The 57,671-nt window shown below is 38.3% G+C and carries 50 protein-coding genes; 10 read left to right on the forward strand and 40 right to left on the reverse strand.

Translation table 11 applies throughout. From position 1 onward, the window contains the following. The 5 genes from AC4IFE_RS12190 to mug all read right to left on the reverse strand — a co-directional run. The coding region (locus AC4IFE_RS12190) for a glycosyltransferase family 117 protein (protein WP_490757452.1) at positions 1-692 on the reverse strand (692 nt) is incomplete at its 3' end. A 57-nt stretch (positions 693-749) separates the two neighbouring features. Further along, the gene (locus tag AC4IFE_RS12195) at positions 750-875 is read right to left on the reverse strand and encodes a helix-turn-helix domain-containing protein (protein ID WP_490757453.1); all 126 of its coding nucleotides are present in this window, start codon (positions 873-875) and stop codon (positions 750-752) included. A 94-nt stretch (positions 876-969) separates the two neighbouring features. After that, complete coding sequence (locus tag AC4IFE_RS12200; RefSeq protein ID WP_490757454.1) at positions 970-1,758, reverse strand: SDR family oxidoreductase; 789 nt, start codon at positions 1,756-1,758, stop codon at positions 970-972. Between the two features lie 100 nt (positions 1,759-1,858). Beyond that, positions 1,859-3,025: a cytochrome-c peroxidase gene (locus tag AC4IFE_RS12205; protein ID WP_490757455.1), complete on the reverse strand. Its 1,167-nt coding sequence runs from the start codon at positions 3,023-3,025 to the stop codon at positions 1,859-1,861. Between the two features lie 79 nt (positions 3,026-3,104). Beyond that, the gene (gene mug, locus AC4IFE_RS12210; protein WP_490757456.1) at positions 3,105-3,617 is read right to left on the reverse strand and encodes a G/U mismatch-specific DNA glycosylase; all 513 of its coding nucleotides are present in this window, start codon (positions 3,615-3,617) and stop codon (positions 3,105-3,107) included. Positions 3,618-3,796: 179 nt separating this feature from the next. On the opposite strand from mug, the gene AC4IFE_RS12215 reads away from it, so the two are divergent. Then, positions 3,797-4,099 carry a hypothetical protein gene (locus AC4IFE_RS12215; RefSeq protein WP_490757457.1) on the forward strand — a complete coding sequence of 101 codons (303 nt, stop codon included), beginning with the start codon at positions 3,797-3,799 and terminating at the stop codon, positions 4,097-4,099. Positions 4,100-4,237: 138 nt separating this feature from the next. Here the strand turns inward: AC4IFE_RS12215 and AC4IFE_RS12220 are convergent, their stop codons facing one another. The 11 genes from AC4IFE_RS12220 to AC4IFE_RS12270 all read right to left on the reverse strand — a co-directional run bounded on the left by AC4IFE_RS12220 (position 4,238) and on the right by AC4IFE_RS12270 (position 21,756). Further along, positions 4,238-4,603, reverse strand: coding sequence for a response regulator (locus AC4IFE_RS12220; RefSeq protein WP_490757458.1), 366 nt, complete (start codon positions 4,601-4,603; stop codon positions 4,238-4,240). Between the two features lie 40 nt (positions 4,604-4,643). Next, positions 4,644-5,216: a chemotaxis protein CheB gene (locus tag AC4IFE_RS12225; protein WP_490757459.1), complete on the reverse strand. Its 573-nt coding sequence runs from the start codon at positions 5,214-5,216 to the stop codon at positions 4,644-4,646. Positions 5,217-5,226: 10 nt separating this feature from the next. Continuing rightward, positions 5,227-6,057: a CheR family methyltransferase gene (locus AC4IFE_RS12230; protein ID WP_490757460.1), complete on the reverse strand. Its 831-nt coding sequence runs from the start codon at positions 6,055-6,057 to the stop codon at positions 5,227-5,229. Then, the gene (locus AC4IFE_RS12235) at positions 6,057-6,422 is read right to left on the reverse strand and encodes a response regulator (protein WP_490757461.1); all 366 of its coding nucleotides are present in this window, start codon (positions 6,420-6,422) and stop codon (positions 6,057-6,059) included. The genes AC4IFE_RS12230 and AC4IFE_RS12235 overlap by 1 nt, the downstream gene beginning before the upstream one ends. Next, complete coding sequence (locus AC4IFE_RS12240; protein ID WP_490757462.1) at positions 6,423-10,028, reverse strand: response regulator; 3,606 nt, start codon at positions 10,026-10,028, stop codon at positions 6,423-6,425. A 6-nt stretch (positions 10,029-10,034) separates the two neighbouring features. Continuing rightward, positions 10,035-11,510: a hybrid sensor histidine kinase/response regulator gene (locus AC4IFE_RS12245; RefSeq protein ID WP_490757463.1), complete on the reverse strand. Its 1,476-nt coding sequence runs from the start codon at positions 11,508-11,510 to the stop codon at positions 10,035-10,037. 460 nt (positions 11,511-11,970) lie between these two features. Continuing rightward, a complete protein-coding gene (locus AC4IFE_RS12250; RefSeq protein WP_490757464.1) occupies positions 11,971-12,735 on the reverse strand; it encodes a LytR/AlgR family response regulator transcription factor in 765 nt (254 codons plus the stop codon). Between the two features lie 74 nt (positions 12,736-12,809). Further along, positions 12,810-14,129, reverse strand: a complete 1,320-nt coding sequence (locus AC4IFE_RS12255; protein ID WP_490757465.1) for a RagB/SusD family nutrient uptake outer membrane protein — start codon at positions 14,127-14,129, stop codon at positions 12,810-12,812. An 11-nt stretch (positions 14,130-14,140) separates the two neighbouring features. After that, a complete protein-coding gene (locus tag AC4IFE_RS12260; RefSeq protein ID WP_490757466.1) occupies positions 14,141-17,470 on the reverse strand; it encodes a SusC/RagA family TonB-linked outer membrane protein in 3,330 nt (1,109 codons plus the stop codon). 6 nt (positions 17,471-17,476) lie between these two features. Continuing rightward, positions 17,477-20,056 carry a zinc-dependent metalloprotease gene (locus AC4IFE_RS12265; RefSeq protein ID WP_490757467.1) on the reverse strand — a complete coding sequence of 860 codons (2,580 nt, stop codon included), beginning with the start codon at positions 20,054-20,056 and terminating at the stop codon, positions 17,477-17,479. A 113-nt stretch (positions 20,057-20,169) separates the two neighbouring features. Continuing rightward, on the reverse strand, positions 20,170-21,756 hold the full coding sequence (locus AC4IFE_RS12270; protein WP_490757468.1) for a histidine kinase: 1,587 nt from the start codon (positions 21,754-21,756) through the stop codon (positions 20,170-20,172). Positions 21,757-22,299: 543 nt separating this feature from the next. On the opposite strand from AC4IFE_RS12270, the gene AC4IFE_RS12275 reads away from it, so the two are divergent. After that, positions 22,300-25,986: a DUF6923 family protein gene (locus AC4IFE_RS12275; RefSeq protein ID WP_490757469.1), complete on the forward strand. Its 3,687-nt coding sequence runs from the start codon at positions 22,300-22,302 to the stop codon at positions 25,984-25,986. Positions 25,987-26,007: 21 nt separating this feature from the next. Further along, positions 26,008-26,541 carry a phage tail-like protein gene (locus tag AC4IFE_RS12280; RefSeq protein ID WP_490757470.1) on the forward strand — a complete coding sequence of 178 codons (534 nt, stop codon included), beginning with the start codon at positions 26,008-26,010 and terminating at the stop codon, positions 26,539-26,541. A 122-nt stretch (positions 26,542-26,663) separates the two neighbouring features. On the opposite strand, the gene AC4IFE_RS12285 is transcribed toward AC4IFE_RS12280, so the two are convergent. From AC4IFE_RS12285 to AC4IFE_RS12340, 12 genes are all read right to left on the reverse strand, one after another. After that, a complete protein-coding gene (locus AC4IFE_RS12285; RefSeq protein WP_490757471.1) occupies positions 26,664-26,975 on the reverse strand; it encodes a helix-turn-helix domain-containing protein in 312 nt (103 codons plus the stop codon). An 11-nt stretch (positions 26,976-26,986) separates the two neighbouring features. Beyond that, entirely contained in the window at positions 26,987-27,412 is a 426-nt protein-coding gene (locus AC4IFE_RS12290) for a transposase (RefSeq protein WP_490757472.1), read from the reverse strand. A gap of 185 nt (positions 27,413-27,597) precedes the next feature. Beyond that, positions 27,598-28,569: a hypothetical protein gene (locus AC4IFE_RS12295; protein ID WP_490757473.1), complete on the reverse strand. Its 972-nt coding sequence runs from the start codon at positions 28,567-28,569 to the stop codon at positions 27,598-27,600. Positions 28,570-28,609: 40 nt separating this feature from the next. Then, the gene (locus AC4IFE_RS12300) at positions 28,610-29,128 is read right to left on the reverse strand and encodes a phage tail-like protein (protein WP_490757474.1); all 519 of its coding nucleotides are present in this window, start codon (positions 29,126-29,128) and stop codon (positions 28,610-28,612) included. 29 nt (positions 29,129-29,157) lie between these two features. Next, on the reverse strand, positions 29,158-33,627 hold the full coding sequence (locus AC4IFE_RS12305; protein WP_490757475.1) for a phage tail-like protein: 4,470 nt from the start codon (positions 33,625-33,627) through the stop codon (positions 29,158-29,160). A 27-nt stretch (positions 33,628-33,654) separates the two neighbouring features. Further along, the gene (locus AC4IFE_RS12310; protein ID WP_490757476.1) at positions 33,655-35,088 is read right to left on the reverse strand and encodes a phage tail-like protein; all 1,434 of its coding nucleotides are present in this window, start codon (positions 35,086-35,088) and stop codon (positions 33,655-33,657) included. A gap of 345 nt (positions 35,089-35,433) precedes the next feature. Further along, the gene (locus AC4IFE_RS12315) at positions 35,434-35,898 is read right to left on the reverse strand and encodes a helix-turn-helix transcriptional regulator (protein WP_490757477.1); all 465 of its coding nucleotides are present in this window, start codon (positions 35,896-35,898) and stop codon (positions 35,434-35,436) included. Positions 35,899-36,310: 412 nt separating this feature from the next. Beyond that, positions 36,311-37,753, reverse strand: coding sequence for a hypothetical protein (locus AC4IFE_RS12320; RefSeq protein ID WP_490757478.1), 1,443 nt, complete (start codon positions 37,751-37,753; stop codon positions 36,311-36,313). A gap of 392 nt (positions 37,754-38,145) precedes the next feature. Continuing rightward, the gene (locus AC4IFE_RS12325) at positions 38,146-38,886 is read right to left on the reverse strand and encodes a hypothetical protein (protein WP_490757479.1); all 741 of its coding nucleotides are present in this window, start codon (positions 38,884-38,886) and stop codon (positions 38,146-38,148) included. 541 nt (positions 38,887-39,427) lie between these two features. Further along, on the reverse strand, positions 39,428-39,979 hold the full coding sequence (locus tag AC4IFE_RS12330; protein ID WP_490757480.1) for a putative glycolipid-binding domain-containing protein: 552 nt from the start codon (positions 39,977-39,979) through the stop codon (positions 39,428-39,430). A gap of 174 nt (positions 39,980-40,153) precedes the next feature. Beyond that, the gene (locus AC4IFE_RS12335) at positions 40,154-40,624 is read right to left on the reverse strand and encodes a DinB family protein (protein WP_490757481.1); all 471 of its coding nucleotides are present in this window, start codon (positions 40,622-40,624) and stop codon (positions 40,154-40,156) included. Between the two features lie 217 nt (positions 40,625-40,841). Continuing rightward, on the reverse strand, positions 40,842-41,027 hold the full coding sequence (locus AC4IFE_RS12340; RefSeq protein WP_490757482.1) for a hypothetical protein: 186 nt from the start codon (positions 41,025-41,027) through the stop codon (positions 40,842-40,844). 339 nt (positions 41,028-41,366) lie between these two features. Between AC4IFE_RS12340 and AC4IFE_RS12345 the strand changes: the two genes are divergently transcribed. Together AC4IFE_RS12345 and AC4IFE_RS12350 are read left to right on the forward strand one after the other, a co-directional pair. Next, complete coding sequence (locus AC4IFE_RS12345) at positions 41,367-41,981, forward strand: Crp/Fnr family transcriptional regulator (RefSeq protein WP_490757483.1); 615 nt, start codon at positions 41,367-41,369, stop codon at positions 41,979-41,981. A 219-nt stretch (positions 41,982-42,200) separates the two neighbouring features. Next, positions 42,201-42,911: a cyclase family protein gene (locus tag AC4IFE_RS12350; RefSeq protein ID WP_490757484.1), complete on the forward strand. Its 711-nt coding sequence runs from the start codon at positions 42,201-42,203 to the stop codon at positions 42,909-42,911. Positions 42,912-42,953: 42 nt separating this feature from the next. On the opposite strand, the gene AC4IFE_RS12355 is transcribed toward AC4IFE_RS12350, so the two are convergent. The 9 genes from AC4IFE_RS12355 to AC4IFE_RS12395 form a co-directional block, all read right to left on the reverse strand. Then, on the reverse strand, positions 42,954-43,178 hold the full coding sequence (locus AC4IFE_RS12355; RefSeq protein WP_490757485.1) for a hypothetical protein: 225 nt from the start codon (positions 43,176-43,178) through the stop codon (positions 42,954-42,956). Positions 43,179-43,255: 77 nt separating this feature from the next. Next, positions 43,256-44,557 carry a cryptochrome/photolyase family protein gene (locus AC4IFE_RS12360; protein WP_490757486.1) on the reverse strand — a complete coding sequence of 434 codons (1,302 nt, stop codon included), beginning with the start codon at positions 44,555-44,557 and terminating at the stop codon, positions 43,256-43,258. Next, entirely contained in the window at positions 44,547-45,104 is a 558-nt protein-coding gene (locus AC4IFE_RS12365; RefSeq protein WP_490757487.1) for a lipocalin family protein, read from the reverse strand. Before AC4IFE_RS12365 ends, AC4IFE_RS12360 begins: the two co-directional genes overlap by 11 nt. Next, positions 45,094-45,792 carry a lycopene cyclase domain-containing protein gene (locus AC4IFE_RS12370; protein ID WP_490757488.1) on the reverse strand — a complete coding sequence of 233 codons (699 nt, stop codon included), beginning with the start codon at positions 45,790-45,792 and terminating at the stop codon, positions 45,094-45,096. Before AC4IFE_RS12370 ends, AC4IFE_RS12365 begins: the two co-directional genes overlap by 11 nt. Next, complete coding sequence (locus AC4IFE_RS12375) at positions 45,789-46,241, reverse strand: sterol desaturase family protein (protein WP_490757489.1); 453 nt, start codon at positions 46,239-46,241, stop codon at positions 45,789-45,791. The genes AC4IFE_RS12370 and AC4IFE_RS12375 overlap by 4 nt, the downstream gene beginning before the upstream one ends. A 1-nt stretch (position 46,242) precedes the next feature. Beyond that, positions 46,243-46,710 (reverse strand): SRPBCC family protein, encoded by a 468-nt coding sequence (locus AC4IFE_RS12380; RefSeq protein ID WP_490757490.1) that lies wholly within the window; start codon positions 46,708-46,710, stop codon positions 46,243-46,245. Positions 46,711-46,760: 50 nt separating this feature from the next. Continuing rightward, complete coding sequence (locus AC4IFE_RS12385; protein ID WP_490757491.1) at positions 46,761-47,597, reverse strand: phytoene/squalene synthase family protein; 837 nt, start codon at positions 47,595-47,597, stop codon at positions 46,761-46,763. Next, on the reverse strand, positions 47,581-49,089 hold the full coding sequence (locus tag AC4IFE_RS12390; protein ID WP_490757492.1) for a phytoene desaturase family protein: 1,509 nt from the start codon (positions 49,087-49,089) through the stop codon (positions 47,581-47,583). The genes AC4IFE_RS12385 and AC4IFE_RS12390 overlap by 17 nt, the downstream gene beginning before the upstream one ends. Positions 49,090-49,146: 57 nt before the next feature. Beyond that, the gene (locus AC4IFE_RS12395; protein WP_490757493.1) at positions 49,147-49,812 is read right to left on the reverse strand and encodes a MarR family winged helix-turn-helix transcriptional regulator; all 666 of its coding nucleotides are present in this window, start codon (positions 49,810-49,812) and stop codon (positions 49,147-49,149) included. A 441-nt stretch (positions 49,813-50,253) separates the two neighbouring features. Between AC4IFE_RS12395 and AC4IFE_RS12400 the strand changes: the two genes are divergently transcribed. Further along, positions 50,254-51,090 (forward strand): GLPGLI family protein, encoded by an 837-nt coding sequence (locus AC4IFE_RS12400; RefSeq protein ID WP_490757494.1) that lies wholly within the window; start codon positions 50,254-50,256, stop codon positions 51,088-51,090. A 148-nt stretch (positions 51,091-51,238) separates the two neighbouring features. On the opposite strand, the gene AC4IFE_RS12405 is transcribed toward AC4IFE_RS12400, so the two are convergent. After that, complete coding sequence (locus tag AC4IFE_RS12405) at positions 51,239-52,132, reverse strand: cation diffusion facilitator family transporter (protein WP_490757495.1); 894 nt, start codon at positions 52,130-52,132, stop codon at positions 51,239-51,241. A 253-nt stretch (positions 52,133-52,385) separates the two neighbouring features. Between AC4IFE_RS12405 and AC4IFE_RS12410 the strand changes: the two genes are divergently transcribed. From AC4IFE_RS12410 to AC4IFE_RS12425, 4 genes are all read left to right on the forward strand, one after another. Further along, on the forward strand, positions 52,386-53,234 hold the full coding sequence (locus tag AC4IFE_RS12410) for a transporter (RefSeq protein WP_490757496.1): 849 nt from the start codon (positions 52,386-52,388) through the stop codon (positions 53,232-53,234). A gap of 615 nt (positions 53,235-53,849) precedes the next feature. Next, positions 53,850-54,596 (forward strand): phage tail-like protein, encoded by a 747-nt coding sequence (locus AC4IFE_RS12415; protein WP_490757497.1) that lies wholly within the window; start codon positions 53,850-53,852, stop codon positions 54,594-54,596. 49 nt (positions 54,597-54,645) lie between these two features. Continuing rightward, positions 54,646-55,086, forward strand: a complete 441-nt coding sequence (locus AC4IFE_RS12420) for a transposase (protein WP_490757498.1) — start codon at positions 54,646-54,648, stop codon at positions 55,084-55,086. A 20-nt stretch (positions 55,087-55,106) separates the two neighbouring features. Then, on the forward strand, positions 55,107-55,463 hold the full coding sequence (locus tag AC4IFE_RS12425; protein WP_490757499.1) for a helix-turn-helix domain-containing protein: 357 nt from the start codon (positions 55,107-55,109) through the stop codon (positions 55,461-55,463). 130 nt (positions 55,464-55,593) lie between these two features. On the opposite strand, the gene AC4IFE_RS12430 is transcribed toward AC4IFE_RS12425, so the two are convergent. Both AC4IFE_RS12430 and AC4IFE_RS12435 read right to left on the reverse strand, forming a co-directional pair. Further along, complete coding sequence (locus tag AC4IFE_RS12430) at positions 55,594-56,298, reverse strand: hypothetical protein (RefSeq protein WP_490757500.1); 705 nt, start codon at positions 56,296-56,298, stop codon at positions 55,594-55,596. Between the two features lie 283 nt (positions 56,299-56,581). Further along, a complete protein-coding gene (locus AC4IFE_RS12435; RefSeq protein WP_490757501.1) occupies positions 56,582-57,457 on the reverse strand; it encodes a helix-turn-helix domain-containing protein in 876 nt (291 codons plus the stop codon). Positions 57,458-57,671: the final 214 nt, after the last annotated feature.

A 57,671-nucleotide genomic window follows, 5' to 3' on the forward strand; every position in this document is an offset into this window, starting at 1 on the left:
AGGATTCCCAGTGTGATCGCATTGGCCCAGATAAAGTTTTTCCAGGTGAATTTGTAGTTTCTTGCATAATATACCAGACAAACGGCCGGCACCGCAAGCATACACATCATGTGTACTCCTACAGAAAGTCCCAATACAAAGAAAATAAGGATGATCCATCTTTCACTGTCTTTTGCCAGGTATTCGTTTTCCCATTTGGTAATGAGCCATACCAGCAGGGCAATAAATAGGGAAGCCATGGAATATACCTCTCCTTCTACTGCAGAAAACCAAAAGGTATCCGAGAAGGTAAAGCATAAAGCTCCTACTGCTCCCGCAAAAAGAATGGAGATTTCCTGGTGTTTTGTAATTTCATCAAAATCCTTGTTCAACAGTCGTCTTACAAAATGGGTAATCGTCCAGAATAAGAATAAAATCGTCAATGCACTGAACAGTGCAGACATCGCATTGATCACAATAGAATAATTCTGTTCATTTCCCAATGCAAATATACTGGCCATAGCCCCCATAATCTGGAATAAAGCGGCTCCGGGAGCGTGCGTTACTTCGAGTTTTACAGCTGAGGAAATGTACTCGCCGCAGTCCCAGAAACTGAGATAATGTTCCATGGTGGAGAAATAAGTAATCAGTGCGATAACGAAAATCACCCATCCTAAAACGGTATTCCATTTTTTAAAAGACCAGTTCTTCATATACTATGTGGTTTCAATACATAGTAAGACAACCCAGACTGGGTAATTATTACATGGTCATTCTGTTTCCAAATTCCCGGCAATAGACTTCAGAGTAAATCCTTTAAGAGTATTTCCGCCCTCAATACGCTGAACCGTCCGTAATGAAAGGCCGGATTTTTCAGCAAGTTCAGCCTGGGTCATATTCTTCTCGTAAAATTTTAACCTTATTTTTCATTTTGGTTATTCATTTTAAAGACTATACATTTCATTTTAAATGAAAATCTTATAGTACTTATCAATAAGTATTGTTCAGTCCTCCATCCAAAGGAATACTGGCTCCGGTAAGGTAAGATGAATATTCTGAAGCCAGAAAAGCAGCCAGATGACCATATTCTTCAGTTTTACCCAGCCTTTTCATCGGGATTTTATTTTCTCTGGCTTTTTTTATTTCCTCTTGGGATTTGCCCGTCTGCCGGGATTCATGGCTGATCAGGTTCTGGATACGTTCCGTATCAAAATATCCTGTCAGAATATTGTTAACAGTGATCTGGTGCTGTGCCACTTCATTGGATAATGTCTTTGCCCAGGCGATTACCGCTGAACGGATGGAATTGGAAAGGGATAAATTATTGATCGGTTCTTTTACAGACAGTGAAGAAACATTGATGATCCGTCCGCTTTTCTGCTTGATCATATGCGGTAAAGCCAGTAAAGTTGTTTCACAAACCGTTTTAAAAAGCAGATCAAATGCTTTCTGGTAATCATCAACATTTTTGTCCAGCGCCATTCCCGGTTCCGGACCATTGGTATTGTTGACCAGAATATCGATAGAGCTGCTCTTAAAATATCCGGAAATAATGGCTCTGTACTCTTCAAAGTTGGAAAAATCGGCCACCAGGTACTGATGTTTCTGACCGGAATTGATAACAGGTAATGAAGACATCATCTTTTTAAGTTTTACTTCATTGCGGGCCATTACCGTTACATTAGCACCACATTTGGCCAGCTCCAATGCTATTCCTGCGCCTATTCCCTGGGTAGCTGCCCCTACCAAAGCATTTTTTGAAAAAAGTTCAATATTCATAAGTGGATCATTATTGAGGATTATGGATATATAAATGTAGCAAAAAAGCTTGACATCCTAAACCGACAGAGCGTTAATTACCATTTATGCGAGGAGTATCTTATCTGGGTAACTCAGGAGGCAGCACTCTTTCCGGCTTTGTAGATAAAGTCCTTAGAAATGCTTCCAACTGGGCAATTTCTTCATCCGTAAGATCAAGCAGCCTTACAAAGCCTGACTTTTCAGAAGCAAGTGCTATTCCCTGATGAACGGTTGACCGTTTTTGAGAATGTTCAGGATTTCCTTTGCTGTAAAACCGGATCACTTCCGTGAGGGTTGTCATAGAGCCGTTATGCATCCAGGGTCCGGTTCTTGACACTTCACGCAATCCGGGTACACGGAATTTTCCGGCATCTTCCGGATTTTTCGTCACCAGATACCTGCCCAGATCCTCTTCTTTTGAGCCCAATAAAGAGGTTCCTACATTTTCGAACTGATTATTGGAAAAATAACCGGAGCTATGGCAGTTCATACACTGTGCTTTGGTCCGGAAAAGATGTAAGCCCATCAGTTCATCATCAGAATAAACTTCTGCTTTCCCATCAATAAACTGATCAAATTTAGAAGTTCGGCTTTTTATGGTTCTTTCAAAAGCGGCTATTGCTTTGGAAATTCTGTCCTTTGAAACGATTTTATCTCCAAATGCTTTTTCAAATAATATTTCATAGCCTTTAATCTTTGCCATTTTTCCTGCTGCAAGATCAATGTGCCCGTTCATTTCTCTTTCATCACGAATCGGCATTTCGGACTGCTCTTCAAGAGATGCAGCTCGGCCGTCCCAAAATAATGACTTTGCATATGCTACATTCAGAATGCTCATCGCGTTTCTGGTACCAAGCTGCCTGTCGTGCCCAAAAGAAAAAGTCCGGTTATCACACCATCCCAATTCGGGATCATGGCAGGAAGCGCATGCAATCTGATTGGATTGGGAAAGACGCGGATCAAAGAAAAGTGTTTTCCCCAACAGTGCTTTATCTTCGGAATAGGGATTATCCGCAGGAAACTGAATTTCCGGCAGGTGTCCTATTTCAGAAAAGTAAGGGAGAGCTTGGGGATCAAGGATAGGTTTCGGCCATTTGGAAGAGTCTCCGGAAGAATATAATTTCCTCAGCTCAGCAAGGAATGAGGATTTCTCCCTGATTTCCTTTTGAACGCTACTGCTGAAACAGTTATTCAAAAGAGAAACCGTAAGAAATGCAATTAATATCCAGCTCAGGACATTCTTCATGGATGGTAGGTTTTTGGCAAAAATAGGAAATCTGGTGAATACATTTTCAAATTAGTGCGGAAGATCCGGCTGCTTTCTCTTACTGCATTTGATCATTTTGAATTTCAGTATAAAACGCGCTATAGGATTCAATCAGATTATCTAAGGTAAATCCGCGGTTTAAACCACTTGTATTGGGTAAAACCCAGACCCTGGCCCCACAAAAATCTTCAGGCTGCGGGCCCCACAGGATCTGTTTCTTTTTGGAGAAAGCCTGATATGCTGCCTTACCGAGAAATACGATATATCTGGGCTGAAATGCTGTCATTTTTGTTTTAAAAAGCTCCAGCGAGCTATCGAATTCATCTTTTGAAAGCTCATCGGCCCGGGATGTTGCCCTTGCGACAGCAGTCGTGAGCCCGTATCCGAAATCTAAAATCTCCCTGTCGTTTTCAGCTTCAATCTGGTATGGTGTAAACCCGGCTTTGTGCATTACTTTCCAGAAGCGGTTACTTCTGCCGGAAAAATGATGGCCGTCTTCGGCAGATTTCAACCCTGGATTGATTCCACAAAAAATAACGGTAAGATTTTTGGCGATGATATCTTTCAACATGTCAAAAGCAGGTATAATTTTATCGGTTTATAGAATTTTCTGCAATTCCCTGAAACAGCAAGATAATGTTTATTTTAAAATATTCAATGATCATCTTTGTTTCAGCTGATAATCAATAAAAAAATTGCTAAAAAGCAATTCTGGCATAAATATTATTGTATATCATATAAACACGCCAGATGGAAAACATGTTACAAAATATAGAACTGATACACCGGTATTTGTCTATCAGTATAACGGACCAGTTTTACTCAACCGTTGATTTAGAAGGTGAATATACTTTTACACAGAATATCGTATCTAAAAAGACCATCATTGTTGCTACATTTACAAACAAAATATTACTTTATCCTCAACTGAAATTATTTTTATCAGCACTGATTACCGAAATTAACAACGGAAAATGCACTGTTGATCTTATCCGTGAAAGAATCAGACATTTTGAGGAAACCAGGTATCTGCCTGTCAGAAGGATTATTTAAATCAGAAAATCCTTACAGATGATGTAAGGATTGTTTTGTTTACTACGATGCTATTAAATTTTTATATGGATTCCAATTCGTTTAATTGTCCAAAATAAAAATGAAATTTACTCTATAAGATGCATGAGAAAACATTTTCTATGCTTCTAAATATTTAGCTACTTTATCTTCCAGATCATCAAGGTTAAATGGCTTAGCCACATAATCATCAGCCTGAGCTTCTTCCGCCAGTCTCACAATGTCATTGTTAGCGGTTACATAAATAACCGGGATTGTCCTGAACTCTTCATGACTTTTCAGAAGCTGGGTGGCCTGAACACCTCCGATTTTTGGAATCCAGTTATCCATGAGAATAACATCTGGCTGAAACTGCGAAACTTTTTCTAAAATATCATGAGATGTTTCTGAAATTTCGACCTGATACCCATTCTCCTCAAAAATGATGGTAATGATCTCTAAAATAGTAGTATCATCATCAAAAATCAAAATCTTCTTTGCGCTCATATTCTTTCTATTTAAATCTTAGGGTTGTTATACTGTATTTTTATAATTGATTGATATAGCCTGCCAGATTATCCGGTGTAATGATCAGATCACAGGCAACTTCCAGCAGCGCATGCTTAGGCATATAATCTACCTCGGCTGTTTCCGGCTCCTGGATCCAGACTTTTCCTTTATTTTTTTTGATAAATCCTAAACCCTCCACTCCATCAGCGTTGGCGCCTGACAGCAGAACGCCTACCAGGTTTTCACCATATACTTCCGCAGCAGATTTGAAGGTCACATCAATAGATGGGCGTGAATAGTTCATTTTTTCAGAAAAATCCAGCGACATCATATTTTTGTTTTCGAACAGCAGGTGATAATCTGCAGGAACTACATAGACCTTATTGTTCTGAATTTCCGTTTTATCATCAATTTCCACGACCTCTATGGAAATGAACTGCTGCAGCAGCGTCTGCAGGATATTGTTTGAATAGGCCTTGCGATGCAGTACCAGAACAATGGGAATACCCAGCCCGTTTTTTAATTTTTTAAGCATCTCAAGAATAACCTGCAGGCTTCCTGCAGATCCTCCTATCACAACTAATTCTGTCTTTGTGTTTTCTGTTTCCATAATCAGTGTATTACATATGCTCTGCCTTCTTCCAGATGCGCTGGTCATCTACCTGATGGTAATTCCTGTCCAGTTTGGAAAACCTGATGGTTTCTTTTGCTCCCAGTGCGAGATAGCCTAAATTTTCAAGACTGTTATCAAAAAGCTTAAAAACACGCTCCTGCAGTTCCCTGTCAAAATAGATCAGTACATTTCTGCAGATGATCAGCTGAAAGCTGTTAAAAGAGCTGTCCGAAACCAGGTTGTGGGTAGATAAAATCAGTTTTTCCTGTAAACTTTTATCAAATCTTACACTGTCATAGTTCGCGGTATAATAATCTGAAAAATCTTTTTTGCCGCCGGACAAGATGTAGTTCTCTGAATAGGTTTTCATCTGCTGTAACGGAAAAACTCCTGAACGGGCGGTTTCCAGAACAGATGGGTTGAGATCCGTACCGTAGATCAGCGACTTATGGTAAAGATTAGCTTCTTTAAGCAGGATGGCCATGGAATAAGCTTCTTCACCGGTAGAGCATCCGGCCACCCAAATCCTGATCAGCGGATAGGTTCCGAGCTGCGGCAAGATCTTTTCCCTGAGAGATTTAAAGAAATGCGGATCGCGGAACATTTCTGTAACATTCACCGTTATTTCTTCTACAAAGCGCTTCAGGTATTCCGGATCATTAAGAATGGTATACCTGAGCTCTGCAAAGCTGGTAAATCTGTCGATCAGGCAGATGCGGTTTACGCGACGCTTAAAAGAAGCTCTGCTGTACTGGGAAAAGTCATAGCCGTACATCTCATAAACATCTTTTATGAGGTATTCTACTTCTTCATCTTTTACAATACTGGGCTCTAACATTATGGAAGCTTTTCTATGGCTGCAATCAGCTGATCTACATCGATCGGTTTCGATACATAATCCTGGGCACCAGCATCGAGACATTTCTGACGGTCTTCCGGCATTGCCTGTGCTGTAACGGCGATTACAGGAACATGGCTGATAACCGGCGTATTTCTGATCATTTTTATGGCTTCATACCCGTCCATTTCAGGCATCATCATATCCATAAGCACGATATCTATTTCATTTTCTTTTAAAATCTGAATAGCTACCTGAGCGCTGATACAACTTTCAATCTGATATCCACGGGATTTCAGGGTCAGTTTGAGTGCAAATATATTGCGTGGATCATCGTCCACAATTAAAATTTTCTTATTCATCATTTAACTTTCATATAACCAGACACGCAGTAAGGACAATAACTGATCGATATCCACAGGTTTCGAGATATAATCTGAAGCACCTGCCACGATGCATTTTTCACGGTCTCCAATCATGGACTTTGCGGTAATGGCAATAATAGGAAGCCTTGTAAAGGCTGGCATTTTTCTGATCTCTTTTATGGTTTCATAGCCATCCATTTCAGGCATCATCATATCCATTAAAATAACGTCTATATCTTTATGTTCTTTAATCTGCTGCAGGGCGTGCTTACCATCCATGGCAACAACGACCTCAACTTTATATTTTTCTAAAGCCTTGGTTAAAGAGAAGATATTACGGACATCATCATCGGTAATCAGGATTTTTTTGCCGCTTAGCACTTCTGTCAATGATCCTAAAACTTTGTTTCTTGCGGTTTCAACATAATTATTTTTTTCTTCCACCAAATGTAGGAATAAACCTACTTCATCTAAAATCCTTTCGTAAGAATGGGCGGTTTTTACCACAATGGAATCTGCATACTGCTTGATCTTAAGTTCTTCGGATTTGGATAAACTGTGTTCTGTAAAAATGATGATCGGCAGGTTTTCCAGTCCTTCATAGCTTTTAATAGATTCAATAATCTGGTATTCATTACCTTTTGAAGTTTCTAAAATAACGCAGTCTACATGGGATGACGTTAAGGCTTTCACGCTGTCTTCAACATTATTTTCTACTGATAAGGAAATATTGAAATTACTCAGGAAGTAGGCCAGCGCGCTGGCATGTTTAGCATTGTTTTCTACAATTAAAACCTTTTGCGGAGATTTCAGAAGGGCTTCTTCAATTTTCCTGAAGACATCAGTCATTTTATCGAGCGCCATAGGCTTATTAATGAAGTCAATAGCCCCTTTCATCAGACTTTCTTTTTCAAGCTGCAATACGGACATCATATGTACAGGAATATGCATGGTTGAAGCATTCGATTTAAGCTCATCCATCACCTGCCACCCATCTTTCACCGGTAACTGAACATCGAGTAAAATAGCCTGCGGATGATACTGAACGGCTGCGGATAAGGCATAATCTCCTCTCACCACCACTACTCCTTTGTACTGGTTCATTCGGGCGTATTTAAGGAGCGCTTTTGCGAAATGAATATCATCTTCAACAATTAAAATTACCTTATCCTGTGCAGTTATTGCATCCCGGTCATCGTCTATAGCGTCCGGAATCGGCAATACCTCTGCAGGTAAAGCCGTCTGGGATTCTGTGTCTCCTAAAATATTCTGAATCACTTCAACATCTTCACGAATGATATCCATCAAGTGTTGGTCTGTTTCAGGCTGAAGTGTTTCAGCTACAGGTTTTACAGGAATAATCAGGCTGAATTCACTTCCTTCATCCACTTTACTTTTCAGGGTCAATTCTCCTCCAAGCAGTCTTGCAATTTCACGGCTTATGGACAGTCCCAATCCGGTCCCGCCAAATCTTCGGCGTGTAGAGCCGTCTGCCTGCTGGAATGCTTCGAAAATAATGGCCTGCTTTTCTTCCGGGATTCCGATTCCGGTATCCTTTACAGTGAAAATAATAAAGTCTTTATTGTTAGGATCTTTGGCTATGTTCAGATCAATGCTTCCTTCTGTAGTAAATTTTAAAGCATTTGACAAAAGGTTACGCAGCACCTGATCTACCCTAAGCCTGTCGGTCTCAATTGTTTTTTCAACATCCGCGTCTATATGGATATCAAATCTGATCTTCTTCTCCTGAATAACCGGATTGAAGAGACTTTTCAGATCTTTCACCACATCATCAATCACAACGTCCTCATATTCCAGTGACATTTTACCTGATTCTATTTTAGCCAGGTCAAGAATCTCATCAATAAGCGTAAGAAGGCTGCTTCCGGAGCTCTGAATAACTTTTGCCGACTCTATCTGATCTTCATTCAGATTTTCATCAGGATTTTCGGCCATTAATCTTGAAAGGAGAAGAATGGAATTTAGCGGAGTCCTGAGTTCATGGGACATATTGGCTAAAAATTCGGATTTGTATTTTGTACTTAAGGCAAGTTCTTCTACTTTTTTCTGGATTTCGCTGTTTCTTTCTGCAATCAGATGATTTTTTTCTTCGAGCATTCTTGAACGTTCTTCCAGTTCGGCATTGGCCTGCATCAGTTCTTCCTGCTGTACTTTCAGTTCTTCTTCGGACGCCTGAAGCTTTTGGGTCTGGGCTTCCAGTTCGGTATTCAGATTTTCCAGTTCGGCATGTTGCACCTGTAATTCTTCCGACTGAGCCTGTGTTTCCTCCAGAAGCTGCTGTTCTTTTTCGCGACCTTTGGCTGCATTTAAGGCAATCCCGATATTACGGCTGCTTTCGGCGAAATAATTAATTTTGTCTTCACCGAAATCTGAGGTTGATCCCAACTCCAGTATTCCGATACAGTGGCCGTCCGCATGAACAGGAATTAATAATATGCTGTTAATTTTTATCCTGCTGCTGGCAAAACTTACGGCAAAATCATCTTCACGAAGGTTGTTATAAACCTGCATTTTTTCATTGACAAAAGCCTGACCTACCATTCCTTCTCCCGGTTCGAAAGTTTTTTTCATTGTACTTTCCAGGCCGAAAGCTGTGCTAAGCTTAAGAATCCCTTCATCAAACAGGTATAAAGCACCATTGATGCACTTACTGTATTCTACAAGCTGGTTTAGAGATGCATCAGAGACTTCTTTCACAGACTTATTACCTACCAGAGATTCATTAAGTAAGGCTAAGCCTTTCTGGCGCCAGTCACTTTTATTAATCTGTTCGAAGGATTTCTTAAGGGAATCGGTCATATGATTCAGGGAATCTACCAGATCTCCGAGATCATCCTGCGAATGGTCTACTGCTTTCTGACTGTAATCGCCATTGGCCACTCTATTTGCAATCTGCTGAACAGCACTTACACGTCTGCTTATTTCCAGATCTTTTGATCTTAATTCTTTTTCTAATTTGTCTCTCCGGATAAGATCTGCTCTGAGCTTAAAGTAAAAAAATATGGTAACAATTATTGCCGCTATTGCCGAAACAACAATAAACATAACAGTTGTACGGGATGAGCGGTTGAGATCTTTATTTTTAATTTCAAGCTGCCTTTCTTCATACTGTACAAAATCGCCGACGATCTGGCGGCATTTATCCATATAGCTTTTGCTTTGCAGGATCTGCTGCTGGGTCATTACAATACCGTTCTTTCTGTTCTGTACAAAATATTTTAGATTGTTAACGTTACTTTCAACATTTTTCTCTAAGGCATCTAAACGTTCCAACTGGTTTTTGTCTGAAATATCCAGAGCTCTTGCGCGTTGTATAGCTTTGCCATATTCATTTAAGCTGCGATTATAAGGCTCCAGAAAGCTTTCTCTTCCTGTGAGCTGGTAACCTCTGTTTCCTGTTTCGGCATCTAACAGGGCAACAAGAACGTCTTTTACAGCAGTTATGGATCTTCTGCTCTGAGAAAGACTTTCACGATGATCCATCTGTCTTTGAATGCTCAGATAAGATGCAACTGAACTTGCAATCAGGATCAGCAAAGATATCCCGACCCCAAACTGAAGATTTCTGATTATTTTTTTCGGCATGAGATATTAGTTTAAAGGTAAAGTGAAATAGAAAGTAGACCCTTCTCCTACTTTACTGGATACTCCTATGGTTCCGTGGTGCTGTTTGATGATTTCTGAACAGATAAACAATCCGATCCCCATTCCCTGAAACTGCAGCGAGGATTCTTCTACACGGTAGAATTTACGAAATACGGCATCCTGCTTAAAGTCGGGAATTCCTATTCCGAAATCTGTGATGCTCACTTTTACCTCCTGCTTTTCTTCGTCCACAAACGTAGTGACTATAATCTGGTTATTCTGGGGAGAGTATTTAATGGCATTGGTAAGGAAATTAATAAGAACCTGTTCTATGCGTACTTCATCCAGGGGAATCAGGATATCCGGGTTTATACCATGGCGTTTTATCTTAACTTTATTTTCGTCATGAGTCTGGATAATGGTTTCAACCGCATTGCTTATGATGTTTTCAAGGCTGGTTGGTTTTTTATTGATTTTAAGTTTTCCATTTTCTATTTTCGAAACATCCAACAGATCAGTAATCAGATTATTCAGTTTTTCGATCTGATCCTGAACCTTGCTCATGAAGCCTGCTTCAGCACTTTGCTTATCGAGTTTTAATTTACGGTCCAGAAGCTGAATATAGGCTTTTATACTGGTTAAAGGTGTCTTCAGTTCATGACTGGCAATACTCAGGAATTCATCTTTTTCTTTTTCGACCTTTTTCTGATCATCAATATCGGTGAAGGTTCCCACCCAGTTTTTGATGACGTTTCCATCATTCACCGGGGTTATCCGCAAGAGATGATATCTGTATTCTCCGGAATCCACTTTTTTTATTCTGGCCTCGAGCTCGAGTGCCTGGCCCTTTTTCCGGCAGCGGTTAAATTCTTCTCTGATATTAAGGTCATCGGGATGCACTTCGGGAAAATCCACATCTGTATCCGAGTATTGGTGCCACTTGCAGTTGACAAATTCTATATTCCCATCTTCATTGAGTGTAAATGCAATCTGCGGAAGTGATTCAAGCATGAGTTGAAAATGATCAATCTGGGACTTCATGGTCACCTGCGATTCACGTCTGCCTTTGACCTCGAGCTCCAGACTCTGCTGGGTCTTTTTCATGGCAAGGTTCTGCTCCTGGAGACTATAAAATGTTTTCACTTTAAGCAAAAGAATTTCAGGATCTACAGGCTTTGTCACGTAATCCTTACCTCCTGAAGCATATCCGCGGGTTATAAATTTCTTTTCTGTATTGACTGCGGATAAAAATATGATGGGAACTTCTTTCGTTTTACTGTAGTCTGCTAATGTTTCAGCCACTTCAAATCCATCCATGCCTGGCATCTGTACATCCAGAATAATGAGTGCATAGTTATTTTTTATTGCTTTGCCTAATGCTTCTTCTCCTGAATTGGCTGTATCTACCTGAAAATCTTTAGATTCCAGCAGTTTTTTTAATGAATAGAGATTGCTTTGGTTATCATCAACAATTAAGATCATAAGATGAATCAGTACTTGGGGTTTATTTTATATTTAAGTACCGCCAAAAATACTTACAAAATTTCGAAAAACATTTATTTTTTTAATCATTTTACGCCTACATACCACACATATAGGCTTATAAATCAATTTTTAAAAAAAATATTGCAAAAAACTTATTATACTCAGAAAAACATTCAATCTGTTAATTAAATGACAGCAAATATATACGTGATTGAGCCTAAAAATGACCTAAGATTGCAAAAAGAACGACCGTTTTTGTAATAATTTATTTCTTTCAAAAGAAATCCGGTCCGGAAATGTTTAAAAAGTTTAAAATTGCAGCAGGATATTTTCATCAACAATTCCAGTTTTTCGGATACAATCATGCTTCCAGTTTTTTGATTTTTGCACCTCTAAAAACGGGAAAAGACACTTATGCAGTCCGGAAACGGGTAAGTTGCTGACGTTCTGATAACAGCTAGTTTTTCAGCCAGCTTAAGCATTCCGTGATTTGTCTTTTGCTGATAAATACATCGGAATTGATTTCAGGGGCAGGCGACAGTTTCAGTTCTACTTTCTGGCTGGAATGCTTGATGATCTCAACAATTGCATTTTTATTGATGATAAACTTACGGTTGATTTTAAAAAAAAGTTCCGGATTCAGTTTGTGGATGATATCTTTAATGGTATCATCATAAATATAGGTCCGGTTGTCCATCGTTGTGAGAAAAAGATATTTTCCCGAGGCAAAAAAATAAGCGGTATGATGCTCGTCTATTGACTTCAGCTTATTTCCTTCCCGCACCATAAAGTGATCCATCTTTCCGGGATTTTCTGCCTGACGTAATGTGGAAATAGACTGTAAAACAGGTTCCGGATCGAAATTAGACCTTATGGAAATGAATTTCTGTAACGCCTGATGCAGATCACTCTCTTCAAAAGGCTTCAGAAGATAATCTATGGTAAAATGTCTGAAAACACGTATCGCATATTCATCAAATGCGGTGATAAAGATAATGGGTGTAAAGAGTTCCACCTGTTCGAAAATCTCCAGACTCATTCCGTCTCCCAAATGGATATCCATAAAGATAAGATCTGCCGAATGGTTTTTGAAGAAGTCTATAGCCTGCTTTTTTGAGCGGAGAATCACAGTCTCTGTAACAGGGACTATGCTTTGTTTATCCAATAAATCTTTGAGATAATTAACAGCCAGTAATTCATCTTCTATAATGGCGATTTTCATAACATTACAAAAGTACAAAAAAACCGCTAAAACTATTATGTTCAAGCGGTTTCAGGGGTGTTAATATGAATGTTTTATAAATTCGGATTGTTCTTCTTGGCACTCATCGGATATTCTATGGTATATCTCGGGTCATTCTGCTGAAGAATATATTCCACACCGTTGACGATATGAATAATTTTTTTCTGGTCTGCTCTTCTCAGATCGAACCATCTGTGGCCTTCGAGAGCAAACTCCCTGAATCTTTCATCCAGAAGATAGCTCATGAATTGTGAAGCATTCATTGGACTGATCTCGTTCTGAACTGCGGTATATCCTGCAGGAGTATATCTGTTGGCTAAAACTTTCAGCAATGCTTCTTTAGCTTCATCAAGCCTGTTGAGTTTTAATAATGCTTCAGATTTTATAAAATATAATTCAGCTGTTCTGAAAGATACCCTGAAATTATTACTTCCTCCTTTAATAACTTTATACCTGCTGTTGTTTTTTTCAAAATAGATTCCAAATCTTTTGTCTGTAGCAGAATTATATTTTGAAATCAATTCCGGGGAGGCAAAAATTACATTTTGCACATTGGTATTCAACGGATTATCTAATGCCAGGATAGATTCTACGGACATATAATGGTTGGGGGCAGTATTGCTGGTATTTAAATTACTTAGTTCCCCTTTTACGGCTAATACTGCCTGTGCCATATACAGTGCTTTATTCCAGTCTCCCTGATAAAGAGCAAGTCTTGCATTAAAAGCCATCAGCGCATTTTTAGAGAATTTATAGTTGGCACCGGCAGCCTGCTGTTGTTCCACCATAAGACCCTCTGCTTTTCCCATATCCTCATGAATCTGATTGTAGACTTCCTGTACGGTAGAAGGTTTTAATACTGCTTCCATGTCAGCTTTTAAACTGATAGGAACTCCCCTGTCCGCAGAAGCCGTAGCAGCATTATAAGGTTTTGCATATAAATTAATCAAATCAAAATAGGAATAGGCACGCAACGCATAAGCTTCTGCCAGAATCTGATTTTTTTCAGGAGAATCTTTCATGGTCTTACTCCCTTCGTTGATCGCCTGGTTCAGGTAGAAGATGACCGTATAAAAATCTGCCCACTGAAATTCTTTTGTTTCAGCATCATAATTACTATCCTTCCACATAGCCAGCTCACGATAGTAAGGGAAATCACTGGTATTTTCGTCTATCACCATCTCATCTGTACGAAGTGCAGACAGGGATTTATGAATAGGATATTTGGAATATGCGGATGTCAGTATTTTTCTGTAATCTTCAACACTAACCGGAATCACTTTCCCTTCGGGCTGTATATCCAGAAAGCGGTCACAGCCAATACTTGTAAAGCTGATTACTGCCAGAGCAATGAATGTAGTTATTTTTCTCATTTTTTCAAGTTTTAAAAAGAAACATTAAAGCCAATTGTCACTGATTTGGCAATAGGCTGTGCATAAATATTACCATAGGTTTCCGGATCAAAATATCCTTTATACCCGTTACTGAATACAAACAGGTTACGCCCTTCCACACTCAGTCTCAGACTGCTGATTCCCATAGGATTGGTAAATTCTTTAGGAAGTGTATATCCTAAACGGATACTGCTGATTCTCAGGTAACTGATTTCTTTTGCCCATATATCAAGCAGACCATAGGTGTTGTTCGGACTGTCGGTAAGCCATTTGTTTCCCATCCATCCCGGATTACTTTCCATATCAGGACTTGTTATGGCAGGGAGTGAAACTCCTGCTTCATAGATATCCCTTGTATAATTTCTTCCTCTGTCTAAATTCATTCCTCTGTAAGAAGGTGATCTCATCACCGTCTGCTTAAAGTTGAAAGCTGCTGAAACAGTCAGATCGAAATTATGTACTTTAAAGGTATTTATAATACCTCCGGTAAATTTAGGATCTCTGTCTCCAACGTAGGTAAAAAGGCCTCTCATTTCTTCAGCGGTAAGCTTCGTTCCTACCAGCTGCCCGGGAAGGAATTCTTCATACACATCATAGAGTTTAAAGAAATCTTCAATTTTTACCTTTTCATTTCCTTTCCAGAACATGGGGTTTCCATTCTCATCCATTCCTGCTGTTTTCAAAGCAAATACAGCATTTACAGGAAGTCCTTCTCTTGAAGGAAGCATTGAATTTTGACGGGGCTGCTCAGTAATGACGTTGCTTTTATTATGAGCAAAATTGATAGTGGTAGACCATTTGAAGTTTTCATTATCGATGTTTCTGGTAGAAACTGCCAATTCAAAACCTTTGTTTGTTAAGCTCCCCCAGTTCATCATCGTATAATTGAATCCTGTTTCAAGGGGTGTTTCTCTCATACTGATCATATCTGTTCCTTTTCTGCTGTATACATCAGCGGTAAGGTTGATACGGTTTTTAAACAATCCCAGATCAAGTCCTACATTCACATTGGTTGTTTTTTCCCAACGGAGCTTATCATTCGGAGCAGTGATTACATTAATAATTTCTTCTTTTGTTCCGGGAAGAATGTTGGCTTCCCCATATTCCCCGATAAAAAACGGTGATGTATTACGGTCAATATTTCCCTGTAAACCATAGGAAGTCCTTAATCTCAGATTAGAAATAAGAGGTACATTCTTCATAAAGTTTTCCTTTGTCACCAGCCAGGAACCGGAAACAGCCCATATTGGCAGGTATTTGTACTTTTTATTGACACCAAAAAGGTTGGTCCCATCATATCTCACACTTCCGAAAAACGTATATTTCTGATCATAGGTATAGGAAGCCGTAGCAAACATAGAAGCATAAGCGTTCTCTACAGTAGGCATTTCACGATAGGTTTCGTATTTTTTATCTCCGGCGAAATCAGAGTTGGGAAATATAATCGGGGTTCCTGTTTTCGTAAGACTGTTAAAACCAAAAGCTCTGGTAACCGTAGTATTATCTTCTGTTTTACGGATTTCGGTTCCTGCCATTAAATCGATCTCATGTACCGAATTAATTCTCGTACTGTACAACCCCTGTAATTTCCAGTTGTATTGATAGAAATCATTATTCCAGTTTTGCTTGATATCTCCGGCTGGCAGGAAATAACGGTAGGCGCCATCTTTATAGTAACGGGTGGCTTCTTTCATCTTTCTGGTAAAGTATGTTTCCTGTCCGGCATATTTTTCCGTCTTATTGGTATCATACTGAATTCCAAGCTGTGAAGTAAACCTCAGGCTTTTGGATGCTTTATACTCTAAATCCAATATCGCCTTTAATGACTGATTCTTGAGGGTATACTCGGTATTCTCTCTTTCTTCAAGAAAATTGAAAGGAATATAGGTATCTGCAAAACCGTCTATATCCTTATCATAGTTATAGCTTCCATCCGGATTGAAAGGCTTCATATACGGATTGGCATTTCTTGAATAATTAACCGGGCTCGCTGATGCATCTGCATCTGTCATAAACGACTCTTTCTCGCTGCGTGTTCCGAAAATAGCGATTCCTGCATTTAACTTATCGCTTATTTTGTAATTGTTCTTTAAAGTAAGGTTATATCTTTCAAAACCTGTCCCTATGGTTGTTCCTTCTTCTTCATAATACCCCAGCGAGAAATAATAATCCGAACGGTCGCTGCCTCCTGAAAGGCTTACTCCATACTGCTTATTAATGGCGTTTCTGTACAATAATTTCCCCCAATCTGTGTTGTTGGCTCTTAAACCGTCAATCTGCTGGCGGGTCATTGAACTCAATGCGCCCAATCCTCCATTTCTGTAGGCATCAAGCTGGCCGTTTTTCATTAAAATTCTCATCACCTCTCCTTTATCGGCACGGTATGTAAGGTCGGCACGGCTGGCAAGCATTAATTCAAGATCAACTTTTTCAGAGGCGTTCAACAGATTCAGTCTGCTGAAATCAGGGCGTGATGTCACGAAAGTATCCGCCGAAAAGTTCAGCCTCATTGTTCCTTTCTTCCCTTTTTTTGTGGTGATGGAAATCACACCGTTTGCAGCTCTGGCTCCATAAATGGCTGTAGCGGCTGCATCTTTCAGGATGGTAATATCCTCAATATCATTAGGGTTCAGTCCTGCAATAGAAAAGTTCTGAAGCTGGTCTATATTATCTTTATCGCTGAAATTAGGAACATCATTTCCTTCTAACGGAAGACCGTCAACCACCCATAACGGATCCTGCGGACCGGAAAGGGAAGCTGTTCCTCTGATTCTTATTTTCGCGGGGCTTCCGGGAGCTCCTGTTTCAGGGGTCACCACAACTCCGGCAATCTGTCCCGCCATCATCTGATCTACACTGGCAACACCGGCCTGGTTGATATTGTCCATCTTTACGGTGGAAACCGCAGAAGTCTGCTTACGTTTTTCAATTTTCTGATATCCGGTAATGATGACTTCCTGAATTTTATTTTTGTCTGTAACTTCAGGAATCAGTCTTACCGTATAATTGGTCTTATCTTCAGTAACCTGAATGATCCTGGACTCATAGCCCGGATAGCTGATAAGTACGGACTTGGTGTCTGCAGGAATTTCGAGGATAAATTTTCCGTTCCTGTCGGTTACCGTACCTACGGATACGCTTTCAATAATTCCTTCAAGATCGGTTTTTGTAGAAACGGACTGTGTTTCTATTTTTACAGATGCTCCTGCAATAACACCGGAAGTGTTTTCGTCTTCAATTTTCCCTGTAATGGTTTTCTTTTCCTGGGCCAACGCAATCTGAGCCGCCAAAAGAGGTAAAAGTATTAGAGTTTTTTTCATAGCTGATTATTTGTTTAAAGCCTCTTTTATCCGGATGATCAAGTCTGCGTAATGAGCCCTGGAAGCTTCATCTCCTTTGTTGTTAGTTTTATATAATAAGTTCAGTATTTTCTGCAGTTCCGCTCTTTTATAAGTGGTGACTTCAGATACTCTTTTCATGGATGAATAGTTGATATTCCTAAGACCGTGATCTTCTTCATAGAAGTTACAGATCATCGGGACGTTCAGTGTATTTTCAACCTTTAAAGCTTTGACTGCTGTTTTTTCAAATAATTTATTGACGGAAACAATTAAAGCATCTACATAGTTTTTCTGGGTCATCTTTTCAAGGATGGTCAGACTTCCCTTTTTGCTGAAAATGGCTCCGCGAACCTGATCAAATAAATTTTCTACGGTGTAGATTTCTTCTTTTGAGCCTGATACCTCGTGCTTTAATTCATTTTCGATCATTCTGAGCAGTCGATCATCCATAAACAGGGAGTAAATATTTCCGTACTGCATTCCTCTCGCTAAGGTGTAAGGAGTCTGCTCGAACGGTCCCATCGGTGAATTTTTAACAGGATAGGTTTTCTCTGTGATGGAATTGAAAAACAGCCATTCCGGAAGATGTACTGCATTTCTGATCAGGTAATCAACTGCTCTTTTCTGGGTTTCTGCCGGTACTGCTTCATACGCTTTCTTATCGCTGCCGAAAACCGTATTGTTCAGGTAAATTCCGCCTACATTGGCCATTACATGCCCTGTGTACAGGTCCCACTGCCCTATTGCTCCCAGGTACAGCTTTCCGGCATCGGTATAGCTTTTACCGTCTTCGTAAGTCCATGTCAGAAGGTTCTTTACAACGATCTTTAAATTTTTGATCCCGTATTCCCCGGCTTTCATGGCATCGTCACCCAGATCTTCAGACTGTGACCGCGGATCGATGGTTTCCAAATAATTCTGCTGTTCACCATAGAAATACATAGGATCATCCTGATGTTTTTCTATTAAATTCCTGAGTCCCTTTTTCTCGGATATCTCATCCGGATACCAACGGTAGCCCCACTCAATAGCATATTTATCATAGACCCCGATCTTTGGAGTGATTGCTGTAACTCCGTCTTCCGGCTGAGCGACGTAATTGTAACGTGCATAATCCATGATGGAAGGCGCAGTTCCACCCATTTTGTCGGTAAATTCTTTTGAACGAAGCGATTCTACGGGAAATGCGAAAGACGCTCCCATATTGTGCTTAAGCCCGAAGGTATGTCCTACTTCATGGGAGGATACAAAACGAATGGCTTCTCCCATGTGTTCATCACTGAATGTGTTTCCTCTGGCCTTAGGATCTATTGGTCCTGTCTGGATTCTCATCCATTCCTGGAGGGAAGTCATCACATTATGCCACCATATGATATCCGATTCAATGATTTCACCACTTCTCGGATCCACTACCGACGGCCCCATCGCATTGGCCTTAGGTGAGGCAGCATATGTGATCACAGAATATCTTACGTCATCAATGTCAAAGTCTTCATCTTTTTCATCTGGCATTTTGGCAATAACGGCGTTTTTAAAGCCTGCCTTTTCAAAAGCTGCCTGCCAGTCATAGACCCCTGCTATGATCTTTTCGCGCCATTGTTTTGGGGTTGACGGATCTATGTAATAAACAATCGGTTTTTTGGGTTCTACCAGCTCACCTCTTAAGTATCTTTCTTTATCTTCGTCTTTGGGCTCAAGCCTCCATCTGGTAATGAGCTGCTTTTCATCCATTTTCTGCTGACGGTCGTTGAATGTCCAGTGCTTTTCACTGAAAAAACCGACTCTTGAATCAGCTGTTCTCGGCTGCATCGGTATTTTGGAAAGCAAAACGAGATTGGTAGTCACACCAAGTGTTACCGGCAGATCCACACCTCCTTCGTTTACCGATGTCGTCAGCTGAGACTTCACCACAAGGTTCTGAGGAAAGGTCTTTACTTTTTCTATGTAGGAAAGGTTTGACTTTACAGATCCTCCAAGGCCTACATTGGCCAGAACATCGTTGAAGCTTTTCTGATTTCCGTCAAAAATTTTATTGACTTTAATGGCTACAGAGGTAGAGTCATTGTTTTGGGCTTCAATATCAAAAACCTCAATCACAGATTCTGAAAAGTTATCTTGAACAGATCTTGTAATGGCATCGTTTTTAGGTGATGATACCTGGGGAACAACCGTTTTCACCCAAACCTTTTTGGCTACGGTATCCCGGTGAAAGGAAATGACTTTGTTTTCATAATTCATTCCTTTATTCAAACCGGCTTCGTTCACCTGCATCGGAACCTGTGACAGTTTATTGACCACCAGAAACTGACGTCCCATCAGGCTGTCGGGAATTTCAAAATAGACATCTGTTTTTACCTGAATGGTATTCAGAAGGCCTTTTTTGTAAGTTCCTTTTTTGATCAGATCATCAATTTTCTTTGCCTTTTTTGAAGAATCTGTTTTCTCTGATTTTTCTTTATCTGTTTTTAAAGTGTCTTTTTTCTGTGCAAGTGCTGCCGGTGAGGCTAAAGCGAGTCCTAAATACAGTGCCAGTCTGTAGTTCTTCATTAAAATAGTCCTATTCATTCCAAATTATTAGATATCCCATGTTTCTGCCCGCAAAACTATAGGTAAAGAAATAATATCAACATTAATAGGGAGTGAGAGGTGTATTTTTGGGAGTGAGTGGATTTCATTTTTTATTCCAATAAGGGTAAAAAACATATGAAATATTCACCATCTACTGAAATATTAACAGAATTATTTTTAAAATAATCATAAACCTGATTCAAATAATCAATTCCGAATTTCTCACCCTGAACATTTTCTTCTGTCTTTGGCTGCCATGTATTTTTAATACTGACACCATCGTGCTCAACAGTAATAATAATGTTTAACGGATGATCTATGGTAGCAATATTGTGCTTGATTGCATTTTCCACGATCATCTGAAGAGAGAGATAGGGAATCCTTTTTTCCAGACTTTCCCGGTTATGGATGATGAGATCAAAACTAAGTTCCTCATCAAACCTGCTTTTCAAGAGGTCCATATACTGCCGGATAAAACTGATTTCCTGTGCAACAGGAACGATGCTTTCTCCGGGAGGTACAATAAGATACCGGTAAATCCTGGAAAGGTTCATGGTAAATTTCTGCGCATTTTCTTTATTAAGCCCGATGAGCATATAAAGAGAATTCAGCGAGTTGAACAGGAAATGGGGATTGATGTTATTTTTAAGCTGCTGAAGCTGGTGCAGGGCTTCTGCCTTATGCATTTTCTCGTTATCTACCAGCAGGAGATTTTTTTCAGACTGGATCTTTTCTTTTTCACGGTATGCCAGCGCTGTGGACCTTTGAAACAAAATAAAAACAGTTACGATAAGAAACAGGGCTGCCAGAAAGATATAAACGGTATAGGTTTTTGTTTTATTGACACTCTCATCTATAAGGAAATTGACATGGTTTACAACTGTATATCCCTCAAAATTATCGGTTTTCAGGGGCTTTATGAAACGGGTTACCTCTACGTTCAGGTATTCGGAGACTGTGCTTGCTTCGGTATACCCGGATTTTGTTTTACCGGCTATGGTGTCCTTGGGTTTAATGCTGGTGAAATCAAAAATATTTTTTCCTAAATATTTCTTATCAGGATGGGTAATGCAGACCCCTTCCCTGGTGAAAACATAGGCATAATTGTTCGGCGTTTTATCTATGTTGATAAAGTATTCGTGAAGGTCATCCAGGCTTACCGCAGAACCGTAGTAGAGCATATCCTGTCCGGGCAGCACAAGAGAGTCATAACTTACCCAGTACATGCTGTCTTTACGGGTGGTGAGAAAATCTCTGAAATGTCCGGAACCGTTATTTTCTATTTTTATAAATTTCCCCTGCTGTTCTTTTTTTCTGAACAGATACGATAAAGAACTCTCACTTTCAAATTTCCCGGAAGCATGGTTATGGTAAGCATACCAGCTGTAAGGAAGCAGATTGCGTTTCCGGTTCAGGTCGTTTAGAACGGAAGAATATTCTTTATAGTTTTTCAATCCGTCTTTCTGGATCAAAGCCCGAAGCAGGTACTGATAATCCTCTATATTCCTGAATTCTTTTTCTATGGTTTCGTATTTCCTGAAAAATGTTTTCCGTGCAAATTCTTCATTGTTTTTCCGGCTGTCATGAGTAATGAGAACGCTCAGAACTGCAAATGCAGCAGCGGCAATTAAACAGGTCGACAGAACCGCTATATAAATAGCTTTCTGAGATAATATGTGTTTAAAATTAATATTCAATTCTTATGATTATTTTTTTATTGATTTTAATAATCATATTAATATTTTGCCGGTGTGTGTTTTAAATGAAGCTTAATGTTTGGCTGGATGTTTTTTGAAGCTTTCAGTTTCGCAGCGTTAACTTTTAATACAAGTGTACACCTTATCATTGATTTGTAATCGGAGGCTAATGAATTCAAAAAAGTACTTTAGATGCAAACCAAAGAACTCCAGTTTCGAACCACAAATATAAAAAGAAATTAATAATTTAAGGTGCCATACCAAAGATCCGTTACAAAAATAAGTGAGATTTGAAGTCAAAAAAAGAATACAATTTTTAATTTTATGACCAGCCATCAAACACTTCGCTGTATCAGCAATTAGCTTTACCCAACTCTTCTATTGTTGATTTGCAAGCTGTTTTTGTTAAAAATGTGAAAATAATATCAATTTTAATAATTATTTTTAATTTTTATTAAAAATTACATTAATAATTTATTTTTTTTGGAAATTCATCATAATATCAATAATAAGTATTATTTTTATGCTAATAAAATGTAAATCATGATAAAAAACTTATTTTCTAAACCCAGTTATGGCCAGGAAGCTATTAGGGGTAAACTTTTTTTATTGATAGTGGTATTGTCTACGGTTTGTTCAAAAGCTCAATCTCCTTCCCTAGAGATGGCCGCAGGTGACAGCAACCCCACTACCAATGTAACGAATGTTGTAGGGAGTACAGTAATCAGGCTACGAAACAACACAGACAACCCTACTGGTAGCACTTATGCTACTTATGCAAACCCCAGTGCTTTGAATGTTACGTATACTATGAGCAATCAGCAGTATACACAAACCAATTTTACCGGCTATAACGGAGCTGTTTTTATGGGATATCCGGGAGAACCTATTCTGACATTAATGAATGCTTTCGGAAATACAACCGTTAATACTCCTTTTACGAGCAGCGATGCACCGGTAGGGACTGGTATTGACATTACCACAAACAGGGCTATCAATTTTTCCACCAATGTTCAGCCGCTGACAGCTGCCGGAAGAGCCACAAATCAACGTTGGCAAATGGCGGATTTAACCCTTACTTTCAGCAGACCGGTTAATAATCCATATTTACAGATTAATGCACTCGGAGGAACATCAAACGGACAGTCTTATACAGCTGAATTTGATTATGTGTCTTCTAATGTACCGGTAACTTTTTCAAAGGTATCAGGTACAGCTCTTTTGAATGTTACTTCTACTCAGATACTAAATTCAGCCACAACTCCTGATGGTGCCGCCGCCAATGCTTCCAGGGGAACTGTTTTGGTATCAGGCACGGGTATAACAACTATAACCTTAAGAATATTTACACGTGGAGCTGCTGCCAATACAGGTACTAACTGGCACGGAGCGACAAATACAGCAGGAGAAGGCTATATGCTGGGAGTAACTGCTTTAGAATCTAACTTAGGAGTTACAAAAACAGTTAATAACGCAACACCAGCTGCAGGAAGCACTATTAGCTTCACTGTGACGGCTAATAATACGGGAGCTTCCAATAATACCAACGTAGTGGTAAATGACCTTCTTCCCTCAGGATATACGTATGTTAGCTCTACAACCTCTACCGGGACTTATAACAGCGGAACCGGAGTATGGACGATAGGAAATCTAAGTGCTGGAGCAAGTGCTACTTTACAAGTTAATGCAACTGTAAAAAGCGCAGGTAGCTATACGAACACAGCTACTATTTCCGGAGATCTTCCGGATCCTGATACCACAAATAATACTGCCAGTGTAACACCTACACCGGTTGTTACTGATACAGATGGTGACGGGATCGACAATACCGTGGATCTGGATGATGATAATGACGGCATTTTAGATACAGATGAAGGCTTTTGTACCTCTCAAAGTGTTTATACTCTGAATATGGCCAGCACTCTGGCAGGAGCCACCATAGGGGTCAACGGTGGAAACTTTAATCTGGTATATGCCTTAACTTCCGGTCCTGCAGTAGCATCATTAGGAAGCAGTTTTACTGTTCCTTTCGCCTATTCAGACCTTAACAATACGGTGAATGCACAGAACCATACCTGGAGCGTATTCAATACTTCAACAACTGAATTCAGAATACTTCCCAATACAACTTCTCTGTATACCGGCTTACCTGCTAATAATACAACTACTGAAGATCAGACGGGTGCCTCACCCAATACACCAGACTCGTGGTTCAGATATCTGCTAAGCACCAGCAGAATTACCCAATTGGGAAATTATACCACTACCATCGGAAGTTTACCTACAGTAACGGGAACTTCTTCTTATAGCAGCAATACACCGCTCAATTTATTTTCATCTTTTAATGCCGCCAATGCCGGAGCGGTCCTGGGAAGCGGATATTACTCAAGAATGCAATTCCAGAATACTACCAATACGGGGGCTACAGCTTCAACATTGCCTTTTGGGGTAAATTATGGTAATACTTATACCTGGGACTATACAGCATTTACCAGTACCGCTGGTGCAGGTGCAGGGAATGCAGGAAATAGAGGATTGATTACTATTTCACAGAATACAGTTACTTTCTGTAATCACAGAGATACAGACGGAGACGGAACACCGGATTACCTGGATCTGGATTCCGACGGAGACGGCTGTTATGATTCCCTTGAAGGAGATGAAAACGTACTTGTTGCCCAGTTAAATCCAAATGGAAGTATTACAGGGGCTGTTGATGCCCAAGGGGTACCCGTGATCGTAAACTCTGGCGGCGCTGCAGATTCAGGTGCGGATCAGGGACAAGGAGTAGGAATTTCAGCTAATTCGGCGATTCAGGATACTCAGTGTTTAACTGGATTCGGATGTACTACCAATATGTACCTTTCTCAATTAAATACATTGTACAATGTAGATACGGCTACCAATCCGTTTACTTATACACAGATAGGACCTGTGGCCGCTTCAAATTATAATGCAATAGGTATCAATCCGCTTGACGGTTTTATGTACGGAATACTTGGCAATTCTAATACAATTATCCGTATCAATGCTGATGGTACCTATAACACACTCGGAACCGTAACAGGTTTACCAGGTGCAGTTACATATAACTCCGGAGAGATAGACAATCTGGGGAACTACTATGTAAAAATAAATACCAGCGGCAATCAGATTTACAGAATAAACCTGACAACGCTAACAGCTACATTGATTACGATTTCAGCAAGTGTTAATTTACCTGATATGGCCTACAACATCACAACTGGACTGTTATATGGTGTCAACTCAACCAATGGGCAACTTGTGTCCGTTAATCCAACTACAGGGGTTGTAGTCCCAATAGGAATTACGCCTGGATCTGGAAATTTTGGAGCTATGTTTGCTTCCAGCACAGGTGAAATGTATGGTGTAGATAATACGGGAGGCTTCTATCAGTTTAATCTTACTACGGGACAGAGGGTTCTTATTTCCAATGCACCTCCAAGTTCCGGAAATGACGGTGCACATTGTGTTACTACCCCTATCGTTTTCAGTGCTGATCTTGCTGTAACCAAAACAGACGGAGTTTCAACCTATGCTTCCGGTACCGCTACCACTTATACTGTAACAGTGAGTAACAGTGGTCCGTTTGGAGTTTTAGGGGCTACTGTTTCAGATCCTGTTCCTGCAGGAATTCCACCTGCAAATGTTAGTTATACTGCAGTTGTAGCAGGCGGAGCCACTACCTCCGTATCCGGAACGCAATCAGGCGCAATTAATGATCTGGTGAGTCTTCCTGTTGGAGGCAGTGTAACCTATACGGTTGTGGTAAATATACCTTTTGCCTATTCTGGAAACCTTGTTAATACAGCAACCATTACTCCTCCGTCTAACATAACGGAAGTCAATAATACCAATAATACGGCAACAGATACGAATACTCAGGCAGTATGTTACAAGCCTGCGGTAACAGCAGGAACAGCTTTAGACTCTCCTCTGGGAATTACTTCCCTGGCAAGAGCCGGAGCTACTACAGGAGGCAATAACTGGCCAATGGTAAGAAAAGGGGCATGGACGGTTCTTGAAGCCAAAACAAAAGGTTTTGTACTCAACAGGCTGACCTCTGCACAGATTACTGCTATTCCGGCTGCCGATCTGGTAGAAGGAATGATGGTGTATAATATTACCCTGGATTGTTTACAGGTTAACACCAATGGAACTGCTGCCGGATGGGCTTGCTTTAATACCCAAACCTGTCCTACTAATTAATTAACATTTAATACATTCAAGATGAAAAATATATCCGTAATTATATTGACTTTATTTTCCGGGATCGCTTTTTCCCAGGTTGCCATAGGGAAGACAGCCGTTTCGTCTCCATCCGCTTCAATGGATTTTGGAACGGCCAACCGGGGAATAGTACTACCCTGGGTGACCTCAACGGGAGCTGTAACAGGTGTTGTAAACGGGACAATGGCCTATGACCTTACCGATAAAAAAGTGAAGGTAAAATATGCTTCAGGATGGAAAGATCTCTCGATAGATACTTCAGGAACCACTGTTGATCCGCTTACCAGTGTAGATGGGGTGACTATCCAAAATACAGCTACAGAAAATACAGCTGCCAAAACATCTATAGGAACTCCAACATCCACTCCGGGTATTTTGGTTTTGGAAGACAGCAATAAAGCAATGATTCTGCCGAAAGTTGCCAGTCCCCATCTTAACATCATCAATCCGGCCCCGGGAATGATCGTGTATGATACTTTTAATAAACAGTTAGCTGTTTTTAATGGGAATGTCTGGACTTTCTGGAAACAGTAAATGTATTGACAAATCAAAAACAAAATAAGCAGTCTCAAAATGAGGCTGCTTATTTTTTTTCTTCTAAACTCTGAATGGTTGTACACCTTAATTTAAAATCTAGTCGGGTTACAGAAACTTTATCATATCTTTTCCTGATAAATCTTCTTCCATTTTGCTACAGTATTTCTGCTGAGTCCATACTCATTAGCTAATTGTGTATTATTAAGATGATATTCCTTTTGATAACGAAGCAATACAATGATGGATTCTTCATCATAAGATTTTGACTGTTGGGTGATATATGATTTTTTCTCTCCTACTCTTTTGGATATCAGGTTATTGAATTTAATAATATCAATGCTTTTATCCAATTGTGGAATCATAATCTCTTTTTCCAGGCCTTTATATTTTAAAAGATCGGAATAAATTTTTTGATAGTTGGGTGTCCTCATAATAATAGATTTTAATGTTTTCTTAACCACTTATACAGTGTAGTTCTTGGAATATTATACTCTTCAGTGATCTGCGATACAGTCTTTTGATTAGAAGTGACCAGACCTACCAGAAATTCCTTGATTTCCTTGGTATAAATATTTTTCCGGAAAATAATCTTTTCTCCACTTTGCCTTATTTTCTTATTGCTTTTAGTTTGAGAGATCCCGTCATACAATAAAAGATGATTTACATACAGTCTAAAAAAATCAAATTCCAGCAGCTTGCACCATTTCAAGAGAGAATCTGTGTCTATACTTTTATTCCCATACATCCTTATCACCTCTTTTTCCCCGGTTTTGAAAAAATTGCATGCCCTTTCCATAGAAATTTCTTTCTGTTCCATCTGTTCTCTAATATACTTTCCTATATGTATTTCTTTAAAATCTATATCCATCTTATTGAAGATTAGTTTTTTTCACATGTTTTTCTATCCACCTATAAACCATCCATTTATAAATATTTTTTTTAGAAATATCATTTTCTCTGGAAATTTGTGAAATACTTTTTTGCCTGGTGTCAATTAGCTTTAAAATAAATTCTCTCATTTCCTTTTCATTGTGATGCATTGTATTCATGATATTAAGGGACAGACAGTTGTTGCATTGAGAAATTCCTGCTTTCTACAAGGGAATTAGGAGCCGTAATTTGTACATTTGTAGTAGGTTTATCTCCGGCTCCCCAATTCATCGTCAGATAAACCCGGTCTCCTGCATTCAAATGCACTATACAGTTGACATTAATCGGCGTATTCGCTGACTGGGCAATGATGTCCATAAAATTTCCCCGATTTCCACCAATAATATTCGTAACGGCTGTCCCATTTTTAGTAATATTCAGGTTAATCCCCGTCCATTGAAAAGCACCCGAAGGCGCACCACCACTCCCAAAATAGGAATATCCTTCTATTTTGTACACTCCAGATTCCAAAATCTGCCAGTAATCTCCTGCATCATTCCATGATACAGATCCTCCCTGATTAACAATAACATCTCCTACAGAAAATGGGACAATTTGCGGAGTACTGTTATTAAAAGCGGTAAATGCAGTTCCTGTATAAGTTACTGTATCTGTGGCTCCCAGCGCAGCAATGGTTGCCGTTGTTTTATCAATGAATGTAGCCAGCTCCCATGTGGTACCGGAGGCTGTTCCTTTGCTGATAATCATAGCATAGCCACCAGGATTCAGCTTAAAGTTTGCCACTCCTGCTCCCGACTGGTTATCTATCAATTCCGTTCCACCTGCTGCAATGGTGAGTTGACCTGTTCCGGTATTTTTAATATAATATACCCTTCCCAGGATATTTCCAGCAGCAGGACTGGCTGCCACAGCTACCGGCAGGGTAAATGTAGCAGGAGTACTGCCGTTAAATGCCATATAAAAATCATTTACCCCAAGCGTTGTAGAGGCTGATACATTTCTATATTGTCCGGCTACAGAGCCATTTATTGTAAGGGTACTTCCCGGTAAGGAAGTATTAATTCCCACATTTCCCGTTTGAGAATAAACAGCAAATGGTAATATGAGTAAAGCCGTAAATACTATATTTTTCATCATGATATTTTTTATAAGTTAATAATTGGGAATAATGTCATTAAGGTTTCCAGAAGGACCACACTGTTCCGTTGAAAACAGCCAGCTGATGCTTTACATTATCATACACAACCATCCCTGCAGAAGGACTGATGATATTGACATGGGGACTGTCCACTTTGGGAAGAATCATTGCTTTGTTGATATCTGTCAATACTAAAACACCCGGAGTGGGATCAGTAGCAGCATTGGTTCCTATTGCGGTTTTAGCAGAGGCTTTTTCAACAAGCGGATCCTGCAGTGTGGTATTCACAGTTCCTGTAGCGTCTACACTCAGGTCAAACCAGGTTCCGTTTTTGCGGTACTTGATCTTTTTATCGGTAATGTCATAAATCATTGTGCCATCTACAGCTCCTGTTACTCCTGCTGCAGAAGTTACCCAGGGTAACAAAAGTCCCCGGTTTTCTGCTCCAAACTCTAGTGAAACGGAAGAATTGGTCACTGAACTCTTGCCTATTGCCACCTGTGAAGAAACACAGATGGAAATAATGGACAATATTGAGATGAATATTTTTTTCATTTTGAGAATATTATGAGTTGAGAGGGTTACTAATAATCCGGACAGGTTTGTGTATTGAAACACTGCCAGCTGAATGAAGTTCCGTTATTGGTTGTGGTATAGATCTTTAAGCAGTCAGCTTCTTCATCATACACCATCATTCCTTCTACAGGAGTGGCAATGGCATTCACCTGGGCTGTGGTAGGAATCCTGTTTACTACAAATCCTTTGGTTTTGGCTTCCAGTGCTGTCCAGGCTCCTTTACGAACCATTGGCCAGTTGCCGTTGTCTGTTCCGGCTCTGCCGAGTGCTGTTATTCCAGATTTAGCATCCAATACGGTTCCGGCCACTACTGCAGGCTTATAGCAGAAACATCCTGAGCTTATGGAAGCATTCTGAGAATCACCTATTTCTTGTCCTATATCTGAAGTACTATCCGTATTGTCAGCTATTCCTGCAATTCCTGATGAGTTATTGGCTGCATTATTGACTAATTCCGGAACTCCATAAGCAGTTAATGATGTACTGATAATTTCAGAAGGAATTCCTGTAGTTATCCCATTGGCTTTTACTTTAATCTGTCCCGGATAAAGAGGATCATTTAGCGGATATATCTGCGAAGAAAAAACATTTTCAGAGCCTTCAAGTGCATCGGGGCAACCATCATTATCACTATCTGTATCAAGTCGGTTAATCACTCCGTCACCATCTGTATCTTGCCCTGAGCAAACAGCCTGATTGATTGCAAATGCCCATATATTGGCAAAGAATTTATCATTGTTAGACGTTATAGCATTTCCAGAAGTTACTCCTCCAATAGTAGTCAGCATATCCACATCTGCCAATAGTAGGTCATTATAATTAGCATCAAGATAAACGGTTGTTCTTCCTAAACCTTCTTTTGCCAATGGTTGCAATGAACAGCTTAAATTTGAATCGAAATAGTTCTGAATACCGCCTCCCTGATCAAAAGAAGTAATAGTACCAAATGGGCCCTTAAATATTGGTGAAACGGTTCCCAATGGAGTTGGAGTATTTGGATTTACATTTCCAGAGTTAATAGTAACATTCCAAGGAACTGTTGAAAACTGTGTGGTTACCACTACATTTTTTGAAGAGTCGTCCGACCAGTCCTTAACCGCATCAAATTCTGCATTGGAAAGATAAGAATTAGAACCATCTATCCCTCCAATAAATACAACATTTAAATTAAGTGCAATAATACTGGCTTTAGTAATAGGGTTAGCTGTAATTGGTACTAGTACAACATTGGCTCTTACAGTACCTGAAGGCCCAAAATTAGCCGGATTCGTCAGTTTCAGAGCTCCAGAGCTATTCATCAATGATCCGTCAAAAGTATATCCGTTATCAGCATCTATATCTCTCGAATTTGGAATATAGCCAATTCTGATAGTCTGTCCAGAGAGTGGACATGCTGCTTCTGAAATATCTAAAATGCCATCATTATCATCATCAAGGTCACAATTATCAATAATGCCATCCTTATCTGAATCTAAGCATTCACCTTTAGCACTTGCATTTTGAGAATCACCTATTCCCTGTCCTGCACTTCCCACAATAGTAGGAATCCCATTTACATCCACACATGAAGAACCCGCACATAAGTTTTGATTAGAAGCCATAGATCCTGTTCCTACAGAAACAGTTCCGCCTGCATTAACTAATTGTAAGCTTGCAATATTAGCCGCTCCTTCCAGTGCATCAACACATCCGTCATTATCAGAATCCAGATCAAGCTGATTGGGGATGCCATCTGCATCAGTGTCTTGTGTAGTACATGTCTCCAGCCCATCTAAAAACACGTCAAAACCATACGCCCAAACATCTGCTGCTATTCTTAATTCAGCATTGGTGATTGTTGCTGTAGCTTGGTAGGTTGTAAAAACAGTTGCATCCGGAAGTACCACTATTTTCCTGCCTGCATCCCGGATAAAAACAGCTTTCCCGTTAGCATCAACCATTGCGGTTTCATAGGTTCTCGTTAAGGAAGCAATGGTCATCTGTATCGCTCCGGATTGATTGAATGTACTTTCAGGCCAATATCCATTGGTAAAAACAGCATCTCCGATAGGCCCGTAAGGAACATCCGTATTCGAATTATTATTAGTAACCTGGTACCCGTAATCGGTTGCATTATTTTGAGATACAATCGCTCCTTTGTTATTATTATCTGCCCAGGACAATATCCTGGTATTTACCGCTGTTGAAAGCTTATCCGCCGAAGTCTGGGCATCAGCCGCTGAGGATCCTACATAGAAAATATCTATATTATCAGCCAGCAACTGGGCTTCTGTAATGGCTGCTTCAGTAGCATAAGGTACAAAAGTGATCCCTGTGACCTTATCATAGGTTCCTGTAGGACTGAAATTAGCCGTATTGCTGAGCATGTTGATCATTAATCCGCTTCTTCCCAACGCTGTATTTAGATATCCTATCCTTAGATTTCTATTGAGTGCACTGCAGGTATTTCCCTCATTCGTATCCAAAATGCCGTCATTATCGTCATCCAAATCTTCAGCATCCGGCAGAATATCTCCATCACTGTCCAGGCATTTCCTGATCGTAGCATCCAATGCCTGAGGATCATAGGTACTCAGGTAATTCGGAATTCCGTTGGTATTGGCATCTACAATATCTGCTAACCCATCACTGTTGGTATCCGTTGCCGTACCCGCCAGTGAAGTAAAGGCAAAGTTAGGAGTTAAGGAAGTTGTTGCTCCGGCTTCTAAAGCATCACTACAGGTATCCCCATCCGAATTTAAATCCAGATGATTGGGAGTACCGTCTCCATCCGTATCCAGTGTGCTGCATTGAGGCGCAACAAACCTGTCAAAGAAATAGGTCCAGGTGTCTGCAATGGCCTTTTGGTCATCGGTCGTCGGAGTGATCATGCCCGATTCTGCATTATAGATGGTAGCGTCCGGGAAGATCAGCAAATTATATCCTCTATCTGTAATCACTACAGGTCTGAGATTCGCATCCGTCATCAGAATGTCAAATTGCCTTGTAGTAGACTGTATGGTCATTTGAATTGCTCCTGACTGATTCAGCGCCGGAGTAGGCCAATATCCGTTAGTGTAGGTATTCGTTCCTATGGTTCCCGAGGGAGTGTTTGGGTTTACGTTGTTATTTGTAATTGTATAGCCATAATCTATGGCATTATTCTGAAGGGCAAATATAGATTTGTTGTTATTCTGGGCCCAGGTAATTAGTCTGGTGTTAAGGGCTGTAGATACTTTATCTGCACTGGTAGTGGCATCAGCGGCTGAAGATCCTACAAAAAATACATCTACATTGTTCGCAAGCAGACTTGCCTCGGTGATGCCTGCTTCAGTAACAAAAGGAACTAAAGTGATTCCTGTAGTTTTATTATAAGTACCGTATGGACCAAAATTATTCAGGTTTAACAGCATATTGGAAGCCAGACCATCGTCTCCTACACCACTTGCTAAATACCCTACTCTGATGTTCCTGTCTATTCTTCCGCAAAAGTCTCCTTCGGTGGTATCCAATACTCCATCATTATCATCATCTATATCAATAGGGTTGGGAACCCCGTCATTATCTGTATCGGTACACAGGTTCTGATTAGAATTGCTGGCATATTTTGCATAGGTGGAAACGTAAGAAACCTGTCCGCTGTCTGCACTGGTTTCTACTGAATTGGCCAAACCGTTCGTTCCATAAGGAGCAGGTAGAACACTGACTGTTTTATTCGAAGTCGCTCCTGCTTCATAAGCATCCGGGCAGCCATCTCCGTCACTGTCGGTATCCAAATGGTTGGGAGTTCCGTCTCCATCGGTATCTACACTGCAAATTCCGGGTTTCGGATGTGCTGAAGGGATATAAACCGCTGTTGTTGAAAGAAGGGATGTAATCTCGTGTATTGCAGCCGTACCCGCTGTAACCGAGGTGGCATTACCCGCAGAAACAGTTCCTATATACCTGATCTGGTAATATAGATAAGGTGTTGTTGAGGTATTAGTAAAAACGGGATTAGTCCCGGCTATACTAATACCGGCACCCGTGGTAAGAAGTGTAAAGCTTGTACCATCATTAGAACCATATAATTTGGCAAAACCACTAGCCCCCATTCCACTGGCAGCCTGGGTAACGGACAATGATTTCAGAACGACCGGAGTTGGGTACTGAACCGTAAAGATTCCTGATCCCGAAGTAATTGTTTGTAATGCCGCAAAATTATAAGCAGTAACGGTAGTTCCATCATTGAGATTATCATTATACAGAGATGCAATATTACTACCTGCTGCAGGATCCCCGACTCCCCCATTTAATGTTGAAATAACAGAAGTAATTCTGTTGGCTTCGTATACGGTATAGAAGCAGTCCGGTGATTCTTCCGCATCCGGGATACCATCGTTATCGTCATCCAGATCAATGACATTTGTAATGCCATCACCATCTGAGTCCTGGGCCTTTACCATATTTGCCCCTATCAAAAGAAATAAAAATATGGCAAAAAAATTAAAATATTTCATTATTTTATTTTATTATCAGAAATTAAATTACTGATTGTTGTTAATGCTTTTTTCCAACTGTATATTTTTTTCTTTTAAAGTTTTTATTTCTTTCTTTAATTCAAAAACATACAGATACAGCTCCTCTATTTTTTCCAGGTTTATTTCTGCGGCCCTGTTAAGTATAATTCCGCCCTGAGCTTCTATTTCAGAAGCAGAAGGAACTCCAGGCAAATGCTTATTAAGGCGTGTATATTCTTCCACCTGATCCAGTTCCATCATTGTATAAGACGGCTTTAATTTCGATATGCCGTCAAAATGCTTTTCAAATACATAATCCGGAGTTATTGTTCCCGAGGCCAAAATATTACCAATAACATGCAGCTTTTGCGAAGGAGCAGTTGTTCCTATTCCAAAATTTCCATTAGTTGCTAATACCGCTCTGTTGGTACCTACTCCAAAAACCAAGGGTCCGGAAGATGTATTGGTTCCTACGAATAATTCTGAACTTCCTGTAGAAAGTAATCTGGAGGTACCATCTGTTAAAAGCTCCATATCCAACATTCGGCTGGAGGCAATCAAAGCTCTGATCAATGAGGTACTGCTTCCTCTTGTAATCAGCCTTGTGCTGCCCGGGACAGCTACATTAATATCAAATGCTATATGATTGTTTGTATTGGCAGTTCCATTTTGAAACCACAGCATTTTGTTATTGGTCGAAACCATTCTGTCACCCGTAAGAGTTCCATCAGAATTATAAATATTAACTCCCTGCGGAAGGGTAACGGAGCCTGAAGAAATCCCGTTTACCGTGGTAGTCAGTGTATTTCCTGAAACCGTGTTGGTCACACTGTTGATGATAGGTGCTGTACGCGCAATCCCGTTGACCGTTGAGGTCATCATATTACCCGAACTGCTTAACAGGTTCGTGGTAGCTGCCGTAATAGCGGGAGCCAGGTTCAATGCAGTACTTGAAACCCCATTTACAGTACTTGTTAAGCTGCTCCCGGATAATGACAGTGCATTACTGTTAATTATAGGAACACCAGCACCCACTACTCCATTGACCGTTGTAGATAAGGTATTTCCCGAAGAGGTATTGCTTACTGCATTTACAGCCGTAGTACTCGCTGCAACTCCGTTCACTGTAGAAGTAATCGTATTGCCCGTTGAGCTTAGCATATTGGTAGTGGTTCCTGAGCTTTTTGCCAATACCCATTTGGTACCGTCATCATAATATAATGCCGGAACCACATCATTTGCCGTTGCCGTGTTATACACTACCATTCCCGCTACGTGAACCGATAGTGGCGCCGGAGAAACTGTGGAAACTAATGCTAGTCTTGGAGGCAGAAGTCCTTTGCTGGCTGATACTATATCCAATGCTGCATCAGGATTCGGAGTAGAAGTATTTATACCAACTTGAGCAAACGAGAAAGTTGAAATCAGGAAAATTCCTGAAGAAATTACATTTTTTTTCATTGTGTTGTTTTTTTTAGAATGTCTGTTTAATCAAAAAGCGGGAAGAAGGAAAAGGCAGACTATATCTCCCAGACCAACTTATTAAGAATTTACATTATTATACCCATATAGAAAAAGGTATAGGCAGGTGTTGCATTATTTTCATCTCTTATGTGTGTTTTTAAGGTTATCGAAATTTTACAGAAATAACTCTACATTTTATGAGATGATTTCTAAATAAAGTTCCGGGCACTTTTTATCATTTGTTTGCACTCACAAATCAATAAAAAAATTCTCTCGGAAGCAAAAATCAGAGGTACCAACAGAGTACTTCAATATACAATATACTGATAATCAGAATAATGATTAATTATCGAGATTATTCCGAAACCATACAACCATATCATCTTTTGCTGGTACGGAAAGCCTTTTTCTTAAATTGTATTTGTTATTTTTTACGGTCTGCACAGCTTTAAAAGTATACTCTGCAATATCTTTTGTATTAAATCCCAAATAGATATAAGCACATAAAATAAGCTCAGAAACTTTGAGGTTAGAATTAATCTCCAATAACTTTTTCTGAAAATCCGGATATTTTTCCTGGAAATACCCCCAAAATTCAGGACTGTTGTGCCTGGCTAGATACATTATTTCATCAAAAGCTTCACTGGTTTTCTGTCTCGGTAATGGGGCTTGTATGTTTTTTTCCTTTCTATTTGAAGCCGATAGCATCCTGCAGACAAATGGAATAATGATGACAGCACTCCCGATTAATAAATAACATATAGTAAGATTTTTCTTTTTTCTTTTTTGGTTTTGCTTTGCTAACATGCTGAATTAAGTACCATTGATTAATAATTCTTAAAGACATGGGTAATAATGGCGCTTCTTTAAACCGCAATTATTACATATGAATTGTACTCGATTGTTGTAGATCCTATACCTAGTTGTTCGTTGTACGGTATAGTATCATTTTAAAGCAGAAATAGGCATTTTTTTTCATCGCGTTTTAATTTTAGTGTTGACAGAGAATTTTGAAATTCAAACCACAAAGCAAAAGAAGTCAGCGTTGAAAACAAAAAAAAGAAGGTACCAACGAGGTACCTTTTATGCTAAATACAATAATAACAGACACTTAACAACTCAAATAAGCTTTATGCAGCACTATCGTTATTTTATACAGAAGCAATCCTTTTGTATTAAAAAGTCTGATGGGTAAATTTGTACTGAAAATTCAGCTGCCCTAAATTATTCTCATCCATAATATGATATCTTCTTGCTGCGGAACATTCAGTCTTTTTCTAAGGTTATATTTATTATTTTTTATAGTCTGTACGGCTTTAAAAGTATATTGAGCAATATCTTTTGTATTAAATCCCAGGTAAATATAAGCACATAGGATAAGTTCCGAGGTTTTCAAATTAGGGTTAACCGTCAATATTCTTCCGCGAAAATCAGGGTATACCTCCTGAAAGCGGCCCCAAAATTCCGGGCTGTTTTCTTTTGCCAGTTGTATGACTTCTTCAAAACTTTCATTGACTTTTTTCTTCAGCTCTTTCACCTGCTGATCCTGCTGTAAAATAGCTGCTGTATTTTTCGTAAGCAAAAAGTCTTTTTTCTTATTTTTCGTATAATGTGAAAAACTCAGCACACTGATAATGATGATAACTCCTAAAAATAATCCTCCTAAAAGATAATACAGCTTCATGTTTGAATTCTCATTCTGTTTCTTTTCATCATTAATAATTTTTTTTTCGGTAGCCTGTATAGCGATCACATTATTTTCAGCTAAACTATCTCTGAGTTTGGTGTATTTCAGTAAATATTCATTGGCTTTATAAACGTTGTTTTGGGAACTATATATTTCAGCGATGTCCTTATAGTTCTTCATTACATTCTTAGGTCTCTTCATTTGAACGGACGCTTTAAGGGAATTATCATAAAATGCCAAAGCTTTACTATATTCACCTTTATTCTTATAATACCGGCCTGACATATAATTAAACACCAGATAATCAAACGTCTCAGTAGATTTTTTTAAAAGACTTTCAGCCTTATCCAGGTAAAACTTTGCAGAATCTTCGTTCTTTTTTTGGGTGATAAAATAATCGGTAAGGTTAGTGGCTTCCACTACCCTGGGAGAAATTTTATATGCTTTGTGGATATAATAGTACATTGAATCATTATCCTTAAGCAGCCCAAAATTGACAGCCTTACTTCCATAAATATGATGCAGCTGTTTTTGTTTCTGCTTTTTGTCTTTTAATTTAAATGCTTCTGTTAATGCCTTATTATAGCTTTCATTTGATTTTTCTGTAAAACCCAGTACATAATAGTTTTTTCCATATAATGTAAACAATGATGACAATAAAACCGGGTCATCTTGGTATTCAGAAGCCAGATTCTCTGCTTTTTGAAGATATTGCAGCACTTCATTATATTTTCCCAGGGAATGCAGAAAACCCGCAATATAAATATATCCCCGGGCTTTCCCTTTAGCATAATTAATTTTCTCTGACAGCCTAATTGTTTTTTTACTGAACTCTATACCTTCATAAAATTTTTCTTCCTGAAAATATTGATAATCCTTACCCTTCTGTAACTGATCTATTTCTGAAGGAGATAGCTTCTGAGTATAAAATACACAGGGTAGTAATAAAAAAAAAGGTAATAGAAAACGATACATATATTTTTTAGTACATCTATTATTCTGAACATAAGAATGTAAAGCAATCACAATCAGTACTTCATCAATTTAATGAAAAATTAAACATTATCCATATAAACAACAATAATTAAAAATATTATCATCATATTAATTTTATTCTGCGAATTATATTCAGATCAACAATGGAAGCTACATTTCAATCCAATAAGAAATAGCAGGTATGAATTTTAAAAAGCAGGTATTACTCATATACCAGGAAGCCATAACATGAATAATACTGCCGATCTCCCTGTTTATCCAAAGTGAAAAATCAGACAAATAAGCACCTTTAATCAGGTGCTTATTTGTCCTTCTAAAATTAAATGTTGATTTTAAAAATACCGTTAACTTTTAATTTGTATTGTACCTGCTTATTTCAATCGTCTTACAGAAACTTGCGTAACAGGACCTGAACCCGTAGAACCGGAGCTTGAATACTTGAGCGTGTAATCCTGCGTATTGATAGCTCTAAATGAATAGGTGTTTGCTGCCTGCATCGGAATCGAAGTAATTAAAGTATAGGTTTGTAATCCGCCGGTCGGCGCTGCAAACGTGTCATTTACTCTGGCTACCCACAATCCGGTATTATTATTCCATATGCCAATAACCGGTGATGTTCCGTTGGCAGTGGAAATCTGCACGTTCATATTAATCTGATAAACCCCGTCAGCAGAAACTTTAAAAGAATTGTTTGCAGCCGTTCCTGTATAAAGATTTTCGTTATCAATAATTTCATTATTGAGATTGCCGATGGGATTGGCTACCGTAGCACCCGGAGAGCCGGTGGCCGTCATATCAGCAGTCATCTGAACAGTAATTTCCTGCGCAACTAAAAACTGCCCATTAACAACTATTACTGTTCCCGTTGATGTCGGAACGCCTGCTAAAGTTTGCCATGAAGGTGCAGCACCTGGTCCATTTGACTTCAGTACCTGACCAACCAGACCTGCTGAGCCCGCCGTATTACTATTACCCCCGACATTAAGCTCATTTGTAACTTGTAATGAACCATTTACATGAAGATTTTTTTGAGGAGTTGATGTTCCAATACCCACTTGAGCTACAATTGACGCATATATTGAAAAGGTCAATAAAAAAAGTGTTTTTTTCATTCTTAGTTCTTAGTTTAATTAAAAAAATAAAGTTAAAAAAGCCTCTTCCTATGATTCCAGGGACCAGAGAATGGAGAGGAAGCTGAATATGGTGTTCATTTATGTTCTTAAGTCCGAAAATCTTTGGCTACATTATGGTATTGTAATTTGGCACAATAATTATCTGAAATGGTGTACCATCTTAATCATTTTATAGCTAATAATATTTTATAAATTAAAAATTCATTAAATAATTATCTTATTACAAAATTACCGACATTCGATGAAAATTATAAAGAATTCGCATCGACATATATCGATAAACACGTAGATATTTGTTGCTAATAATCTATTAACACTTAGTTTGAAACTTATTCTTGGGGATAATAATGAGTATAGCCAGCACCCTGCCATGTACTTTTAGGAATTAACACAGCTAAAAAATTTGACAACATTAAAACTAAGAACGGAAAACGTATCGGGAGTTTCTAAATGGTACTGTAAATCAAAAGTGACGATGTTGTTATTAACAGTGTAATTCATCAACTTTTTATGATTAGAATTAAGCCTGACCTATTCTTTCAAAAAGCCCGGGATAATTTTCAACAAAACCGTTGGCATCAACTGTTAATATTGCCTTAAAGTCAGAGTCCCTATTTTCATAGGAAAAGCTGAGCGTATCCAGTTTTGTATATCTCTGCTTTGCCGGTTTTATATGCCCCTGTAAAACATCTATATAAATAACATCAATATCCTGTGGTACATTTTCTTTAAACACCAGATGATTGATAGGCAATGAATTTGTAAAAGGGCTCAGGGAAATATCAATATAATGTATGTTCGCTAATTCAGGTTCAGGTATGTTATTAATTTCCCAGGTATTACCTCTTTTTTTTCCGGTATAAGAAGTTGTGATGGAGTTTATTTCAGTATCTATTGTAAATTCATTGATAAGCCAGTTATCATCAAGCAGCAAATGATAGCTGACCGCGAAAACTGCACCCTCGCTAGTACCAAGAATTCTTGAATAAACCGCTAATGACTTATCTTTTTTTTCGATTTTAAAATATTCAAGGGACTGATTAGCAAGCCCCTTCCAAAGAATTATTTTCATTAGGCAAATTGTTTTGTTCATCAGATGTCACCTGATCCGGCATGTTAAGAGCTTTACCATTAAGGAGCTTCTTCAGAACCTATTTTTTGATGGTTCCAAGGCAACTTTCGATAAAATGCATTAAGTTCTGAAACGACATCACATAGGGCTAATGCTTTTTTCGTTTAAATTGTATTATTTCGTTAGAAATTTAATAGTGATACCTATTTGTCCCAGATGATAAAAATCGTGATGAATCAGTCCGGTGGCCAGATATTGGTAATTGTGCGGAAAAGACACATCTGCATGTGGATATAAGCTATGTAAATACCGGTCATCTTTTTCTGCCAGAAATGCTATCAGCTGTTGTTGGCTGATATAAAATCTATTCAGAAGATTTTCCCAACCTTCTTCTTTAAGCTCTTCATTACTTCGCCAATTTGCGGCATCACTCATTTCAAGGCCTCTCGGATTTCCTTGTAGTCTGCTTAAAACCTCTTTTCGCCATTCGGTTAAATGAGAGATAAGCTCCGCAACACTGTGCATATCAGCAATAGGACGCTCAAAAGCGGTCTCAGCATTAACCTTTAAAAGCTTTTTTTCAAAATTTTCGTCAATCCACAGATCTGCATTCACAACGTCTTTCAGTTGCTGAATTAAGTCCATGACCAAAACATTTTCCATATTCAGTTGGTATTAAGGAGTTTGACTTATTATTTTTCAGTTCCAATTATAAAATTCATAAAATTCAATCACAACAATATCTGTATCCATACTTTTTACAAAATACAGGATATTTTTAAGGAAGTTTGAAATGAACAAAGAAGGGAATTCCCATGAATGTTCTTCCACTTCCGATTGCCGGATTTGACTTTATCCAGGTTTATGCTTCATCCTTTGTATTCCTTACCAGGCCTATTCCGGAGAAAAAGAAAATCAGACCGATAACGCCCACTACGGATAACGTAGTATATGCAGAACTTTTGTTGATTAATTCATATCCTGTATAAATCATACCTGCAATTCCAAGGATTGTAAGTATTGTTCCAAATGTACGTTTTACATTCATAATATTTTTTATTAAGTGGGTTATGATTTTTATTTTACAAAAATCACACCGTTTCATTATATTATTTTTTTATCGGGCAACGTCCTGTTGAATATGATTGTTTTATTAAAAACAGTAATCCGAATTAATGGCTGGCGAAAATTTCTAACAAAAATGTGGTTGCTATACTACAAAAATGGATTGCTAAAAGAGGATAGAAATCCCTGTCAGAATGAATTTGACTATGTTTTTTCCAATTACGGTCTCTCCTGCTGTATTACTTATTCAGTTATGGTATTTCCTCCGCAACTTATTTTTAATTAATTTAGCAAGTACCTAAGCTTAAATATAAGAGAAATAATGTCATATTCATCATTACAGAGCTTCATTGATTTTATTTCGATACGATTTCCTCTCTCACAGGACGAAAAGGAGCATTTATTGTCCAAGGTTACAGTACTGAATTTCCGTAAAGAAGATATCGTGATCAACACGGCATCAACTGTCCATACTTTATTCTTCATTACAAAAGGAATTGTACGAAGCTACTATCAAAAAGACATAAGGGAGATCAATACAGAGTTTTTTTTCGAACAGGATTTTATGACGGCTTTCACAAGCTTTCTTACTGATGAGCCAACAAAGCTCTACTTCCAGTGTCTGGAAGACTGTGAGGTAGTGTCTATTCCCAAAATACTGATCAATGAACTGTTGGATCAGGACAACAAATGGCAAATCCTGATCAATGATATATTAAAAAAAGAATATATAAAAAAATGCCGGCGTGAAAGTTCTTTTTTACTTTTTGATGCCAATGAACGCTATCATTATTTCCTCGAACAATTCTCCGAATCTGAAAACAGAATACCCCTTTTTCATGTGGCATCTTATCTCGGCATCAGCCCGGAAACGTTGAGCAGGATCAGGAGTAAAAAAATAAATCAGATTGATTTAAGTCAAGTAGATACAATATAACTTTCAGCAATTTTGTCTGCACAACAAAAGCAATTCAATATGGACAAAAGAGTAAAATTTGATTTTGAAGTATTTTTTACTAATGGCGGAAGACTTAAAGGTTAAGACTTCAGGCTGGATATCACAGGGGATGATATCGGCGATAAGGAACTTGCAGATTATATTGTCCGGCTCCGGCTTCTGATGGCAGGTAAGGTGAATATTCTGGGTAAAGAGATTTTGAACGAGCCGCATAAGCGTATGCCGTTTCTACCCAATTCCGGAGAGGAATTATTGATTGACCTCAGCCACACGATTGAAAATGGACTTGTCACTTATAAGGGGCTTCCTGCACCTATTATATGTGATTATCTTTCCAGGGAGAATTCAAAACAGTACTATGATGAAGGAACTGCATTTCAAATCGGAAAGATTGAAATGGTCACCAATACAGGAACCTATATTGACTGTCCTTTTCATCGTTTTGAAAATGGAAAAGATGTTTCTGAAATGAGTCTCAAATCTTTTGCAGAACTGGAAGCCGTTGTCATCAGAGTCCCCTATCATGAAATCTTAGAAATAACCGGGGAACATCTCCAGAACAGAGAAATCAGGAATAAGGCAGTATTGATTCATACAGGATGGGATGAGCACTGGAATACAGAACGCTATTATGGTAATCATCCTTATCTGACAGAATCCGCTGCAGAATACCTTAAAAGCTGTGCTGTAAAACTGGTTGGCATCGACTCCCACAACATCGATAATACAGCAGGCCGAACCCGTCCGGTACATTCTATTTTACTGGGTGCACAAATACTGATCGTGGAACATCTGTGCAATCTGGGGCTTTTGCCTGATGAGAATTTCACCTTTACAGCTGCGCCTCCAAAATTCAAAGGCGTGGGAACGTTTCCTGTCAGGGCTTTCGCTTCAGTAAAAAATAGATAAGGTGGACTAATTTTTAAAGTTGCCAACAGATCATGAGACTTTTTAATTCTCATTTAAAATGGACTCAAAATATTTTTCAATCATCTTGCGCTTTTCCTCCAGCGGAAGATCAAGATATTCAATGGCTGCGTTACATATCGTTTTAATGAAATTTTTTTCATACTCAATGAGTTCTTTTTCATGCAGCCTTAGAAATAACGAGAATGCTTCATGACCATCAGGATGCTTAGCAGCAATATCAATTAAAAATCTGACTGGCGTTTTCATATTTTACTAATGATTTATTATTAAGGTTCACTTTTTCAAACACTGGTTAGATTGCCGTATAATAACCGGCTCCTATATTAAATCCCTTGTAGTGTATTCTTGTACAGTACTAAGGCACGTTCCCTTGCATATTGGTGTTCTACCATTGGGCTGGGATAAGATGGAGTGCCAAGTTCGGGCAGCCACTTTTTTACATAGAGCAGATCTTTATCAAACTTCTTAAGTTGAATATTGGGATTAAAAACTCTGAAATAGGGAGCTGCATCACAGCCGCAGCCTGCAGCCCACTGCCAGTTTCCGTTATTCGATGCCAGATCGTAATCGTTGAGTTTTGAAGCGAAATAAGCCTCTCCCCATCTCCAGTCGATCAGTAAGTGCTTACACAAAAAGCCTGCTGTGATCATCCTTACCCGGTTGTGCATATAGCCCGACTCATTAAGCTGTCTCATTCCGGCATCCACAATAGGATAGCCGGTTTTTCCCTCACACCAGCGTTTAAACTCTTCTTCATTATTTCTCCACCGGATCTGTTCATAGCTTTTTTTGAATGACTGATTAACCACCTGGGGATAATGATACAGGATCTGCATAAAAAACTCACGCCAGATAAGCTCTGACAGCCATACTGAATTGTGTTTTAAGGCAAAATCAACACATTTTCTGATGCTGATGGTACCAAAACGCAAAGCTATTCCTAATTGTGTGGTATGCTGTAAAGCAGGAAAATCCCGGTATTTATCATATTGATCTATAATGAGGGAATCTAATTCCGGCGGCTTAAAATCAATATCCGTTCTTTCAAAGCCTATTTGCTGTAAGGTTATTATATCTGAATATTCCTGCGGGAACAAATTCTTAAAATCCAGCGGCACTGCTTTGTAATGATCGGGCAGCAAGGTTTCTTTCCATTTCGCCGAATAAGGGGTATAGACTGTATATGGGAGTCCATCCTTTTTAAGAATGTTGTCTTTATCAAAAATCACCTGATCTTTGTAAGCTTTAAAGGGAATATTTCGCTGCCCTAAAAAATAATATATCTCTTTATCCCTCTCTATAGCATCCGGTTCATAATCTCTGTTACAAAAAACTCCCTGGATATCGAACCTTTCTGATAATTCCTTAAAAAACTCTACCGGATTGCCATAGCAGGTCTTTAATTTTGAATGGTATCTTTTTAATGTCCTGTTGATCCCGCTTAAAGCCTGATGGATATAATCGACCCTGCGGTCTTTCCTGCTTTCAAGCTTCTCAAGAATGAATGGATCAAAAATAAATATAGGCAGCACCGGATATCCTGACCTGAGGGCATGATGCAGCCCCATGTTATCTTCCAGCCTGAGATCCCGTCTGAACCAAAATACCGAAACCTTATTTTTCATGTTCGAAAGGACTTTTTTTATCATGCTTTACCCAGATAAGCCTCGACGTATCATATCCTATGCTCTGAGCTTTTTTTATATACTCCCGTCTGATGGCTTCCGGCACCGATTTTTCTCTTGACAAAATCCACAAATAATTCAGGTTTTTCCCGGCTACCATAGCATATCTATAGTTTTCGTCCATGGCAATGACGTTATAGCCCGCATAAAAAGGGCCGAAAAAACTCACTTTCAGTGCTGCCGTTTCTTTATTCCCTCTGAATTTAGCAATGCCTTCCGCACAAACCCATTTGTTCTTTTTAAAGTTATAACCACTGTTCTTCACCTTAACATTGCCATCATCATTAAGGGTATACTGAGCCATAGCATTATCCAGATCTTTTTCGAAACGGGAATCAAAACGGGCAATTTCATACCATGTACCAAGATAACGGTTGACATCAAAACGGCTTACCGGCTCAGCTTTTTCAGGAATTGAAGAACAGGAAAATAATATAACCAGAATGCTCATAGAAATAAGCAGTCCGGTATTTATTTTATTTTTCATGATGTGTATATTTTTTGAAAGTGGTAAAGAAATAAATATTAAGCAGAAACTGGCTGTAACCATATACCATATCTTCTACTGGAATGGTAAACATCCTGATCCCGAGAAAATCAGTCGGATTATAAATGACTACCGGCGAAGGAATAACAGAACCTGTCAGTATACCGTTGACTGCGAAGAATCCGGGCATCAGAATCAGATAAACAAGACTCGCCTGCCCAATCCATTGCTTTTTAACTATAAAATGGAGATAACAGAGGGTCAGAATAGTTATCAAAACGGTTATTAAAGTATAAATTTTATCGTAATAAAGAAGCCCCGTTACGCTTAAAAAGATAACCGTTACGAATACAATAATAGTGTTGAATGAATGGGCCCAGCTGAGATCAAAAAATTTATCCAGACAATAATAGGTAAATACGCAGGCAAAGGGAATACAATAAAAAAACAGCCACTCCTCCAGGGGTAAGCCAGCTATTACAATACCCAGCGTATATCTGGTATCGAACCTCCATACCCCCATTTTGGTAAACCAGATATCCCAGCCTATGAATGGTAAGGCTACAACGGTACCGGACAGTAAAAAAGTTCCAAAGAACCGATTAAACTGTACCCTTCTGTCAAAAGACGCTATAAAGCAAATGATAACAGTAAAAAAATTGATTAAGATATAGGTATAGGCCATCATTTTTTATTAAAATACATTTTAAAATATTTAACAGGAACCCACAAAAATCCGAAGCATTCTCCCCTTTCCTTCCCTACATGCTTATGATGCTGCTTATGGGCACGGCGTATGGCCAGCAGGTACCGGTTACGGGTATTCCTGAAGATTTTGGTTCTCTGATGGATGAATATATCATGAACAAAAAAATAAGCCATGCCGTACAAACTTATTCCCAGCCCTATAAAGAACAAGGAACTGAAATCCTGTCTGACCCCTGCATACAGCAAGGCAATGGCAGGAGTAGCAAAAATGACAAAAAAAAGATCATTTCTTTCAAGAGAGCCCTCATTACTGTGGTCATGATGGTCACGGTGCAGAACCCATAAAAAGCCATGCATGATATATTTGTGGATCAGCCAGGTAGCTCCCTCCATCGAAACAAATACCAGTAATACAATTAATAGGTTCATGTTACTTATTTTTCTGATTAAAAAGATTTTCCAGAAACCTGTACCGGAAATTAAATATATTCTCCAGTTGTCTGCGTACAAATAAGGAATGTGCTACTGTTCCCAATATTCCCAGAGGCAATTCATAATCCACCGTATCTTTCATCAGAACTCCGTTATCATTGGGAAAAAACTCATGCAGATGATTCCAGTATTTGTACGGACCTTCTTTTTGAAAATCGGTGAAGCTCTTTTGCGTCTCAACCTGTATGATTTGCGTTTTCCAGCGCATGGGAATTTTCAGTAACGGAGATACACGGTAGTCTATTTCCATACCTTCGTAAATTGGCTGATCCGCCAATTCAGAAACCACTGTAAAATTCATATCCTCAGGGGTTATTTCTGATAAATTCAACGGTGAAGAAAAAAAATTCCATGCGGTTTCTATATCGCAGTTTAATTGTTGTTCTCTATATAATTGATAACGCATTTATTTGATTTTAAAGTTGGTAAATTCTTTAATATTCAATGGATATTTCATCACAGATAAGCAGACTTATACCGTATATAGCTTTTAAATGCAAGAAAAATTTTCTGAGAATTAGGAATTCTGACTCTGTTCGTGAGAATTTTCTGGGAACTTGTCCTTTTTATCTTCTCAAATAATGAAAGGTAATAGCGGTAAGCCAGATAAACCCCAAACATTGAAGCGCCGGGTAACTTTTTGATTCCTGTTAAGGCTTCTTTAAATTCGGCTTCAATCTCTTTTTCAATTTTATATTTTACGGAATTATCGAACACTGACATATTAATGCCCGGAAAATACGTGCGCCCCAGCATCTGATAGTCTTCTTTGAGATCCCTTAAAAAATTCACCTTCTGAAACGCAGAACCCAACTTCATGGCAAAAGGTTTAAGTTCTTCAAATTTTTGCTTATTTCCTTCCGTAAATATATGCAGGCACATCAGCCCCACCACTTCTGCAGATCCGTAAATATATTCTTTGTATAATTCCGAATTATAATTGACTTTTTGCAGGTCCATTTCCATGCTGTGCAAAAACTGTTCAATGAGATTTCTGTCGATCCTGTAATGACGAACGGTTTCCTGAAAAGACTGCAAAATGGGATTAAGAGAAATACCTTCTTCGAGGGCATGGCCGGTTTCTATTTTTAACCTTAAAAGTAATTTCTCCTTATCATAACCGTGAAAGCTGTCAACAATTTCATCTGCAAGACGGACATAGCCGTAAATGGAATAAATAGCTGATCTTATGGAAGGATTGAGGGCCAATATTCCAAGAGAGAAACTGGTGCTGTATTTTTGAGTAGTACGTTTGCTCACATCATAAGACAACTCATCAAATAATCTTTTCATTCTTTTTAACTTTAAGGTTATTCACTTCGGCTGCTACAATTTTTCCTGAAATAATGGAAGGGGGAACTCCCGGACCGGGAACAGTTAACTGTCCGGTATAATAAAGATTATGAACCTTGGCATTATTGATTTTGGGCTTTAGCACGGCAGTTTGTGATAAAGTATTGGCCAGGCCATAAGCATTCCCCTGATAAGCATTATAATCAGAAATAAAATCGCTTACACAATAACTCCTTTTATAGTCTATTCTTGACATCAGATCCTTTGCCCCGGTATGCTTTTCAATTCTGAGAAGCATTTCCACTAAGTATTTTTCACGCAGCTCTTCCTCATCATTGATTCCGGTAGCCAGTGGCATCAGTAAAAATAGATTTTCGCAATTCTCCGGGGCAACTCCAGGATCTGTTTGCGATGGACTGCAACAATAAAACAGTGGTTTGCCGGGCCATTTTTTGTTCTCGTAAATACATTCTATATGATCATCAAGATCGTTTTCAAAAAACAGGGTATGATGTTTTAAATTGGGAACTTTACCTTTTATACCCAGATAATAAATAAGACACGAAGGAGCAAATGTTCTGCTCTGCCAGTATTCTTTATTATAATTCCTCAGATGTTTGGAAAGGAGGGTTTCTGTATGATGGTAATCGGAAGAGGCAATCACAGCATCAAATTCATGCTCTTCATGATCAATGATCAATGAATGGGCTCTTGTTCCTTCGGTTTTAATTTTCTGAACCGTCTTATTAAAATGAAAAATAACTCCCTGATCTTCTGCAATTTCCTGCATGGCTACAACGAGCTGATAAAAACCGCCTATAGGATACCATGTGCCTAATGCATAGCCGCCATAGTTCATCAGGCTATACATGGCAGGAATATTTTTAGGGGAAGCGCCGAGAAATATAACAGGAAATTCCATCAGGGCTCTGAGTTTAGGGTCCGTAAAGTACCGTGAAACATAACTTCTGAAATTGGTAAGGAGATTAAGCTTTAGGGCACTGACAGCTATTTTCGGTGAAACAAATTCCATCCAGCTGTGACAGGGCTTATCTATAAACTGCTGCATTCCAATTTCATATTTATATTGGGCAGACTCCATAAACTTATCATATCTGTCCCCGGCTCCCTTCTCAACATTCTCGAATAATTGCCTGATATCACTATTGTTTTGAGGGACACAGATCTTCTCATCCGGAAAAATCATTTCAAACTGGGGATCCAGTGAAATAAGTGTAAAAAAATCTTTGGTTTTATAACCAAAATCAGCAAAAAAATTTTCAATAATATCGGGCATCCAATACCAGCTCGGCCCCATATCGAAAACGTAACCCTGAGGAGTTGTAAACTGCCTTGCACGTCCTCCGGGCCCTGAATGTTTTTCAAAAACATGCACTTCATTTCCTGATTTCGCCGCATAGGCAGCCGCTGAAAGTCCGGAAAACCCAGAACCTATAACCGCTATTTTCTTTTTTGGTTTTTCTGTTTTCATGCATTCTTTTTTTACCGTTTCCTTTGCAATAATCCTGTATCAATAAATACCTTGCATTTAATTTTTGTTCAACTGACTGTAGGCAACCTCCAAAAGTTCTCTAGAATCCAGATTCTTGCAGTATATTGAATGATGGAAATGATTTAGCTTGGAAAGCAGATCAATAAGCTTCATCTTTTCCTTATGCGTAAGATCACCCGTAACAATCTGTGATGCCTGACGGATCTTATCCATTCTGTCTTCCAGTATTTTGATTCCTTTTTCAGTGATTTTAATGACTTTCGTCCGTTTATCCGTATCGGAATCACTCTGCTCTGCCCAGCCCTGATGAATCAGGCGGTTTATAATCTGTATTCCTGCAGGTTTATCATGTACATTGATTTTTATTAGTTCTGTTTTGGACACCGCTCCAAAGGATTTAAGGGTAATCAGATAAATAAAATCTTCCTGGCTGGAAAACATGGAATCATGTATGGCAGCTTTAGAATATGATTTTGCATACCGGTTCATGTGCACAATCAAAGTATTGATAACACTCTCGGCACTCCTTCCTTCTTTTTTACCTTCCCAGTCAGGTTCAGCGTCATCATAGCTATTTTCAAGCGAAGCCGCCACCCACTCTTTGAAACCGTTTACATCATTACTGTAACCGGGATTATTTTTATTTTGGGTTTCAAACTGTTCGACCAATTCAACAACCTCTTTTATCAGAGCATAATTCATAACTATCAATTAGTATACAAATATACTTATTTTTAAATATAAAGTATAATATTACACAATAAAAATAAATACTAAAATATTTTTCACCTGCCAGGAATGATTAATTAACTTGTATTAGCATTAATGATCTGTGAGTTAACACATTAGTTTTCTGTTGATTATTTTTATATCACATTAAAATTGTGTATTTTTATTTTTTATCCCATAAAGGTGAAAAGGTATAAGCGGACCAATCAAGCTGTTTCAGCTAAATTGGTCTCCATCAGCCCTTATGACTTTATATGAAGCCTAATAAAATAGTGGAGCTTGTGATCAGCAAATACAAACGACAATACGTGTTTATCCTGTTATTAATGCTGGTTTAAGTGATCAGCAATGATTAAAAGAATGAAAGTGTATTTTAAAAATTATATATGTTATTATCTTATAAGTAATCAGTTTATGAAAAATATTTTTGCCTTAACAGCATTGTTGCTTATTATATTTATTCACTCGCAGACCCATAGATTTGTTTATGAGCTACAGTACAAAATGGATTCTGCCGATACAGGATATGAAAAACTGAACATGCTTCTTGACATTAGCCCAAAGGAGGTTAAATTTTATGGCTATAATTTACTGGAAACCGATTCTCTAAATAAAAAATTCGGGACCAACAACAGCTATACCGATATGTCCGGACAGATCGTTAAGAGAAAGATCAACACGTATGACAATACAAATTTCATTGCGATTAAAGAAGGGTATTATTCATTTAAAACAACGGATAAAATAAGCTGGGTTATTTCGGAAGAGACAAAAAAAATGGAAAATTACACCCTGCAAAAAGCTTTTACCCGATTTGGAGGCAGAAATTGGACGGCCTGGTTCTGTAAGGATATCCCTTTCAACGAAGGTCCTTATAAATTCCGTGGGCTTCCGGGATTGATTTTTGAGCTTTCGGATTCAAAAAAAAATTTTATTTACAGTCTGATAAAAAGTCAGAAGCTTCCGGATACTTTTTCAACGGATAATTTTGTAGAATCCAACTTCGGAAACAGGGCGATACCCATCAATGAAAAGCAGAAAAATAAACTGTCCCTCGATTTTTACAATGATCCTTTTGCTTTTGAAAGAAATAATTTCAGCAAAGCAAATACTAATTTGAAGATCAATATCAATGGAAAAGAGATCCACACTGTTGATGAGCTGAATACTCAGACAAAAAGCATGCAGCAAATCATCAGAAAGTATAACAATCCTATAGAGATTGACAAAGCTATTCATTACAAAGAATAACCTTGGACAACTGAAAAAATTATGTGACGTTTACAGATCCGATAGTGCCCGGAATAAGGGCTCCCTCTGCGTTTTAAGTTTCCCGCAAACTTTTATCATCCTTAAATCAGAAATTAATCATTGAATTAAAACCACCAGATATCCTTTACTATTCTGGCTGAATAATTACAAACCGAACAAGTGGAAATTCATTTTTTATATTTTCACGAATGCGTTGTATAGCCTCAGTAATCTCTTCTGTATCAAGATGTTCTTCAAAATCTATGATGAGCATCAATATTACTTCCTCCGGCGACTGATAAGTAGATAGTATGTTTTTCGTTTTTACCACTGCTGGATCTTTCTCAGCTAGTTGTGCAAGCTTTTCTCTGGTTTCGGAGGCAATCCCCTCTCCCATCAGCAAGCTTCTGCTTTCCCTGGCCAGAATAAAAGAAACAAAAACCAGTAAAAATCCTACAATTACCGATGCAAGCCCGTCTAATTCTGGGATTTGCAGCGAATGACTGATCCACATCAATATCATTACAATGATCAGCCCTGCTACTGCTGCACCATCTTCAAAAACAACGAGAAAGCTCGAGGGATCTTTGCTTTTTATAATCGCATCCCACCATCTCATTCCGTTGCGGGTTTTATTAAATTCTTTTACGGCAATAAATAAAGAAGTTCCTTCGAAAATAAGGGAAATTACCAATACAATATAATTCCAGAACGGGTCTTTCATTAATTCAGGTTCCAGAATGTGGGCAATTCCCTGGTAAATCGATAAAGCTCCTCCCAGACCAAATATTAAGATGGAAACCACAAAAGACCAGAAGTAGAGTTCTTTGCCATACCCAAAAGGATGAGCCTGGTCTGCCGCTTTTTTACTTCTTTTCATACCATATAAAAGCAACAACTGATTGGCGGTATCCACTGTTGAATGGATACCTTCAGAAATCATGGAAGAACTGTTTGTAAATCCGCCTGCAATAAACTTTGTTAACGCAATTAACAGGTTAGCGGCAAGTGCACTATAAATTGATTTTTGATTGTTGGTCATTATTTATGGGTATAAACATGACAGGGATAAAATTATTTTAAAATATCAGCGCCTGTAACTCTTTATCCGAGCCAATAATTAAATCATATAATAAAACTATTGATTTTAGTCCACAAAACAAAATGTCCGGAACATACTTTAATAAAGATTAATAAAAAGTACCACATATTATTTTTTCATTGATAATGGTCTTATTCTTGGATAATTCCTGTTACAGCCATCAAATTTATCAGAAGCATTAAAGAAAAAAACCATGAACAACTCACTTTTATTTTTGAAACTAGCTTTTGGTGCCATATTCCTTCCTTTTATATGCACCGGACAACAAGAAAAACCACATCAGAATTATTCGATTTTTAACCCGGTACCACGTGCTCAGATGAGAGAAATGGAAACCGACCGTCCGGATGTGACTGAATCTCCTTATACAGTGGATGCAGGACATTTTCAGTACGAAACAGATATAATAAGGCTGATAAATGAGAAGTCTGACCTAAAGAAGACGAATACATTACTCATCAATCAGGCCAACCTAAAGATCGGGATTACAGGCAGTACAGCAATACAAATTGGTTTCCAGACCTATGGCTGGCAAAAAGAAAAAGAAATCACTGATGGCTCTCCAATCACCAGTAACGGAATTGGTGATGTAACCCTGAGAATAAAACAGAATATAATAGGAAATAACAAAGGGGATTTTGCCCTGGCTATACTGCCCTATGTCAAATTTCCGGCCTCAAAATATGATGAAGAAAGCCGCTTTGAAGGCGGCCTGATTGTCCCGATGTCGTACAAACTGCCTGGTGAATGGAAACTTGGAATGCAAGTAGAAATTGACAGGCTCAAAGATCCGGATCAACCGGCAATGCATACTGAATTTTTACAAACACTGACTGTCAGCCATGAGTTATTTAAAGGGGTTGACGGGATAGCAGAAACGTATTATACTTACGATTTTAAATCTCATCAGTTATCGAACTACATCAACGCAGCAGTGCAAATAGAAGTTGCACGAGATTTTAAACTGGACGCCGGGATTAATTATGGAATACAGGATACCGCAGCAAAACATTATTTCATTGGTGCATCTTATCGCCATTAAACTTAAATTTTAAATAAAAGAAAGCCACACCAGCTATATTAGGTGTGGCAACAACACAAATGATGAAAAAAAAAAATTATTTACAAAAAAAATTAAATCAGTCAGCCTAAACTTCAACTGAATTTTATTTTTATTGGAACAAATTAAAGCCTTTTTTAACCAAAACTATTGATATAAAAGCGCATAAAAATGATACAATTTATTATTTGAATAGTCATATTCTGAATTGAGATACAGGTAAGCCATTTTAAAATAAATAATAGGAAAACTTATATCTGCCTTCGAGTTTCATTTTCAAATTTTATATGTATAGTCTTTGAACAGCAATTCAGTAACCTTCTTTTCCTTTGCCATACTGATCATTATTACTTTCAAAAATGTAGCTGTTTTTCGGAAATTTATACTATAAGATTTCCGAAAATGGATAGATATTCGTTTGTGTGCCTGCGATTTTGTGTTGACTTTTACACTGTTAAATGTTAGAACGTCTTTAAGCTGTGTAAGCATTAACAACAGTAATAATTGTTACAACCAAATCTAATATATACCATGAAAAAAAACTCGCTATTAGCATTCTGTCTAGTCATAACATCGTTATTTTATGCACAGGTGGGGGTGAACACTGCCAATCCTTCTGCAACGATGGATATTGTAGGAAGTCCAACTATAACCACTTCAATTGACGGACTGTTACCTCCACGGATTACAGGTGATCAATTAAAAGCTAAAGATTCTGTTTATGGTAACATTCAAAATGGAGCTATAGTATATGTTACAGCACCCGTCGGAACTTCAACCCCCAAAACAGTAAATGTCACAGCATCCGGATATTACTATTATGATGCCCCTAACAATGTCTGGGCAGCCTTTAATGGCAACAAGGAGTCAGGCGGAACAGGAACAGCTCTGTTTGCAAGCAAAAATGGTGCTTGGTCTCTAATAAACCTGGGCATTTCCGGGACAAGCTGGAATAAAATAAGCCTTACATCAACAGACACTAAGGCAGGAGTTCCAGCGCTTCTCAACAATGGAGTTTATACAGCACCCAAAACAGGACTTTATGAAGTTAAATATGAGGTGCAATTGGCAGGAGGAATTGATTTAAGTGTGTTAGGGGGCAAAAGACTAGGCATCCTGAAAAATGGCAATGCTGTATTTGAGCAGAAAATTATTGATGCTGTCCGTGTATCTATTCTTAGTGTCACACTTGCTTCGGTACCTGTTACCTCTACGACTCTTGGAGCTATTGTTCCACTGAACGCTGGTGAGACCATAACATTTGCTGTTGAAACTGGAAACGTTAATTTATCATTACTCACCGATAGTAAAGTATCTGTATCTGTATATAAGGTTTCTGACTAGTATCCAACCGTTAAACTTAAAAGGCTTTGCCTGATTATTTGCATAGAGTATGAATTATAAGAAAATACATATCGGGAAAATGATTGGCTTAAAAGTCATGGAATCAGGACTCGAAACAAGCTGTATCTGCGCGTTTTTCAAATGTGATCTGAACGAAATCAACAAAATGTATGAAGCTGAAACTTTGGATACAGAGGTTCTTCTCAGCTGGAGCAAGCTTTTAAAGTACGATTTTTTCAGAATTTACACCCAGCACCTGATATTGTATTCTCCTAAAGCAAAGCTTCGTCCCGGCACAGAAAATTATGAAGCGAAAAAGCCAGCAAGGACAGAATTGCGCAAAAACTTATATACAGTGGAAATAATAGCATTTATTATGGAGAAGATTTCTTCCGGAGAAATGACAAAATTACAGATTATAAATAGGTACGGAATCCCAAAGATAACCCTGTATAAGTGGGTATCCAAATATGAAAGTAGAGAAGCTTAAATCAAATAAATATAATTTATATGGAGAAGAATCTTACACCAAACTATAAGCTGATCTTTTTAGATATACTTGAACAAAAATTTCCGAACAGGAAAGATGTCTGCCTGCCGATATTAAGTAAAAATGAGCTATCTCAATTCGATATAATTGAGCTGAATCAAAAAATTTTTGGAGGCATTGATAAGAGCACGTTTAGTTTGAATCAAAAACACAAAGCCTATAATAAACGCAGTATTTCAAAGATTTTAAATTATCAGATTGAAAACCGTTTAAGCAATACGAAAACTGCTTCAATCTTTAAATTGAGCAGGAATACGATAGCCAACTGGAAAAAAAAGTATACCCACCTGATTTCATTTTCTGAAATCTGCAATTAGTTTATTACTCGGGAACCAATTTATCATTTTTTATTTTCAAAATATAAGGATGGTGGGAGGCCTGTAATTTCTTTAAAAGTTTTGGTGAATGAAGAAGCGGTAGCAAAGCCAGTAATTTCTGCAAGATAGCTTATCTTAATTTTTTGTAAGTCATGTCACTTTCCATCTTACTGATTATGTAATTTATCCTAAGCGTATTAATATAGGTCTTAAAGCTATCAGATTTATGTTTTTTAATAATCGCAGATAAGTATTTTACATTCGTCCCAAATTCTGTAGCAAGATTGCCCAGGGTAACCCCCTTTTTCGTAAACATGTTATTATCTTCAAAATTATTTAGCTTTGCCAGAATTAACAGCTCTGTATTAGTATTAATTGAGCTTAGTAATTTAGCATCGTTTATTTCTGTGGGGTTTATATTTATACTTTTTTCAAGCAAATAAACATCTGAATTGTTTGCATTTGCTTTTACTCTGATAAATACGATTAACCCAATAATTGTAGTTATTGAAACTGCCAAACATGAAATCAAAATTTTAATAGATGCTGGGTTCATCAATGGGCTGACGCATCCTTTGCAATCCTTAACCATTAAATTTAGTTCCCTCATCTTTTGACCGCAGCTGCAAACTATATTATTTCCTTCTGTTTTTGAGTTATTGTTCCCTAATACCAAAAACACAGGTTTAAAATTAAATTCCTTTAAAAATTCCTGAAGCTTAGGATGTCCCAATGATTTTGTCTGGTCATTTATATTTGTATAATTGCAAATTTCAAAAGAGACCCTTAAATTTTTCTTCTTTTTCAGCTTCCATTGTACAGGAAATGAAGACACAGAATATGAGGTAAAAAACGTGACTCATAATGATTGTGAGAATACCTATCAATATATTTTTTTTAAAACGACGTTATCATGAAAACGCAATAATATGGTAAATAACCTCGCGTTAGTTATCAATTTCCGAAAAAAAATGATACCTTTTTGATGTCATTTTTACTTTTCATTCGATTATGATATTGTGGACAAATATGATGATCACGATGTTCAATACAGAGATTGACAGACCGGTTGAAGAGCATACGCAAATAACCAGACCAAAAATGTTATGAAAAAGAAACTATTTTTTGGAAGAAAGGGATCTAAATTGCGATGGAGTTAAACCTGTTTTAGATTTAAAAAACTTAATGAAATTTGTTACTTCTTTAAAGCCCAACCTGTATGCAATTTCACTTATACTTTTATCGTGGTAACAAAGGTTTCTTTTGATTTCCAGAATCATTCTGTTTATCAGCCATTGCTTTGGTGTCTGCTTCTCTTCCTCTAGAAAAGCATTTTGAAGTGTCCGCAGGCTCACATTTAAATTTTCTACATAAAATTCTAAAGTATGTTTTTGGTGGATATTTTTATTAACCATAGATTTAAATTTTGACAGTAAAAGCCTGTTCTTGGAAACAGCAAGCTCTCTATCTTTATATTCAGATAATTTTTCGCCGATCAAAAGGATATTGAACAAATAATTATTTAAAATTGCGGATTGAGCTTCATGATAAGGCCTCTTAAGCTCATCATTTATAAAGCCGAACAAGGAGGAAATCTCATCAAATCTTTCCTCTACATTAAAATATGGCAAATTTAATGGATCATTAAACAAATCAGTCTGCCCAAAAAACTGGGTCTGAAATAAATTATTTTTACAAAAAAAGTCTTCAGTAAAAATCAATACCTTACCCTTGTAGTTAAAAGGCTCATGAAACTGAGTAACTTGATTTTGAGTAACAAAAAGCATACACTTGCGTTCTATATCAATTGTGTTAAAATCTATAGTATGCTTCCCCTCGCCTTCTTCGAAAAGATAAATGACATTAAATTCCGTTCTATGTGGTTGAAGCAGCTCAGTAGGTCGTAGTGACAACAACTCCGATATGCTTTTGGTATTGATATAAGAAATACCATTATCAGCATTGAGAAATGGCTCTATTATAAATGCTTCCATTGTCGTATTTTATATAAATGAAACGGCTAAGGCAGTAATATAATATTTTACAATTTTATATTTCTATTTTGAATTTAAAGTAAACCTACAAAAACTGCTGTATCATGAGGGAATACTTGTTATAATAAAAGTAACAAAAAGATCTTACAGAACTTTCCGTGAAAACGGTCATGTGTATTCCAAAAAAACTGCACCTATACCGATGCAGTTTATA

This window comes from Chryseobacterium sp. UF-81, from assembly GCF_058245105.1.

Excerpts from the sequence above, each read along its gene's own strand:
- AC4IFE_RS12435 (WP_490757501.1), bottom strand. The coding sequence starts at position 57,457 with ATGGAAGCATTTATAATAGAGCCATTTCTCAATGCTGATAATGGTATT.
- AC4IFE_RS12245 (WP_490757463.1), bottom strand. The coding sequence starts at position 11,510 with ATGATCTTAATTGTTGATGATAACCAAAGCAATCTCTATTCATTAAAA.
- AC4IFE_RS12395 (WP_490757493.1), bottom strand. The coding sequence starts at position 49,812 with ATGAATTATGCTCTGATAAAAGAGGTTGTTGAATTGGTCGAACAGTTT.
- AC4IFE_RS12370 (WP_490757488.1), bottom strand. The coding sequence starts at position 45,792 with ATGATGGCCTATACCTATATCTTAATCAATTTTTTTACTGTTATCATT.
- AC4IFE_RS12400 (WP_490757494.1), top strand. The coding sequence starts at position 50,254 with ATGAAAAATATTTTTGCCTTAACAGCATTGTTGCTTATTATATTTATT.
- AC4IFE_RS12290 (WP_490757472.1), bottom strand. The coding sequence starts at position 27,412 with ATGGATATAGATTTTAAAGAAATACATATAGGAAAGTATATTAGAGAA.
- AC4IFE_RS12410 (WP_490757496.1), top strand. The coding sequence starts at position 52,386 with ATGAACAACTCACTTTTATTTTTGAAACTAGCTTTTGGTGCCATATTC.
- AC4IFE_RS12225 (WP_490757459.1), bottom strand. The coding sequence starts at position 5,216 with ATGGAAACAGAAAACACAAAGACAGAATTAGTTGTGATAGGAGGATCT.
- AC4IFE_RS12275 (WP_490757469.1), top strand. The coding sequence starts at position 22,300 with ATGATAAAAAACTTATTTTCTAAACCCAGTTATGGCCAGGAAGCTATT.
- AC4IFE_RS12260 (WP_490757466.1), bottom strand. The coding sequence starts at position 17,470 with ATGAAAAAAACTCTAATACTTTTACCTCTTTTGGCGGCTCAGATTGCG.
- AC4IFE_RS12310 (WP_490757476.1), bottom strand. The coding sequence starts at position 35,088 with ATGAAAAAAAATGTAATTTCTTCAGGAATTTTCCTGATTTCAACTTTC.
- AC4IFE_RS12335 (WP_490757481.1), bottom strand. The coding sequence starts at position 40,624 with ATGGACTTAATTCAGCAACTGAAAGACGTTGTGAATGCAGATCTGTGG.
- AC4IFE_RS12300 (WP_490757474.1), bottom strand. The coding sequence starts at position 29,128 with ATGAAAAAAATATTCATCTCAATATTGTCCATTATTTCCATCTGTGTT.
- AC4IFE_RS12425 (WP_490757499.1), top strand. The coding sequence starts at position 55,107 with ATGGAGAAGAATCTTACACCAAACTATAAGCTGATCTTTTTAGATATA.
- AC4IFE_RS12340 (WP_490757482.1), bottom strand. The coding sequence starts at position 41,027 with ATGAATGTAAAACGTACATTTGGAACAATACTTACAATCCTTGGAATT.
- AC4IFE_RS12205 (WP_490757455.1), bottom strand. The coding sequence starts at position 3,025 with ATGAAGAATGTCCTGAGCTGGATATTAATTGCATTTCTTACGGTTTCT.
- AC4IFE_RS12325 (WP_490757479.1), bottom strand. The coding sequence starts at position 38,886 with ATGAAAAAAACACTTTTTTTATTGACCTTTTCAATATATGCGTCAATT.
- AC4IFE_RS12200 (WP_490757454.1), bottom strand. The coding sequence starts at position 1,758 with ATGAATATTGAACTTTTTTCAAAAAATGCTTTGGTAGGGGCAGCTACC.
- AC4IFE_RS12375 (WP_490757489.1), bottom strand. The coding sequence starts at position 46,241 with ATGAACCTATTAATTGTATTACTGGTATTTGTTTCGATGGAGGGAGCT.
- AC4IFE_RS12345 (WP_490757483.1), top strand. The coding sequence starts at position 41,367 with ATGTCATATTCATCATTACAGAGCTTCATTGATTTTATTTCGATACGA.
- mug (WP_490757456.1), bottom strand. The coding sequence starts at position 3,617 with ATGTTGAAAGATATCATCGCCAAAAATCTTACCGTTATTTTTTGTGGA.
- AC4IFE_RS12315 (WP_490757477.1), bottom strand. The coding sequence starts at position 35,898 with ATGTTAGCAAAGCAAAACCAAAAAAGAAAAAAGAAAAATCTTACTATA.
- AC4IFE_RS12240 (WP_490757462.1), bottom strand. The coding sequence starts at position 10,028 with ATGCCGAAAAAAATAATCAGAAATCTTCAGTTTGGGGTCGGGATATCT.
- AC4IFE_RS12365 (WP_490757487.1), bottom strand. The coding sequence starts at position 45,104 with ATGAAAAATAAAATAAATACCGGACTGCTTATTTCTATGAGCATTCTG.
- AC4IFE_RS12250 (WP_490757464.1), bottom strand. The coding sequence starts at position 12,735 with ATGAAAATCGCCATTATAGAAGATGAATTACTGGCTGTTAATTATCTC.
- AC4IFE_RS12360 (WP_490757486.1), bottom strand. The coding sequence starts at position 44,557 with ATGAAAAATAAGGTTTCGGTATTTTGGTTCAGACGGGATCTCAGGCTG.
- AC4IFE_RS12235 (WP_490757461.1), bottom strand. The coding sequence starts at position 6,422 with ATGATGAATAAGAAAATTTTAATTGTGGACGATGATCCACGCAATATA.
- AC4IFE_RS12215 (WP_490757457.1), top strand. The coding sequence starts at position 3,797 with ATGGAAAACATGTTACAAAATATAGAACTGATACACCGGTATTTGTCT.
- AC4IFE_RS12195 (WP_490757453.1), bottom strand. The coding sequence starts at position 875 with ATGACCCAGGCTGAACTTGCTGAAAAATCCGGCCTTTCATTACGGACG.
- AC4IFE_RS12405 (WP_490757495.1), bottom strand. The coding sequence starts at position 52,132 with ATGACCAACAATCAAAAATCAATTTATAGTGCACTTGCCGCTAACCTG.
- AC4IFE_RS12320 (WP_490757478.1), bottom strand. The coding sequence starts at position 37,753 with ATGTATCGTTTTCTATTACCTTTTTTTTTATTACTACCCTGTGTATTT.
- AC4IFE_RS12265 (WP_490757467.1), bottom strand. The coding sequence starts at position 20,056 with ATGAATAGGACTATTTTAATGAAGAACTACAGACTGGCACTGTATTTA.
- AC4IFE_RS12230 (WP_490757460.1), bottom strand. The coding sequence starts at position 6,057 with ATGTTAGAGCCCAGTATTGTAAAAGATGAAGAAGTAGAATACCTCATA.
- AC4IFE_RS12355 (WP_490757485.1), bottom strand. The coding sequence starts at position 43,178 with ATGAAAACGCCAGTCAGATTTTTAATTGATATTGCTGCTAAGCATCCT.
- AC4IFE_RS12390 (WP_490757492.1), bottom strand. The coding sequence starts at position 49,089 with ATGAAAACAGAAAAACCAAAAAAGAAAATAGCGGTTATAGGTTCTGGG.
- AC4IFE_RS12330 (WP_490757480.1), bottom strand. The coding sequence starts at position 39,979 with ATGAAAATAATTCTTTGGAAGGGGCTTGCTAATCAGTCCCTTGAATAT.
- AC4IFE_RS12220 (WP_490757458.1), bottom strand. The coding sequence starts at position 4,603 with ATGAGCGCAAAGAAGATTTTGATTTTTGATGATGATACTACTATTTTA.
- AC4IFE_RS12255 (WP_490757465.1), bottom strand. The coding sequence starts at position 14,129 with ATGAGAAAAATAACTACATTCATTGCTCTGGCAGTAATCAGCTTTACA.
- AC4IFE_RS12295 (WP_490757473.1), bottom strand. The coding sequence starts at position 28,569 with ATGAAAAATATAGTATTTACGGCTTTACTCATATTACCATTTGCTGTT.
- AC4IFE_RS12305 (WP_490757475.1), bottom strand. The coding sequence starts at position 33,627 with ATGAAATATTTTAATTTTTTTGCCATATTTTTATTTCTTTTGATAGGG.
- AC4IFE_RS12280 (WP_490757470.1), top strand. The coding sequence starts at position 26,008 with ATGAAAAATATATCCGTAATTATATTGACTTTATTTTCCGGGATCGCT.
- AC4IFE_RS12380 (WP_490757490.1), bottom strand. The coding sequence starts at position 46,710 with ATGCGTTATCAATTATATAGAGAACAACAATTAAACTGCGATATAGAA.
- AC4IFE_RS12385 (WP_490757491.1), bottom strand. The coding sequence starts at position 47,597 with ATGAAAAGATTATTTGATGAGTTGTCTTATGATGTGAGCAAACGTACT.
- AC4IFE_RS12420 (WP_490757498.1), top strand. The coding sequence starts at position 54,646 with ATGAATTATAAGAAAATACATATCGGGAAAATGATTGGCTTAAAAGTC.
- AC4IFE_RS12285 (WP_490757471.1), bottom strand. The coding sequence starts at position 26,975 with ATGAGGACACCCAACTATCAAAAAATTTATTCCGATCTTTTAAAATAT.